At 72.6% G+C, this 57,014-nt stretch carries 45 protein-coding genes (1 of these 45 cut by a window edge); 23 read left to right on the top strand and 22 right to left on the bottom strand.

Annotation, left to right across the window (positions count from 1 at the left end; genetic code table 11):
* Positions 1-104 precede the first annotated feature (104 nt).
* The gene (locus ACZ4UB_RS33240) at positions 105-521 is read right to left on the bottom strand and encodes a hypothetical protein (protein ID WP_468076033.1); all 417 of its coding nucleotides are present in this window, start codon (positions 519-521) and stop codon (positions 105-107) included.
* Positions 514-1,008: a hypothetical protein gene (locus ACZ4UB_RS33245; RefSeq protein ID WP_468076035.1), complete on the bottom strand. Its 495-nt coding sequence runs from the start codon at positions 1,006-1,008 to the stop codon at positions 514-516. Before ACZ4UB_RS33245 ends, ACZ4UB_RS33240 begins: the two co-directional genes overlap by 8 nt.
* 110 nt (positions 1,009-1,118) lie before the next feature.
* Here ACZ4UB_RS33245 and ACZ4UB_RS33250 point away from each other — a divergent pair, with 110 nt between their 5' ends.
* Together ACZ4UB_RS33250 and ACZ4UB_RS33255 are read left to right on the top strand one after the other, a co-directional pair.
* A complete protein-coding gene (locus ACZ4UB_RS33250; protein ID WP_354383503.1) occupies positions 1,119-1,859 on the top strand; it encodes a TetR/AcrR family transcriptional regulator in 741 nt (246 codons plus the stop codon).
* Between the two features lie 10 nt (positions 1,860-1,869).
* The gene (locus ACZ4UB_RS33255; RefSeq protein WP_468076037.1) at positions 1,870-2,406 is read left to right on the top strand and encodes a GNAT family N-acetyltransferase; all 537 of its coding nucleotides are present in this window, start codon (positions 1,870-1,872) and stop codon (positions 2,404-2,406) included.
* Between the two features lie 15 nt (positions 2,407-2,421).
* On the opposite strand, the gene pulA is transcribed toward ACZ4UB_RS33255, so the two are convergent.
* Positions 2,422-7,794 carry a pullulanase-type alpha-1,6-glucosidase gene (gene pulA, locus ACZ4UB_RS33260; protein ID WP_468076039.1) on the bottom strand — a complete coding sequence of 1,791 codons (5,373 nt, stop codon included), beginning with the start codon at positions 7,792-7,794 and terminating at the stop codon, positions 2,422-2,424.
* Positions 7,795-7,837: 43 nt separating this feature from the next.
* Positions 7,838-9,532 (bottom strand): carbohydrate-binding module family 20 domain-containing protein, encoded by a 1,695-nt coding sequence (locus ACZ4UB_RS33265; RefSeq protein WP_468076041.1) that lies wholly within the window; start codon positions 9,530-9,532, stop codon positions 7,838-7,840.
* Between the two features lie 193 nt (positions 9,533-9,725).
* On the opposite strand from ACZ4UB_RS33265, the gene cutA reads away from it, so the two are divergent.
* Positions 9,726-10,052, top strand: coding sequence for a divalent-cation tolerance protein CutA (gene cutA / locus ACZ4UB_RS33270; RefSeq protein WP_468076043.1), 327 nt, complete (start codon positions 9,726-9,728; stop codon positions 10,050-10,052).
* Between the two features lie 9 nt (positions 10,053-10,061).
* Here the strand turns inward: cutA and ACZ4UB_RS33275 are convergent, their stop codons facing one another.
* On the bottom strand, positions 10,062-11,306 hold the full coding sequence (locus ACZ4UB_RS33275; protein ID WP_468076045.1) for a helix-turn-helix transcriptional regulator: 1,245 nt from the start codon (positions 11,304-11,306) through the stop codon (positions 10,062-10,064).
* A 286-nt stretch (positions 11,307-11,592) separates the two neighbouring features.
* Between ACZ4UB_RS33275 and ACZ4UB_RS33280 the strand changes: the two genes are divergently transcribed.
* Entirely contained in the window at positions 11,593-11,802 is a 210-nt protein-coding gene (locus ACZ4UB_RS33280; protein WP_468076047.1) for a hypothetical protein, read from the top strand.
* A gap of 179 nt (positions 11,803-11,981) precedes the next feature.
* Here ACZ4UB_RS33280 and ACZ4UB_RS33285 read toward each other — a convergent pair whose 3' ends face one another.
* The 5 genes from ACZ4UB_RS33285 to ACZ4UB_RS33305 are packed head-to-tail and all read right to left on the bottom strand — an operon-like array spanning position 11,982 to position 17,798.
* On the bottom strand, positions 11,982-12,992 hold the full coding sequence (locus ACZ4UB_RS33285; protein ID WP_468076049.1) for a LacI family DNA-binding transcriptional regulator: 1,011 nt from the start codon (positions 12,990-12,992) through the stop codon (positions 11,982-11,984).
* Complete coding sequence (locus ACZ4UB_RS33290; protein ID WP_468076051.1) at positions 12,980-14,581, bottom strand: glycoside hydrolase family 13 protein; 1,602 nt, start codon at positions 14,579-14,581, stop codon at positions 12,980-12,982. The genes ACZ4UB_RS33285 and ACZ4UB_RS33290 overlap by 13 nt, the downstream gene beginning before the upstream one ends.
* 46 nt (positions 14,582-14,627) lie before the next feature.
* Complete coding sequence (locus ACZ4UB_RS33295) at positions 14,628-15,497, bottom strand: sugar ABC transporter permease (RefSeq protein WP_468076053.1); 870 nt, start codon at positions 15,495-15,497, stop codon at positions 14,628-14,630.
* Entirely contained in the window at positions 15,494-16,516 is a 1,023-nt protein-coding gene (locus ACZ4UB_RS33300) for a carbohydrate ABC transporter permease (protein ID WP_468076055.1), read from the bottom strand. Before ACZ4UB_RS33300 ends, ACZ4UB_RS33295 begins: the two co-directional genes overlap by 4 nt.
* 7 nt (positions 16,517-16,523) lie before the next feature.
* Positions 16,524-17,798 (bottom strand): extracellular solute-binding protein, encoded by a 1,275-nt coding sequence (locus ACZ4UB_RS33305; RefSeq protein WP_354383515.1) that lies wholly within the window; start codon positions 17,796-17,798, stop codon positions 16,524-16,526.
* 222 nt (positions 17,799-18,020) lie between these two features.
* On the opposite strand from ACZ4UB_RS33305, the gene ACZ4UB_RS33310 reads away from it, so the two are divergent.
* From ACZ4UB_RS33310 to ACZ4UB_RS33320, 3 genes are all read left to right on the top strand, one after another.
* Positions 18,021-19,727 (top strand): glycoside hydrolase family 13 protein, encoded by a 1,707-nt coding sequence (locus ACZ4UB_RS33310; protein ID WP_468076058.1) that lies wholly within the window; start codon positions 18,021-18,023, stop codon positions 19,725-19,727.
* 25 nt (positions 19,728-19,752) lie between these two features.
* Entirely contained in the window at positions 19,753-20,775 is a 1,023-nt protein-coding gene (locus tag ACZ4UB_RS33315) for a LacI family DNA-binding transcriptional regulator (RefSeq protein ID WP_399267337.1), read from the top strand.
* A gap of 113 nt (positions 20,776-20,888) precedes the next feature.
* Entirely contained in the window at positions 20,889-21,800 is a 912-nt protein-coding gene (locus ACZ4UB_RS33320; RefSeq protein ID WP_468076060.1) for a phosphatase PAP2 family protein, read from the top strand.
* 24 nt (positions 21,801-21,824) lie between these two features.
* Here ACZ4UB_RS33320 and ACZ4UB_RS33325 read toward each other — a convergent pair whose 3' ends face one another.
* The 4 genes from ACZ4UB_RS33325 to ACZ4UB_RS33340 form a co-directional block, all read right to left on the bottom strand.
* Entirely contained in the window at positions 21,825-22,529 is a 705-nt protein-coding gene (locus tag ACZ4UB_RS33325) for a class I SAM-dependent methyltransferase (RefSeq protein WP_468076062.1), read from the bottom strand.
* Between the two features lie 245 nt (positions 22,530-22,774).
* Positions 22,775-23,596, bottom strand: a complete 822-nt coding sequence (locus tag ACZ4UB_RS33330) for a Crp/Fnr family transcriptional regulator (protein ID WP_354383520.1) — start codon at positions 23,594-23,596, stop codon at positions 22,775-22,777.
* Positions 23,596-23,814, bottom strand: a complete 219-nt coding sequence (locus tag ACZ4UB_RS33335; protein WP_468076064.1) for a hypothetical protein — start codon at positions 23,812-23,814, stop codon at positions 23,596-23,598. The genes ACZ4UB_RS33330 and ACZ4UB_RS33335 overlap by 1 nt, the downstream gene beginning before the upstream one ends.
* Before the next feature lie 654 nt (positions 23,815-24,468).
* The gene (locus ACZ4UB_RS33340) at positions 24,469-27,456 is read right to left on the bottom strand and encodes a bifunctional [glutamine synthetase] adenylyltransferase/[glutamine synthetase]-adenylyl-L-tyrosine phosphorylase (protein WP_468076066.1); all 2,988 of its coding nucleotides are present in this window, start codon (positions 27,454-27,456) and stop codon (positions 24,469-24,471) included.
* Between the two features lie 188 nt (positions 27,457-27,644).
* On the opposite strand from ACZ4UB_RS33340, the gene ACZ4UB_RS33345 reads away from it, so the two are divergent.
* From ACZ4UB_RS33345 to ACZ4UB_RS33355, 3 genes are all read left to right on the top strand, one after another.
* Positions 27,645-29,903, top strand: a complete 2,259-nt coding sequence (locus tag ACZ4UB_RS33345; protein WP_468076068.1) for a PIG-L family deacetylase — start codon at positions 27,645-27,647, stop codon at positions 29,901-29,903.
* 287 nt (positions 29,904-30,190) lie between these two features.
* Entirely contained in the window at positions 30,191-32,302 is a 2,112-nt protein-coding gene (locus tag ACZ4UB_RS33350; RefSeq protein WP_468076070.1) for a PIG-L family deacetylase, read from the top strand.
* 158 nt (positions 32,303-32,460) lie between these two features.
* Positions 32,461-33,357, top strand: a complete 897-nt coding sequence (locus ACZ4UB_RS33355; RefSeq protein ID WP_468076072.1) for a hypothetical protein — start codon at positions 32,461-32,463, stop codon at positions 33,355-33,357.
* 82 nt (positions 33,358-33,439) lie between these two features.
* On the opposite strand, the gene ACZ4UB_RS33360 is transcribed toward ACZ4UB_RS33355, so the two are convergent.
* Positions 33,440-34,096, bottom strand: a complete 657-nt coding sequence (locus ACZ4UB_RS33360; protein ID WP_468076074.1) for a DUF6082 family protein — start codon at positions 34,094-34,096, stop codon at positions 33,440-33,442.
* A gap of 200 nt (positions 34,097-34,296) precedes the next feature.
* Positions 34,297-35,658: a type I glutamate--ammonia ligase gene (gene glnA, locus ACZ4UB_RS33365; RefSeq protein ID WP_330330117.1), complete on the bottom strand. Its 1,362-nt coding sequence runs from the start codon at positions 35,656-35,658 to the stop codon at positions 34,297-34,299.
* Between the two features lie 212 nt (positions 35,659-35,870).
* Between glnA and ACZ4UB_RS33370 the strand changes: the two genes are divergently transcribed.
* The 3 genes from ACZ4UB_RS33370 to ACZ4UB_RS33380 all read left to right on the top strand — a co-directional run bounded on the left by ACZ4UB_RS33370 (position 35,871) and on the right by ACZ4UB_RS33380 (position 37,796).
* Positions 35,871-36,527, top strand: a complete 657-nt coding sequence (locus ACZ4UB_RS33370) for a DUF3105 domain-containing protein (RefSeq protein ID WP_468076076.1) — start codon at positions 35,871-35,873, stop codon at positions 36,525-36,527.
* Entirely contained in the window at positions 36,524-37,246 is a 723-nt protein-coding gene (locus ACZ4UB_RS33375; RefSeq protein WP_468076078.1) for a DUF305 domain-containing protein, read from the top strand. The genes ACZ4UB_RS33370 and ACZ4UB_RS33375 overlap by 4 nt, the downstream gene beginning before the upstream one ends.
* Before the next feature lie 130 nt (positions 37,247-37,376).
* Positions 37,377-37,796, top strand: coding sequence for a CBS domain-containing protein (locus tag ACZ4UB_RS33380; protein WP_468076080.1), 420 nt, complete (start codon positions 37,377-37,379; stop codon positions 37,794-37,796).
* On the opposite strand, the gene ACZ4UB_RS33385 is transcribed toward ACZ4UB_RS33380, so the two are convergent.
* Both ACZ4UB_RS33385 and ACZ4UB_RS33390 read right to left on the bottom strand, forming a co-directional pair.
* On the bottom strand, positions 37,781-38,698 hold the full coding sequence (locus tag ACZ4UB_RS33385) for an alpha/beta fold hydrolase (RefSeq protein WP_468076082.1): 918 nt from the start codon (positions 38,696-38,698) through the stop codon (positions 37,781-37,783). The genes ACZ4UB_RS33380 and ACZ4UB_RS33385 overlap by 16 nt on opposite strands.
* Complete coding sequence (locus ACZ4UB_RS33390; RefSeq protein ID WP_468076084.1) at positions 38,695-39,381, bottom strand: DUF998 domain-containing protein; 687 nt, start codon at positions 39,379-39,381, stop codon at positions 38,695-38,697. The genes ACZ4UB_RS33385 and ACZ4UB_RS33390 overlap by 4 nt, the downstream gene beginning before the upstream one ends.
* Before the next feature lie 72 nt (positions 39,382-39,453).
* On the opposite strand from ACZ4UB_RS33390, the gene ACZ4UB_RS33395 reads away from it, so the two are divergent.
* The 4 genes from ACZ4UB_RS33395 (at position 39,454) to ACZ4UB_RS33410 (ending at position 44,841) form a co-directional block, all read left to right on the top strand.
* Positions 39,454-39,903, top strand: coding sequence for a DUF6153 family protein (locus ACZ4UB_RS33395; RefSeq protein ID WP_468076086.1), 450 nt, complete (start codon positions 39,454-39,456; stop codon positions 39,901-39,903).
* Positions 39,904-39,997: 94 nt separating this feature from the next.
* Positions 39,998-41,662 carry a multicopper oxidase family protein gene (locus tag ACZ4UB_RS33400; protein WP_468076088.1) on the top strand — a complete coding sequence of 555 codons (1,665 nt, stop codon included), beginning with the start codon at positions 39,998-40,000 and terminating at the stop codon, positions 41,660-41,662.
* Positions 41,663-41,779: 117 nt separating this feature from the next.
* The gene (locus ACZ4UB_RS33405; protein WP_468076090.1) at positions 41,780-42,970 is read left to right on the top strand and encodes a DUF4190 domain-containing protein; all 1,191 of its coding nucleotides are present in this window, start codon (positions 41,780-41,782) and stop codon (positions 42,968-42,970) included.
* A gap of 116 nt (positions 42,971-43,086) precedes the next feature.
* The gene (locus tag ACZ4UB_RS33410) at positions 43,087-44,841 is read left to right on the top strand and encodes an NAD+ synthase (RefSeq protein WP_354383533.1); all 1,755 of its coding nucleotides are present in this window, start codon (positions 43,087-43,089) and stop codon (positions 44,839-44,841) included.
* A 51-nt stretch (positions 44,842-44,892) separates the two neighbouring features.
* Here ACZ4UB_RS33410 and ACZ4UB_RS33415 read toward each other — a convergent pair whose 3' ends face one another.
* Positions 44,893-45,921: an endonuclease/exonuclease/phosphatase family protein gene (locus tag ACZ4UB_RS33415; protein WP_468076093.1), complete on the bottom strand. Its 1,029-nt coding sequence runs from the start codon at positions 45,919-45,921 to the stop codon at positions 44,893-44,895.
* A 318-nt stretch (positions 45,922-46,239) separates the two neighbouring features.
* On the opposite strand from ACZ4UB_RS33415, the gene panB reads away from it, so the two are divergent.
* From panB to ACZ4UB_RS33430, 3 genes are all read left to right on the top strand, one after another.
* Entirely contained in the window at positions 46,240-47,100 is an 861-nt protein-coding gene (gene panB / locus ACZ4UB_RS33420) for a 3-methyl-2-oxobutanoate hydroxymethyltransferase (RefSeq protein ID WP_468076095.1), read from the top strand.
* A gap of 93 nt (positions 47,101-47,193) precedes the next feature.
* Positions 47,194-48,216: an ATP-binding cassette domain-containing protein gene (locus ACZ4UB_RS33425; RefSeq protein ID WP_354383538.1), complete on the top strand. Its 1,023-nt coding sequence runs from the start codon at positions 47,194-47,196 to the stop codon at positions 48,214-48,216.
* Positions 48,213-49,064 carry an ABC transporter permease gene (locus ACZ4UB_RS33430; protein ID WP_468076097.1) on the top strand — a complete coding sequence of 284 codons (852 nt, stop codon included), beginning with the start codon at positions 48,213-48,215 and terminating at the stop codon, positions 49,062-49,064. The genes ACZ4UB_RS33425 and ACZ4UB_RS33430 overlap by 4 nt, the downstream gene beginning before the upstream one ends.
* A 47-nt stretch (positions 49,065-49,111) precedes the next feature.
* On the opposite strand, the gene ACZ4UB_RS33435 is transcribed toward ACZ4UB_RS33430, so the two are convergent.
* Positions 49,112-52,465, bottom strand: coding sequence for an AfsR/SARP family transcriptional regulator (locus tag ACZ4UB_RS33435; RefSeq protein ID WP_468076099.1), 3,354 nt, complete (start codon positions 52,463-52,465; stop codon positions 49,112-49,114).
* Between the two features lie 112 nt (positions 52,466-52,577).
* Here ACZ4UB_RS33435 and ACZ4UB_RS33440 point away from each other — a divergent pair, with 112 nt between their 5' ends.
* Positions 52,578-53,393, top strand: a complete 816-nt coding sequence (locus ACZ4UB_RS33440; protein WP_468076101.1) for a site-2 protease family protein — start codon at positions 52,578-52,580, stop codon at positions 53,391-53,393.
* On the opposite strand, the gene ACZ4UB_RS33445 is transcribed toward ACZ4UB_RS33440, so the two are convergent.
* Positions 53,374-53,550 carry a hypothetical protein gene (locus ACZ4UB_RS33445; protein ID WP_354383542.1) on the bottom strand — a complete coding sequence of 59 codons (177 nt, stop codon included), beginning with the start codon at positions 53,548-53,550 and terminating at the stop codon, positions 53,374-53,376. The genes ACZ4UB_RS33440 and ACZ4UB_RS33445 overlap by 20 nt on opposite strands.
* Positions 53,551-53,770: 220 nt before the next feature.
* Here ACZ4UB_RS33445 and ACZ4UB_RS33450 point away from each other — a divergent pair, with 220 nt between their 5' ends.
* Positions 53,771-55,795: a TerD family protein gene (locus ACZ4UB_RS33450; protein WP_468076103.1), complete on the top strand. Its 2,025-nt coding sequence runs from the start codon at positions 53,771-53,773 to the stop codon at positions 55,793-55,795.
* A gap of 66 nt (positions 55,796-55,861) precedes the next feature.
* Here the strand turns inward: ACZ4UB_RS33450 and npdG are convergent, their stop codons facing one another.
* Positions 55,862-56,566: an NADPH-dependent F420 reductase gene (npdG, locus tag ACZ4UB_RS33455; protein ID WP_468076105.1), complete on the bottom strand. Its 705-nt coding sequence runs from the start codon at positions 56,564-56,566 to the stop codon at positions 55,862-55,864.
* A 94-nt stretch (positions 56,567-56,660) separates the two neighbouring features.
* Here npdG and ACZ4UB_RS33460 point away from each other — a divergent pair, with 94 nt between their 5' ends.
* Positions 56,661-57,014 carry the 5' portion of a hypothetical protein gene (locus ACZ4UB_RS33460; protein WP_468076106.1) on the top strand. The gene runs 249 nt beyond the window's last position, so the window shows 354 of its 603 coding nt (coding positions 1-354); the start codon lies at positions 56,661-56,663; the stop codon falls past the right edge of the window.

The raw sequence follows: 57,014 nt of genomic DNA on the forward strand, positions 1-57,014 counted from the left end.
TCCAAACCTCAAACCCCCGCCGGCCCCGCCTCCCCCCCCCCCGCCGGCGTTTGAGGCGCCCCCGGAGGGCAGGTCCGGGACGGGCAGGATCCGAAGGCGACGCCCTAGCGGGTGAGCAGGTGGGCGATCACCGGCCCCGTGGCCAGTCGCGGCAGGACGCCGACGAGGCAGATCGGCCACACCCCGTGCGGCCGGCGGCGCGGATCGGCGAAGGCCGCGCAGACCAGGAGCACCGCCGTCGGCCAGAAGGCGAACACGCCGATGACGAAGAGGCTCATGGACCACACGCAGACGCTCGCCGCGACGCCCAGGCAGGTGCCGACGAAGGCCCGGCGGCGCCCGACGAAGGGCGGCGCCAGGACCGGCAGGACGGCGCCCAGGGTGAGCCAGACGAGGTGGGTCCACCCGGCGAGGTGGACCGCGGTCCCCATCAGGAACGCGGCGTCCAGCGCCGCGACCACGGCCAGTGCCCGCTGCACCCCGTGGGCGCGGTCCCCTTGCGGGCGGCCGGGCTCAGACATCGCCGAGCCCGAGGGCGGGAGCGACGTAGTAGGACCACGCCAGGGAGGCGACGCACCAGAGCGAGAAGGCCAGCAGGAGGCCGCCCAGCACGGTCAGCGCCCGGGCGGTGCAGGGCCGTCGGCGACCGTCGGCGAAGGCGGCGAACAGCAGCAGGATGCCGGAGGGGGCGAAGAAGAAGAGGCCGGCCAGGGCGCCGAGCACGCTGCACACGGTGTAGAGCACGCCCAGCACGGCGGCGCCCGTCGTGAAGGCGCCCCGGACGCGCAGGAGGAGGAGCGGCGCCCCGAGCACCGCGAGCAGCACGAAGACCGAGGCGCCGTAGTAGGGGTCGGACGCCAGGAGGAGGGCCACGGCGAGCGCGTTGAGCGCGGCGCCCGCCGCGAGGGCGCGTTGTGGCCCGGTGGCCTTGCCGTCGTCCTCGCCCGCGTCCCACAGGCACCTGCGCAGCCGCCCCGATCCCGCCGCGACCATCGAGATTCCGGCCATCGCCGCACCCCCGTCCCTCGACCTCCGCACACGCCCGATTGAACGTGTTCAGTTGAACGCGTTCAACATAGCGGATGCCGCCCGGCGCGCACTACCCGTAGGGTGTTGGCATGACAACCGGGGTGCGACGCAGGATGGGTGTCGAGGAGCGGCGACAGCAGCTGATCGGCGTGGCGCTGGATCTCTTCAGCAACCGGTCGCCCGACGAGGTGTCGATCGACGAGATCGCGGCGGCCGCCGGGATATCCCGACCGCTCGTCTACCACTACTTTCCGGGCAAGTTGAGCCTGTACGAGGCCGCGCTGCGGCGCGCCGCCGACGAGTTGGCCGCGCGCTTCGACGAACCGCCCGAAGGGCCCCTGGGCGCCCGGCTGCTGCGGGTGATGGGGCGGTACTTCGCCTTCGTCGACGAGCACGGACCCGGCTTCTCCGCCCTGATGCGCGGCGGCCCCGCGGTCGGCTCCAGCCGGACGAACGCGATGATCGACGAGGTCCGCCAGGCCGCCTACGAGCAGATCCTGAGCCACCTCGGCGTCGAGCGGCCGCCCGCGCGGCTGGAACTGGTCGTGCGCTCCTGGGTCTCGCTCGCCGAGTCCACGGCGCTGATCTGGCTCGACGGCCGGCGGATCCCGCGCGCCGAGCTGGAGCTCCAGCTGGTGCACGACTTCGCCGCGCTGGCCGCCGTGAGCGCCGCGTACGACGAGGAGATGGCCGGCCTGCTGGTGCGGATCCTCGCGGACGAGCCCGCCGACGGCCCCTTCGGCGAACTGGTCCGGCGGCTCGCGGCGTTCATCCCCGCCGCGCCCGAGGCACCCGCCACGGCGCACGGTTCGGTGCCGCGCCCGCGGTGATAATGACCGCGTGATCATTGACGACGGGATCTTGTTCCGGCAGGCCGAGGAGAAGGACGCCGCGACCCTGGTGGCCCTGTACGACCAGGCCGCCCGGTGGATGCGGGCCCAGGGCATCGAGCAGTGGAAGCCGGGCGAGAAGGGCGTCGACCACTTCCGGGCCCGGATGGCCGACGGCGAGGTGTGGATCGCCGCCGACGCCGACGGCCGGGTGTGCGGGGCGTACGAGCTGTGGTGGTCCGACGAGGAGGCCTGGGGCGTCCAGCCGCCGGTCGCCGGGTACGTGCACCGCTTGATGGTCGAGCGCGAGGCCGCGCCCGCCGGGGCCGGGCGCCGACTCCTCGAACACGCCGAGCGGCGCATCGCCCGGGCCGGCCTGGAGCGGGCGCGGCTGGACTGCGTCTCCACCAACCCCCGGCTGCTGGCGTACTACCAGGGCGCGGGCTACCGGGTGGTCGGGGAGTTCCCGGCCAAGCAGGCCCTGGACGGGCGGGTGTACGGGGTGATCCTGTTGGAGAAGCGGCTGGACCGCCTCACGGTGGTGTGAGGCGGTCCGCGCGGGCTACCGGGCCGCTTCCCCCTTCGCCCGGAAGACGGCCACCGTGCGGGCCGGGACCGTGAACGCGCCGGTCCCGGCGTCGTACGCCGATGCCTTGACCACCGGGTCGGCGCCCGCGGCCTGCCGTGGGTGCAGCGCGTAGGCCCGCCCGGCCAGTGCGGGGACGCTCTGCCGCTGCGCGGTGGGCGTGGCGTTGAAGACCACGACCAGGTCGCCGAGGGTCATGGTGATGACGCCCGGGGTCTCCGTCGGGCCCGCGAGCGGGAAGGCCAGGTGGGCCTGGACCGCGGCCGTGCTGGTCAGCGCGAAGGAGGGCTCCGAGGTGCGGACGGCCAGCAGGTCCCGGTAGGCGGCCGCGGCGCCGGTGATTTCCGTGCAGGACGGGCCGGGTGTGGTCAACAACGGGGTGGCGTACGGCCATTTCGCGCGGTTGTCGGCCGCCGGCGGCAGGCCCCGGCCGAAGCCGTTGCCGTCCGCGCAGTTCCAGTGGATGGCGTTGAACCAGTCGCCGCTGTCGAAGGAGTTGCGGTCCAGGGACTTCGAGCGCAGCAGGTCGGTGCCCGCCTGGGAGAGGGACGGGCCCTGCGACAGGGTGGCCGTGGCCATCGCCAGGACCTGCATCCGGGCCTGGTCCGCGGGGGAAGTGGTGGGCGGGAGCTTGTACTTGAGGGCGTCGTAGAGCGATTCGTTGTCGTGGGCGTCCGCGTAGGCGAGGGCGTCGCCCGGCGCCGCCGCGTAGCCGGCGCCCTGGCCGTTGTAGTCCAGCTGGGCACCTGTGACCGAAGCGCCGGTGGCGTCCGTGAAGCGGTAGCCCGCCAGGTTGCCGGTGAGCCCGACCTTGATCAGGTCCTGGGCGTGCCGGAGCCGGGCCAGCTGCTGCTCGGGGGTGCCGTTCGCGGGGGTCGCGCCCGGGTCGGTGAAGAGGCCGGAGGCGAAGCCCTGCACGCGCGGGTCCTCGTCGAAGGGGCCGCCGCCGCGGACCGCGTCGCGCGCCCGGTCGGAGAAGGTGGCGATGCCGGTGCCGGCCATGTTCTTCTGGGTGGCCTGGACGAAGCGGGCGTCGTCGGCGACCTCGCCGAAGTTCCAGCCCTCGCCGTAGAGGATCACCTTCTTGCCGTCGACCCCGTCCTTCGCCGGGGTCAGCCGGTCCAGGGCGGCGCGCACGGCCAGGATGTTGGCCTTCGGCTGGTGGCCCATCAGGTCGAAGCGGAAGCCGTCGACCTTGTACTCCTTGGCCCAGGTGACCACGGAGTCCACGACCAGGCGGCCCATCATGGCGTTCTCGGTGGCCGTGTTGGAGCAGCAGCTGCTGGTGGCGACGGAGCCGTCGGCGAGCAGGCGCTGGTAGTAGCCGGGGACGACCCGGTCCAGGACGGACAGGTCCGACTGGCCGGAGGCGGCGGTGTGGTTGTAGACCACGTCCATCACCGTGCGCAGGCCCGCGCCATTGAGCGACTGGACCATGCGGCGGAACTCCACCGTGCGGGCGGTGCCGTTCGGATCGCTCGCGTACGAGCCCTCCGGGACGGTGTAGTGCAGCGGGTCGTAGCCCCAGTTGTAGGCGTCCTTCGCGGCGGCTGCCGCCACGCACGCCTGCTGCTGCGGGGAGTCGGGGGCGTAGACCTTCAGGTCGCAGGCGGGGGTGGTGCGGTTCGCCGGGTCCTCGGGGATGGTCGCGATGTCGAAGGCGGGCAGGAGGTGGACGTAGGAGGTGCCGGCGGCGGCCAGCGAGCGCAGGTGCTTCATGCCCGCCGACCCGGTGTCGGTGAATGCCAGGTACTGGCCGGGGTGCTTGCTGGTGGGGTCGGCCACCGAGAAGTCCCGGATGTGGAGTTCCTGGATCTGGGCGGAGGCGAAGGGGACGGCGGCGGGCTTGCGCAGCTCGCGCCAGCCGGGCGGCTGGAGCGCGGGCGCGGCCAGGTCGGTGACGAGGCTGTAGGTCGAATCGGTGGTCAGCGCGGTGGAGTAGGGGTCGGTGACCAGGTTGCGGACCACCTGGCGCACGCTCGGCGCCCAGACGGTCACCGCGTAGCGGTAGCGCTTGCCGGTCCAGGAGCGCTCGCCGTCCACCGACCAGACGCCGGTGGCGTCGTCGCGGTGCATGGGGACGGTGCGGGCGCCGCCGTCGAGTTCGAGGGAGACCTGTTGGGCGGTGGGCGCCCAGAGCGCGAGTCGGGGGCCGCGAGCGGAGAAGGTGGGGCCGAGCGGGGTCGTGTTCGCGTACAGGTCGTCCAGGACGCCCGCGAGCTGCACCCCGGTGGCGGCGAGCACGGCGCCGCCCGCGGTGCGGGCGCTCGCGACGAGCTGCCCGCGCAGCGCCTCGCGCACCCGGTCCCGGTCGCGCGGGTCGACGGTGAAGGCGGTGTACGCGGCCAGGTGCGGGAACTTCTGCTTCTGTACGGCGCTCAGCGCGCCCGGGGTCAGCCGCAGCCAGCGGGCCTTCCCGGTGCCGGTGAGGACGCCGTCGGCGGCCTTGATCAGGCCCTCGCGCGAGGCCAGGAGCTGCACCGACGCGGCGGCGGGCGGGGCGTTCCAGGCGAGGGTGTCGCGGTCGATCCAGACGGCCTCGGCCTTGGTGAGGTCGAGGGCGGCGGCGGAGCCGGCGGGCTGCGGCAGCAGGTACTTCTGCTGGCCGGCGAGCAGCCAGGCCTCGTGGCCGGTGGCCTTGAGGTCGAGGGACTGGTCGGTGGGGAGGTCCTTCTCGTCCCCCTTGTGGAGGATGTAGCTCAGCGAGGTGGCGCCCGGGGCGAGCGGGACCTCGTAGACAGCGCCGTAGGAGTCGGTGCGGACGGGGAGCAGCGGCTTGGACCAGTCGGTGGGGGTGGCCGCGCCGGTCCACACGTGCAGGCCCCAGCCGTCGTAGGCGCCGTCGGGGCGCTTCAGGTGCAGGACGGCCTTGTCCTGGTCCTGGGGCGGGTAGGGCGGGCGGTCGGTGCGGGCCGCTTCCTTGCCCTGCTCCAGCCAGATCTCGCCGCTCCTGGTCACGTCGAGGGTGCGGTCGGCGGCGACGTCCTTCGTGCCGTCCTTGTCGATGACGAGGTAACCGACGCTGCTCGCGCCGGGCTTGAGCTTGACGTACGCGAAGGCGCCGTAGGCGTCGCGGCCGGTGAAGTCGTGCCCGGCGGGCCAGGTGGTCGACTCGCCCTCGGCGAGGTCCCCCCAGGCGTAGAGCCGCCAGTTCGCGTAGTCGCCGTCGGGGCGGTGGTAGTGGACCACCGCGTAGTCGCGCTGGGTGGCGGTGGGGACCTCGGGGGGCGGGGCCTGCCCGGCGACGGAGGCGGCGAGGGCGCTCGCGGTGCGGCCGGAGGCGTCGACGACGACCGCCTTGTAGCGCAGCGGGGTGCCCGCGGGGGCGGTGACCCGCTGGGTGACCTTGTAGGGGGCGTGGTCGGCGGAGCCGAGGACCTGCCAGGCGTCGTCGCCGCTCTGGGCGGCGAAGACGACCCGGTTGAGGCCGCCGCCGGTGACGTCCGCCGACAGCTCGACGGTGCCGGTGGCGCCGAGGGCGGGCGGGGTGAGGGTCAGGGCGGGGCGGGTGGTGGGGGCCGGGAGCGGGGTGGTGCCCCTGAGGACCACCGAGCCGAGGGCGGGGACGGTGAGGGAGAGCTTGCCGGTGGAGGAGGCCCAGACGGTGGTGGTGCCGGCGCCGCCGTAGAGGACGCCGTAGGCCGCGCCGGCCGGAGCGTCGAGTTCCACGGTGCGGGGCGCGTCGCCGTTGTTGGCGGCGACCAGGTATTCGGTGCGGGTGCGCGGGTCGGTGCGGGCGAAGGCGTAGACGGAGCCGTCGGCGAGGCGTTCGCTCTGGACGCCGTCGCGCAGGGCGGGGTGGGCCTTGGTCAGCCGGGAGAGAGCACTGATCTGTTGGTAGAGCGGGTGTCCCGGATCGTAAGCATCGCTCGCGTGTGTGCGCACCGTTCCGAGCTGGTCGTCATCCAGGTAGTCGGGCGTCTTGGAGGCGAAGAGGGACTGGCGGGCGTCCTTGTCGCCGCCGGCGCCCGTGAAACCCTGCTCGTCGCCGTAGTAGATCACCGGGTTGCCGCGGGAGAAGAACATCAGCTCGTTCGCCAGCCGGTAGCGGTCGAGCAGTTCGCGCTCCCCCGCCCCGGGCCGGTCCTGCTGGAGGAAGGAGCCGAACCTCCCCATGTCGTGGTTGCCGAGGAAGGTCACCTGCTCGTAGGCGTTGGCCTTGTCGCTGGTGTACCGGTAGTCCGCCCCGAGGACGGAGGCCAGCCGTCCGGCTCCGGCGCCCTGGGCGGCGTACGCCCGGATCGCGTCCTGGAGCGGGAAGTCGAGGGTGGCGTCGAGGCGGCCCTGCGTGACGTAGGGCGAGGTGACCGCCGGGTCCGCGGAGTACACCTCGCCGAACATGAAGAACTTCGAGCGCCCACGCTGGGCGGCGTACTTGTCGAGGGCGGTGGCCCACTGCGTCCAGAACGGCAGGTCGACGTGTTTGACGGTGTCGATCCGGAAGCCGTCGATATCGAAGTCCCGGACCCACTTCTCGTAGATCTTCTCCATCCCGCTGACCACCTCGGGACGCTCGGTCCACAGGTCGTCGAGCCCGGAGAAGTCACCCTGTTCGGCGGATTCGCCCGCGAAGGTGGAGTCGCCCCGGTTGTGGTACATCGTCGGATCGTTCAGCCAGGCCGGGACCTTGGCGTCCTTCTTCGCCGCGGGGACGAGCGGCGTGCGTGGGAAGGACCCGGCCCCGACGCCCGGAAAGCCCTTCTTCCCGGCGGCGTAGTCGGAGTCGTCGAAGGCCACCCCGTCCTTGGTCAGGTAGGGAAAGGCCCCCTTGGACAGGTAGGAGTACGACTTCTCCTTGTAGTCGATGACGTCGGCGGTGTGGTTGGTGATGACGTCGAAGAAGACCTTCATCCCCTTCCCGTGCGCCTTGTCGATCAGCCGCTCCAGGTCGGCGTTGGTCCCGAAGTGCGGGTCGACCTGGGTGAAGTCCGTGATCCAGTAGCCGTGGTAGCCGGCTGAGGTGTTCGCCCCCTCCCCCTGCACCGGCTGGTTCTTGAAGATGGGCGCCATCCAGATGGCGGTGGTGCCCAGCCCCTTGATGTAGTCCAGCCGGTCGGTCAGCCCCTTGAGGTCGCCGCCCTGGTAGAAGCCCTTGTCCGTCGGGTCCAGCCCGGTCTGCAGCCGGCTGCCGGTCAGACCGCCCCGGTCGTTGCGCGGGTCGCCGTTCGCGAAGCGGTCCGGGAGCACGAAGTAGAACTGCTCCCGGGTCAGGTCGTGCCGGGCGGGCCGCGCCGCCAGCTCGGCGTCCGAGGGCGGGGCGGGAGCCTTGGCGGCGGCCGCCGCGGGGAGGGCGGGCAGCAACGTCACGGCCAGGGCGGCGGCGACGATTCCTGCGGCTGGGCGTATCAAGGCGGGGTCTCCTCAACGGGTAGGGGGTGGGGCGCGGCGGGGGTCAGTTGCGCCAGGTGTCGCTGAGCGCGACCTTCCCGCTCGCGGGGACGGTGGCCGTACGGTTGGCCCCGCTCTCCCAGGTGACGTTGCCCGCGGCGTCCTTGCGGACGTACTTGTAGGCGAAGGAGGTGCCCGCGGGCAGGGTGACGTCGAGCTTCCAGACCGGGTAGGCGGCCGGGTCGAGCTTCAGCGCGGAGGCGGTGTTCCAGTTCCCGAGCGCGCCCTGGTCGCCGGTGACGTAGATGTCCTGGCCCGGCACCGTGGTGGCGTTGACCGCGAAGGAGGCGCCGGCGGCCGCGGGCGGCGGCGTGGAGCCACCGCCGCAGGTGCGGGCGCCCGCGTGGAGGGCGACGGCGGTGTCCGGCCCGAGGGTCGCGGTGAACTGCCCGGAGCCGTTCACGGTGACGGCCCGCCCGCTCTGCACGTCGCAGTAGTCGCCGGCCGGGAGGGAGGTCTGGAAGGTCCGGGTGAGCGCCGACGCCTCGTGGTTGATGGCCACGTACGCCTTGGCGCCGCGCCCGAAGGCGATCTGGTCGCCGCCGTTGTCCCACCAGTTGGTGACGCCCTGGCCGCGGGCCGCGTTGCGCAAGCCCACCATCGAGGAGATCTCGCGCCAGGCGTGCTGGCAGGTCCAGCCGTCGGCGTAACAGGAGCCGACCGAGCCGCCGTTCGGCGGACCGGCGTCGCGGTCGGTGAAGGAATAGCCCGAGTGCACGTCGGGCGAACCGTAGGGCCAGGCCAGCATGAAGACGTTGGCGAGGGTGTAGGTCGCGCCCGCCGTGTAGTTGAGGGTGTCCCCGCCGCGCTCGGTGTCGTGGTTGTCGACGAACACGGCGGCCTGGCCGCTCGGCATGTACCCCCAGGACTCGCCGAAGTTCTTCAGGTGGGCCAGGTTCTCGTTCTGGAAGACCCGCTTGAGGTCGCGGGCGTAGCGGAACTCCTGCACGTCCCCGTTGCCGAGGTACTCGCTCGGCTGGACGGCCTCGCCCGCGCCGTAGATCGCCTCCTGCTTCCAGTAGGCGTTCGGCTTGGTCAGCCGGGACTTGATGTTGGCGAGGTCGGCGGCGGGCATGTGCTTGGCGGCGTCGATCCGGAAGCCGTCGACGCCGAGGGAGAGCAGGTCGTTCAGGTAGCCGGCGATCCGGCCCCGTACGTAGTCCTCGCCCGTGTCGAGGTCGGCGAGCTGCACCAGCTCGCAGTTCTGGACGTTGGCCCGGTCCTGGTAGTTGGAGATGGTGGCGCGGCAGTCGTCCATGTCGGCGCCGGAGTAAAGACCCGGGTAGTTGTACTTCGTGTACGAACTGCCTCCGGTTCCGGTGCCGTCGGAGGCGGCCATGTGGTTGATCACGGAGTCGGCGACGACCTTCACACCCGCCGCGTGGCAGGTGTCGACCATCGCCTTGAACCCGGCCCGGTCACCGAGCCGCCCGGCGATCTTGTAGCTCACGGGCTGGTACGAGGTCCACCACTGGGGGCCCTGGATGTGCTCCTGGGGAGGCGAGACCTGGACGTAGCCGTAACCGGCGGGACCGAGGCTGTCGGTGCACGCCTTGGCGACGGAGGCGAAGTTCCACTCGAAGAGGACGGCGGTGACGTCGCGCTCACCGGGCGGCGCGGCGACGGCCTGCGGCGCCTGCCACGTGCCGACGGCGGCGAGTGCGGCAAGGGCAGCCACGGCTCTGTGGATGCGGGGCATGGGGGTCCTCCTGGCGAAGAGGTGGGGATTGTTGGCGACCGTAGGCCCCGCCCCTCCCCCCTGCAAGACCTTGCGCAAGAGATTGCAGAATTGTTTCTCCGCCGTGTCCTGCCGGGTCCGATGAGGGCACGTCACGCCCGGAAGCGACTGGGTAGGGTCCAACGGGGCAAACCGACACCACAGGAGGGCCGGCATGGCGACGGACACCGTGATCGCGCAGACGACCATCGACAACGAGCTCGCGGCACGGGAGTTGGCACGGGGCGCGGTGGAGGCCCGACTGGCCGCCTGCGCCCACATCGACGCACCGCTCACCGCCGTCTACCGGTGGCAGGGCGCGGTGGAAACGGCCACCGAATGGCGCGTCTCCTACAAGACGACACGAGACCGGCTGCCCGCCCTGAGCGCCTGGGTCGACCAGCACCACGGCTACGACGTCCCCGAGTGGATCGTCCTGGCGGTGGACGCCGGCTCGGAGGCCTACCTCTCGTGGGTCGCCGCCGAGACGGCGCCGGAGTAGCCGCTCACATCAGGCGACACAGGCCCGCAGCTGTGCCGCCAGCTCACGCTCCTTGACCGGCAGCCGGTCGGCGATGCTCAGCGCACGTACCCGGCCCATCGTGTTCGGCCGGGCATCGGCCGCCGCGGCGAACTGGCGGGCGACGTGCACCCCTTGATCAACGTCGCCACCCGCGAGCAGGGCGGCGGCCAGGTCCCCGAGGACGACGACGCCCGCGTCGGACAGCCCGCCGCCCAATCGCCGCGTGGCGACGGCAGCCGCCTCGGCGAGTTCGGGATGGGCCAGTCGTCCGTAGACGGAGAGCACGAGGGAGTCCATACGCGCCGGCGTCATGAACCCCACCCACGCCTGCTCCGCGGTGTGGTCGGCGTAGTCGTACGCGGTGCGGGCTCGGTCGAGGGCCCGCAGAGCGGCCGTCGCGTCGCCGGTGCCGGCCGCTTCCTCGGCGTGGCGGGCATGGATCCAGGCCGCGGCGGTGGCGTTGCCGGGGCCCCGCACGTACGCGACCGCACGCTCCAGGAGCTCCAGCCTGCGGACTGGACTGACCACTCCGTAACTCGCATAGGCCAGGGCGAGGGCCCGCAGCGGCGGATGGCCCGAGGCATCAGCACAATCAGCGGTGACCCGGTAGTACGAACGGGCCGCGGGGTGGTCGCCCAGGTCCCAAGCGATCCACCCAGCCAGGGCCGCAGTCTCACCTGCCGCAATGCAGAGGTCCTTCTCACGGTCGGACGCACGGGGTAGGGCAACGGTGATGGCATCGAGGTGCGCCACGACGTGCCCTTGCAATTGCCGTGCCGTCAGGTGGTTCTCGCTGATGTGCAGCGCCCCGGCTCGCTTCACCAGGACATCGACCGCGTGGCCGTCGACGCGGCCACTCCCAGCGAGGGCGTGGGCGAGCCGCGCCCACGGCTCGCCGGCCACCGCGGCGCCGATGACGGCGCCTCCGATCAGCTTCCGGCGCTCCATCTCGCTCGACTCCTCTTCGTCCCGGTCTGTCGACTTCCTACGTCGCACGCGCGCGGCCGCAGCCTCCAACCGGAGCTGCTCCACAGGTACGCCGCAGGCCACCGCGATGTAGGAGATGGTGTGGGTGGTCGGGATGTTCTCGCCGTTCTCATAGCGGCTGATCTCACGACGAGTCACGGTGTCCCGGCCGGAAGCCGTATTGATCGCGGCCGCCTGCTGCTCCTGGGTACGCCCGGCCTCCATACGAAGCCGGAGCAACAATTGGGCGAACGGGTCTGCCGACATGCGTGTGACCCCTGTCGGTCGACGTCGCCCCATGATGACCTCGAATTCCCCCGCAGGTTCCCCCTTGACAGGCTTTTCCCCCGAAGGATTCCCCTGGGAAGAGTCCCTGCAGAGCGCTGTCATGGAGCCATGACCACAGACCGAGGGGGCACCAACGAGCCCCTGACGACCGCCTCTGCCGACCCCTGGCCGGACAGGGAGGCCAGGCCCGGGCTCAGCCGGGCGGTCCTCGACCGCGCTCGCGCCGGGTGGGAGAGGTTCCTCTCGTCCCTTGAGGAACCCTCCGATGACTGAGCGCTACGCGTACCTGCCCCATCGCCTGCTCCGGCGCCGCGTGCGCGACATCGCTTCCGGGGCCGAGGGAGAGCTGATGGCCGTGATCGACGAGGACGTGTCGGCGGACCCCGCCCGCCGGCACGGGGCGACGCCGGCCTACGTCCGGGGCTCCTCCGGCCGCGAGTTCACCACCGCGGTGGACAACGTCCGGCCCGCCTGACGCGCGGGGGTGGTGGGGTGTGGGCGGTGGGGGTCGTCCCCGCAGGCCGAGCAGAACCGGCACCGGGCGACCGCTCCGACCCCGGGAAGGTTCTGCGAGCCGAGGAGACGACCCCCACCGGCCGCGCCCCACAACCCCCGGACCCCCGCCGACCCCGGCCCAGCAGACCCCCCGTGGGCTCAGGGGGCCTGGGAGGTGGAGCCGCGGACGACCAGTTCCGGCTGGAACACGAACTCCGTGCGCTGGACCGGGGTGCCGCCCACCGCCTCCAGGAGGGCGCCCACCGCCGCCGTCGCCATCGCGCGGACCGGCTGGCGGACCGTGGTCAGGGGCGGGTCCGTGAACGCGATCAGCGGCGAGTCGTCGAAGCCGACGACCGACACGTCCTCCGGGACCCGCAGCCCCCGCTCGCGGGCCGCCCGGATGACGCCCAGCGCCATCGGGTCGCTCCCGCACACGATGCCCGTGCAGCCCCGGTCCAGCAGCGCGCCGCCCGCCGCGTGCCCGCCCTCCACCGTGAAGAGCGTGCGCTGGATCAGCCCTTCGGCCCCGGCCGAGGGCAGCGCGGCCAGGAACCCCTGCTCCTTGCGGGCCGAGGGCACGTACCGCGTCGGGCCGATCGCCAGCCCGATCCGCCGGTGCCCGAGGTCCTCCAGGTGCCGCACCGCCATGTCCGCGGCCGCCCGGTCGTCCGGCGAGATGAAGGGCGCGTGGACGTGCTCGTTGAAGCCGTTGATCAGGACGAACGGGACCCCGCGCGCCGCGAGCCGCTGGTAGCGCGTCGGATCCGCCGAGGAGTCCGCGTGCAGCCCGGACAGGAAGACGATCCCCGTCACCCCGCGCTGCTCAAGCTGCTCCACCAGCTCGTCCTCGGTGGCCCCGCCGGGCGTCTGCGTGCACAGCACCGGCGTGTACCCGTGCCCCGCCAGCGCCTGCTCGATGACCTGCGCGAAGGCGGGGAAGATCGGGTTGGTCAGCTCGGGGATGAGCAGCCCGACGAGCCCGTTGCTGCGCCTGCGCAGCCGTACGGGCCGTTCGTAGCCGAGCAGGTCGAGCGCGGCCAGCACCTTGTGCCGGGTGCCGGCCGCCACGCCCGCCTTGCCGTTGAGCACACGGCTGACGGTCGCCTCGCTGACCTGGGCCTGCGCGGCGATGTCCGTCAGCCGAAGGGGGGAGGTCACCCCTGCCACCACACCGCCGTGTCGGCCGGGAGCAGGTCCGGGTCGGCCAGCGGGCCGCTGGCCAGCAGTACGGTTCCGGGCGCGGGGATGCGTACCGCCTCGCCGCCCGTGTTCACCGTGCAGACGAACTCCCCGCGCCGGAAGGCCAGCACCCCGGCCGGGGCCGCCAGCCACTCCACCGCGTCCCCCGCGCCCAGGTCGTCCCGCTCGCGCCGGATCCGCAGCGCGGCGCGGTACAGCTCCAGGGTGGAGTGCGGGTCGCCGGTCTGCGCGGCCACGCTCAGCCCCGCCCACTCCACCGGCTGCGGCAACCAGCTCCCCCCGCTCCCGAACCCGTACGGAGCCACCTCACCCGACCACGGAATCGGCACCCGGCACCCATCCCGCAAACCATCCTGCCCGGCGCTCCGCGAGAAGGCCGGGTCCTGACGCACCCCGTCCGGCAGGTCGACGACCTCCGGCAGGCCGAGCTCCTCGCCCTGGTAGACGTACGCCGACCCGGGCAGCGCCAGCATCAGCAGCGCCGCCGCCCGCGCGCGGGACAGTCCCTGCGCGCCGCCGCCGTAGCGGGTCACGTGCCGCACCACGTCATGGTTCGACAACACCCACGTCGTCGGAGCACCCACGACCCGCATCGCGTCGAGCGATTCGTCGATGGTCGCGCGCAGCGCGTCGGCGTCCCATCCGGTGTTCAGGTACTGGAAGTTGAAGGCCTGGTGCAGCTCGTCGGGCCGCAGGTAGAGGGCGGTGCGGTCCGCGCTCGGGGTCCACGCCTCGGCGACCCCGATGCGGTCACCGGCGTACTCCTCCAGCACGGTCCGCCAGGAGCGGTAGATCTCGTGGACGCCGTCCTGGTCGAAGAAGGGCAGGACCTGGTTGCCCAGCAGCTTGAGCTGCTCGTCGCGGCCGAGGTCGGGCAGGCCGGGGGCCTTGACCAGGCCGTGCGCGACATCGATGCGGAAGCCGTCGGCGCCGAGGTCCAGCCAGAACCGCAGGATGGAGCGGAACTCGTCCTGGACGGCCGGGTGTTCCCAGTTGAAGTCGGGCTGCTCGGGGGCGAAGAGGTGCAGATACCACTCGCCGTCCGCGACCCGCGTCCACGCCGGGCCGCCGAAGATCGACTCCCAGTCGTTCGGCGGCAGCTCCCCGCCCGCCCCCCGCCCGGACCGGAAGTGGAAGCGCTCGCGCAGCGGGCTGCCGGGGCCCTCGCGCAGCGCCTGCTTGAACCATTCGTGCTGGTCGGAGCAGTGGTTGGGGACGAGGTCGACGATGATCCGCAGGCCCAGCGCGTGGGCCTCGCGGATCACGGCGTCGGCGTCGTGCAGGCTGCCGAACATCGGGTCGATGGCCCGGTAGTCGGCGACGTCGTAGCCCGCGTCGGCCTGCGGGGAGGCGTAGAACGGGCTGAGCCAGACGGCGTCGACGCCCAGTTCCTTGAGGTAGGGCAGCCGGGTCCGGACCCCTTCGAGGTCCCCCATCCCGTCCCCGTTGCTGTCGGCGAAGCTGCGCGGATAGACCTGGTAGATCACCGCTTCCCGCCACCAGCCGGGCTGGGTGCCGGTCGCGGTGGGAAGAGCGTCGGCGAGGTGCTGGGTCATGTCGTCCTTGGAGAGATCGGGCCGGTGTACGCGTCGGGAAGGGTGGTCAGCCCTTGGTCGCGCCCGCGGTCATACCGGCGACGAGGTGACGCTGGGCGAAGACGAAGAAGATCGCCGCGGGGATGGCGATGAGGACGGAAGCCGCCGTCATCGGACCCCAGTTGGCGGTGTACTGGGTCACGAAGGTCTGCAGACCCCCGGCCAGCGTGAGGTTGTCGTCGCCGACCAGGAAGGCGGAGGCGTACGCCACCTCGCCCCAGGCGGTGATGAAGGAGTAGAAGGCGGTGACCGCGAGGCCCGGGCGGGCCAGCGGGAGGATCAGCCGCCAGAAGGTCCCGAAGGGGTTGAGCCCGTCGACCCGACCGGATTCGTCGATCTCGATCGGGATGGTGTCGAAGAAGCCCTTCATCATCCAGGCGCAGAACGGCACCGCGATGGTGAGGTACGTGATGATCAGGCCGAGCGGCTGGTTGAGCAGCCCCAGCTCGCCCATCAGGTTGTAGAGCGGGACGATGAGGATGGCCATCGGGAACATCTGGGTGACCAGCAGGGTCCACATCAGCGGCTTCATGCCGGGGAACTTGAACCGGCTGACCGCGTATCCCGTGGTCGCGGCGATGAACACGCCGAGGACGGTGGTGATGCCCGCGACCAGCACCGAGTTGCCGAACCAGGTGAAGAAGGACGTGTGGTCCACCAGGTAGCGGTAGTTGTCGAGGGTGGGGTCCTTGATGAAGTCGGTACTGACCGCCTGCTGCGGCGGCTTGAGCGAGGTCAGCAGGATCCACAGCACCGGGAAGACCGCGATGACGGCCGCGACGACGAGCGTGCCGTGCAGGGCGACGGAGGCGAGCGGTCCGCGCTGCCCGCGGGGCCGTACCTCTTGGGTGACGCTGGAGGTGGTCGTCACGGTCACCACACCTCTCCCTGCTTGCGCAGCGAACGCCGGTAGACCAGCGCGAAGATCATGAGCAGGGCGAGGATGAGGACGCCCCAGGTCGCGGACCCGGCGAAGTCGCGCGGGCTGGTCACGAAGGCCTGCCGGAACGCCTGCGTCACCAGGATCTCGGTGGCGTCGCCCGGCCCGCCGCGGGTGAGCAGGAAGATCACCGGGAACATGTTGAAGGTCCAGATGGTGGAGAGCAGGATCACCGTCATGCTGACCGTGCGCAGCCCCGGCAGGGTGATGTGCCGGAAGCGCTGCCAGGGGCTCGCGCCGTCCATCTCGGCGGCCTCGTACAGCTCGCCGGGGATGGACTGGAGGCCGCCGAGGAGGGCGACCATCATGAAGGGGATGCCCAGCCAGACGTTGACGGTGATGACCGCGAGCTTGGCCCAGGTGGGGTCGTCGAGCCAGGGCACGGCGGAGATCCCGCCGCCTTCGAGGACCTTGTTCAGGATGCCGTTGTCGCGGTTGAAGAGGAACCGCCAGGCGAAGACGGACACGAAGCCGGGGACGGCCCAGGGCAGGATGAGCGCCATCCGGTAGACGGCGCGGCCCCGGAACTCCCGGTTGAGGATGTTGGCGAGGCCGAGGCCGAGCGCGAAGGTGATGGACACGCAGGCGACGGTCCAGATCACCGTCCACACCAGCCGGTCCAGGAAGACCGGGTCGCTCAGCGCGGCCGTGTAGTTGTCGAGGCCGACGAACTGGTAGGTCGCGTCGATGGTGTTGGGGCCGATCGTACGGGCGACGTTGCGCTCGTTGGCGTCGGTCAGCGACAGGTAGATCCCGCGGACCAGCGGCCACCCGATGATCACGCCGAGGACGAGCACCACGGGGGTGACCATCGTCCAGGCGTACCAGTGGGTGGCCAGCGCGCGCCGGATCCGGCCGGGGCGGGCCCCGGGCTTGCGGTCGGTCCCGCGGCTCCGGCCGCGGGTGACGTCGTCACCCGCGGCCGGCGCTACGGACCGGCTGGTCTGAGCAGCCATCGTCGTGCTACTTCCAACCCTTGAGGATCTTGCGGAACTCGGTACCGGTGGCCTTGGCCGCGTCCTCCGGGCTGGAGGCACCGGTGACCGCCTTGGTGTACTGCACCTTGAGCGGCTCGAAGAGGGAGCCGTTCTCCGGGATCCAGGCGCGCTCGACGGCCTTGTCCACGGCGGGCTTGAAGAAGGCGACGATCTCGTTGCCCTTGACGTCCGGCACCTCGTAGGCGGCGGTGCGGGTCGGGAGCAGGCTCAGCTCCTTGGTCGCCTGGACCTGGGTCTCCTGCGAGGTCATGTACTCGACGAAGGCGTGCGCGGCGGTGCGGTTCTTGGAGCCCGCGTAGACGGCCAGGTCGTGGCCGCCCTGCGGGGCGCCGGCCTTGACGGAGCCGGCCGGGACCGCGCTGATGCCGAGGTTGGCCTTGTCGGCGAACTGGGCGCCGGAGAAGGTGTCCTTGACCGCCCAGGGGCCGTTGACCATCATCGCGACCTCGCCCGACTTGAAGGCGGTCTGCATGTTGTCGTAGCCGTCGGTGGCGTTGGTGACGGCGGCGCCGGAGGTGATCAGGTCGCGGGCGTCCTTGAAGGCCTTGACGCCCGCCGCGTTGTCGACGGTGACCGTCTTGGTCTTCGCGTCGACGAGGTCGCCGCCCTCGCCGTAGATGAAGGGGAGGAACCAGTAGGAGTCGTCGCCGCGGACGTAGAGGCCGGTCTTGCCGGTCTTGGCCTTGATCGCGGCGGCCGCGGTCTTGACCTCTTCGAGCGTGGTCGGGGGCTTGACGCCCGCGTCCGCCAGCATCTTCTTGTTGTAGAAGAGGCCGAGGGAGTCGATGACCTGCGGGACGGCGTAGAGCTGGCCCTCGTACTTGCCGCTGGCCGCGGCCTGGGGCAGGAAGTCGGCGTCGACCTTCTTGGCCGCGTCGGCGGGGACCTTGTCCAGGTAGCCGAGGGAGGCGAAGTCGGCGACCCAGCCGACGTCGGCACGGATGACGTCGGGGGCCTCGGCGCCGCTGCTGAAGGCGTTCTTGACCTTGTTCTGCGCGTCGCCGTACGGCACGTTGACGTACTTGACGGTCACCTTCGGGTGCTTGGCGGTGAACGCCTCGGCGATCTTCTGGAAGGTCGCCTTCTCCGTGTCGTTGGAGGTGTCCCACCAGGTGACCGTGCCGGAGATCTCGCCACCGGCGCTGTCGCCGCCGCCGTTGTCGTTCTTGTCGCCGCCGCAAGCCGTCGCCGCGAGCGCCAGAGCCGCGACCAGCGCGGTGGCCGCTATGCCACGCCGCATATGAACTCCTTCGATGATCCCGGCCGCGCCCTCGCGGTCCCGAGTTGCCAGGAACGTAACAAGCCTGAAAGCCGACCGAAAGACCTTGCGGCAATTTTCTGCAAGACCTGGTGATCGTTACATCCGTGTGTCCGTACGGTTGCCGCAGCTTGCTGTTAGTTCGAACCGTCTTCGGGTGACCGGGCCCGCAACCAGGGGCCGGGTCCGCACGTTGACCCCGATATGACCCATGAGCTGACCGCCTCGCGGCTTGCAAGCGCTTCCAGCAACGTCACCGCGAGCGGCGGCTGGTGGCGCGATGCCGTCATCTATGAGGTGTACGTACGGTCCTTCGGCGACAGCGACGGGGACGGCATCGGCGACCTGCGCGGGGTGCGCGAGCGCCTCCCCCACCTGGCCCGGCTCGGGGTGGACGCCCTCTGGCTCACTCCCTTCTACGTGTCCCCCCAGGCGGACGGCGGCTACGACGTCGCCGACTACCGGGCCGTGGACCCCCTCTTCGGCGACCTCGCCGACGCGGACGACCTGGTCCGGGCCGCGCACGCGCTGGGGCTGCGGGTGATCGTGGACGTGGTGCCGAACCACACCTCCGAGCGGCACCCCTGGTTCCGGGCCGCGCTCGCCGGGGCGCCGGGCGGGCCGGAGCGAGCCCGCTTCCACTTCCGGTCCGGGCGGGGGGCGGGCGGGGAGCTGCCGCCGAACGACTGGGAGTCGATCTTCGGCGGCCCGGCGTGGACGCGGATCGCGGACGGCGAGTGGTATCTGCACCTCTTCGCCCCCGAGCAGCCCGATCTGAACTGGGAGCACCCCGAGGTGCGGGCGGAGTTCGACTCCGTCCTGCGGTTCTGGCTCGACCTGGGGGTCGACGGCTTCCGCGTCGACGTCGCGCACGGCATGGTCAAGGCCGCCGGGCTGCCGGACCTGGGGCGCGGGGCGCAGGCCACCTTGATCGGCAGCGAGCCGCTCCCCTTCTTCGACCAGGACGGGGTGCACGAGATCCACCGCTCATGGCGCCGTCTGCTGGACGCCTACGACGGCCAGCGGATCGGGGTCGCCGAGGCCTGGGCGCCGACCTCCGAGCGGCTCGCCCTGTACGTCCGCCCCGACGAGCTGCACCAGGCCTTCAACTTCCGCTTCCTCAAGTGCCCCTGGGACGCGCGGGAGATGCGGACGGTCATCGACGGGTCCCTGGCCGCCACCACGGCGGTCGGTGCTCCGACGACGTGGGTGTTGTCGAACCACGATGTGGTGCGGCACGTGACGCGTTATGGCGGTGGGGTGCGGGGTGTGGCGCGGGCGCGGGCGGCGGCGTTGTTGATGTTGGCGTTGCCGGGGTCGGCGTATGTGTACCAGGGGGAGGAGTTGGGTCTGCCGGAGGTGGTGGATCTGCCGGACGAGGTGCGTCAGGATCCGGCGTTCTCGCGGGGTTCCGGGCAGGACGGGTTGCGGGACGGTTGCCGGGTGCCGATTCCGTGGTCGGGTACGCAGGCTCCGTACGGTTTCGGTTCGGGTGGGAGTTGGCTGCCGCAGCCCGCGCAGTGGGCGGGGTTGAGCGTGGCCGCGCAGACCGGTGACCCGCACTCCACCCTGGAGCTCTACCGGGCGGCCATCGAGCTGCGCCGGGCCATGCCGGGCCTGGGCGCACCGGAGGCCGGCCGCCCGGACCCCACGCGCCCCGCGGACCCCGCAGCCCCCGAAGCCGACCCGGACGGTCGGGCGGATCCCGGCCCGACCGGGATGCGGTGGCTGCCCGGGCCGGAAGGGGTGCTCGTCTTCGCCCGCCCCGGCTTCGTCTGCACGCTCAACACGGGCCCTTCCCCGGTGGAGCTCGCGGCGCCCGGAAGGCCCGTACTGTCCAGCTCTCCGGTGGAGACGGACGGGCGCACCGTCCTGCTTCCCCCCGATACGTGCACGTGGTGGGCAATGTGACGTGCGACCGGTACAGTCCACTCCCATGACCGCGCGGCTTGCCGACATCGCAGCTCAGGCGGGGGTCAGCGAAGCCACAGTCAGCCGGGTCCTCAACGGCAAGCCCGGTGTGGCCGCGGGCACCCGCGAATCCGTGCTGGCCGCGCTCGACGTCCTCGGGTACGAGCGTCCCGTGCGGCTGCGTCAACGCAGTGCGGGACTCGTCGGGCTGATAACGCCCGAGCTGGACAACCCCATCTTCCCCGCGCTCGCGCAGGTCATCGGCCAGGCCCTCACCCGGCAGGGGTACACGCCGGTGCTGGCCACCCAGACGCCCGGCGGATCGACCGAGGACGAGCTGACGGAGATGCTCGTGGACCGCGGGGTCTCGGGCATCATCTTCGTCTCCGGCCTGCACGCGGACACCACCGCCGACATGGGGCGCTACGACCAACTCCGCGGCCAGGGCGTCCCGTACGTCCTGATCAACGGCTTCTCCGACAAGGTGCAGGCCCCCTTCGTCTCTCCCGACGACCGGGCCGCCATGCAGCTCGCGGTGACCCACCTGACCGCGCTCGGCCACACCCGGATCGGGCTGGCCGTCGGGCCGAAGCGGTTCGTGCCGGTGCTCCGCAAGATCGAGGGCTTCCGGCTCGGCATGCGCGAGCGGCTCGGGCTGGACGAGGCCGCGACGGAGGAGCTGATCCAGCACTCGCTGTACACGCTGGAGGGCGGACAGGCCGCGGCCACCGCGCTCATCGCCCGGGGCTGCACGGCCATCGTGTGCGCCAGCGACATGATGGCGCTCGGCGCCGTACGGGCCGCCCGGCAGCAGGGGCTGCGGGTGCCGCAGGACGTCTCGGTGGTCGGCTTCGACGACTCGCCGCTCATAGCGTTCACCGATCCGCCGCTGACGACCATCCGGCAGCCGGTCCAGGCGATGGGGCAGGCCGCCGTGCGGACCCTGCTGGAGGAGATCGGCGGGACCCCTGCGCCGCACAGCGAGTTCGTCTTCCTGCCGGAGCTGGTAGTGCGCGGCTCCACCGCCTCAGGCCCCACCCGCCGATAGCCCCTGACCTGCACTTCCTCCGCGCGCGATCGTCCGCAGGGCGGATCCCGTGCGGGGAAGACCGTACCGGGGGATGATCGGGGCAGGTACGCGATCTGACAGACTCTTTCCCCATGGGTGAAGTGAGTGTGAAGACACTGGATACCAGGACGGACGTCTCGTCACCCGCCGTGTCCGGGGGCGGGAGCCCCACCGGCCGGCAAGACTCCGCGGGCGGCCTCCTGGCCCGGCTGCGCGCCCCGCGACGCCCCAGGATCTGGTTCGAGATCCTGCTGATCGCGCTGAGCTACTGGACGTACTCGCTCATCCGCAACTCGGTGCCCGAGGAGAAGACGGCCGCGCTCGCGAACGCCGACTGGATCTGGAGCGTCGAGAACACCCTCGGCATCGCGGTGGAGCGCAGCGTCAACCACGCCGTCGATTCGGTGACGTGGCTGATCGTGGGCATGAACTACTACTACGCCACCTTGCACTTCATCGTGACCATCGGCGTACTGGTCTGGATCTACCGTTTCCATCCGGGGCGGTACGCCGCCGCGCGGCTGGTCCTCTTCGCCACCACCGGTGTGGCGCTGGTCGGCTACTACCTCTTCCCGCTCGCGCCGCCCCGGCTGATGAACGGCACGCAGTTCATCGACACCGTGCTCAAGCACCGGACCTGGGGCTCCATGGCCTCCGGCGACCTCAAGCACATGTCGAACCAGTACGCGGCGATGCCCTCCATGCACATCGGGTGGTCGCTCTGGTGCGGGCTGACCGTCTTCGCCGTGGCCTCGGCGCCCTGGGCGCGGATCCTGGGGCTGCTGTACCCGACGGCGACGCTCGTCGTCATCGTCGCGACCGCGAACCACTTCTGGCTCGACGCGGCGGGCGGCGCGCTCTGCCTGGCCTTCGGCTACACCGTCTCGCGGGCCTGGTACGGGTCGCTGCCGCACCGGCTGCCGCGCCACCCCCTGCACACCGGACCGCACCCGGCCTCGGCCGCGCTGCTGCGCCGGGCACGCCGGATCCGCTCGCGCGCCTAGGCTCCGGCGCCTAGGCCCTGGCGCCTAGGCCCTGGCCGCCACGAACCACCGGGCCGGGAGTTCGACGGGGGTCCCGTCCTCCCGTACCTCGCTCATGGCGAGCGCGGTCGGGCCCTGCTCCAGGATGCGCAGTCCGGCCCCGCGCAGCAGCTCCGCGACCTCGCCGTCGGCCACGCGGCCGGGGCGCAGGTCGTGCTGCCGGACGCGCAGCAGCTTCGGGTTCGGACCCAGGGTGTGCAGGACGGTCTCGGCCCGGTCGGTGGGCTCCAGCACCAGCGCCCGGCCGGTGTCCCCGAGCAGGGCGGCCACGGAGGCGGCCACGGCCGGGCGGTCCTCGGGGTCGCTCTGGTGCAGGACGGCCCGCAGGTAGACGTGGGTGTCGCCGAGGCGGTCGTGCAGGGCGCGGGCGGCGGGGGCGTCGGTGAGGTCGAGGCGCTCGTACGAGGCCAGCCCGGCCGGGTCGGCGCGGCGGGCGTGGGCCACGGCGGCCTCGGCGAGGTCCACGCCGATGGCGGCGGCGAAGCGGGTCGCGAGGAAGCGGGTCTGGGTGCCGTTGCCGCAGCCGAGGTCGGCGATGGGGAGGCGGGGGTCGGCGTAGGGCTCCAGCAGGGTGAGGTCCCGCTCGGCGGTGAGGGCGGCCGGGGCGTCCCAGAAGGCCTCGCCCTGCGAGCCCGAGCTCTCCTCCCAGAAGCCGTCCCAGGCCCTGAGGTATCGGTCGGACGGGGCCATGACTTCTCCTTCCGCGGTTCCGGACGCCGTGTTCCTACCCGCCCCCGCCCACCGGAACTCCCCCGCTCCCCACGAAATGTCGCCGCATTTAAACGCAATGACCGAAATAGCATTTTTTTAACATGTAGCCACGACATAAAGAACCTCGCACCGGCGCCCGACTTCCACGCGTCACGGACGCATGAGAATGCGCGGGGTCGGCCCGATCCCGACCCCGCGCATATATCTAATTCCGACCCTCGTTACTACGGGGCCTGGAAGGACGTGAGGGTTCCGGCGAGGGAACCGGGCGGGAACTTGATCTGGCTGGCTTCGAGCAGCCGGCGGACGGACGGGAACTCGAAGGTGCGGTATCCGGTGATCACGATGTTGTCCCTGCGCAGCGACGCCAGGCCCCCCTCGACCGAGCCGATGCTCAGGCTGAGCGCCGCGGCCAGGTCGTGCTGCGTGGGCCCCTCGATCATGAAGTCGTAGCGCTTCCCGGGCACGGCGCAGTGCATGAGCAGGTGGGCGAGCAGCCCGGCGAGGCGCTGCTCCGACTTGTAGGCGAGACGGTTGTAGATGCGCTCGCTCGCCTCCATCCGGTCGGTGACGGACACCCCGATCGCCTTCAGCAACGCGGAGTTGGCCTCCGCCATCGCGCGCAGGCGCTCCAGCGGCAGACACAGGGTCCAGGTCTCGGTCAGGCAGGTGGTGAGGGGTGCCGGGATCCGCTCGTCGAAGACCTCGGTACACCCCAGGACCGCGCCCGCGCCCAGGATGCGCACGGTGGAGGCGGGAGGGGTCGTGCACTCGCGCACGCAGCCGCTGAGCACGATGTGGACGGTGCCGCCCACGCCCACGCCCCGCAGTTCGGTGCCGCGGCCGTAGGCGCGGGACGTGCGCATCGTCTCCCGCAGGTTGTTGCGCAGTTCCTTCGGGAGCTCGCGCAGGAAGGGGTTGAGGTCGAAGACGGAGCTCAGGCGCTTCGCCGAACCGGGTCGGCGCACGATCCTGCCGGTGGAGACGTTGATGTCGTGGAACGTCGAGCCGAGCTGGAGCGGCTCGTTGGGCTTCCAGAAGGCCATCACCGCACCCCGCTCTCGACCGGGGCCGCGGGAGAGGGCGCCACCCTCTCGCCCTTGAGCGCCTCCAGGACGGGCGGGAAGGCGACCAGCACCCCCACGATCGCACCCACGACGACGGCGATCCGCGCGGGCGTGGAGGACAGCACCTTCACGACGAAGCCGAGAAGCACTGCCGTGATTCCGAAGATCAGGACAGCAGCGAGCAGGAAGTTTCCCATCGATCCCTCTTTTGTCGAACGGTGGCCGGTCTAGCGATATGCAGAGTCGCGCCGGATTGGTCGGCCGACGAAAAAAGATGGCCCTGCAGTAACCAAAGACGATAACTCAGCTCGACAGCGCCCATGACCTGCTATTTAAGGGTGCAACCCTTACCCAAAGCTTCACGATGATCGATCATTCTTGGCGTTTCACACACCCCACGATTAATGAGTTGCGGATCGTCGGCGCCTCAAATCCCGAGAATGCGGGAGTTACTAGTCAGTAAAATCCGTTACATTGCTGTCGCTGCCGTTGAACCCTGGCCGGTCTAGCGCAGCACGTCGGGGCGGCAATCCCGGGTTGGTACCCCGGGATCGCCCCGGCACCGGCGCGCGCGGGCGCACCCCCCACTAATGGGGGAGCCCGCGGAGCCCGGCCCGTCACGCTCCGTATCCGTAGGATTCAGATGGCAGCGCCACCCCTTACACAAAGGCGGTGGAGAGGGCCTTGGGGGGCCCGAAAGAGACCGAGGTCACAGGAGACGTCCCTGTTCATCTCGTCCCGCCGCCCCGCCGACCGCGCTGGTCAACCCTTGATCGGCGACCGGCGGAAGGAACCCCCGCCCACGGCCGACCCGCGCGCACCCCGGCCCCGCCCCCGGCCGGGGCCGCCCGTTACGCGCCGTAGAAGAGTTCGTCGACGACCGCGCGGGCGCGGCGGGTGGTGCGGCGGTAGTCGTCCAGCATCTCCCCCACCTTGCCGGGGCCGTAGCCGAGGTAGCGCCCCACCGCCGCCAGCTCCCGCGCGTCGGAGGGGAAGGTGTCCCCGGCCCGCCCCCGCACCAGCATCACCGCGTTGCGCACCCGCGTGGCCAGCACCCATGCCTCGTCCAGGATCTGCGCCTCCTCGGTCGGGATCAGGCCCGCCGCGTGCGCCGCGGCCAGCGCCTGCCGGGTCCGGGTGGTCCGCAGCCCCGGCTCCGCCCAGGCGTGCCGCATCTGGATCAGCTGGACCGTCCACTCGACGTCGCTCAGCCCGCCCCGGCCCAGCTTCGTGTGCAGGGTCGGGTCCGCCCCGCGCGGCAGCCGCTCCGACTCCATGCGCGCCTTGAGCCGCCGGATCTCCCGCACCGCGTCCTCCCCGAGCCCTTCGACCGGGTAGCGCAGCGGGTCGATCAGGTCGATGAAGCGCGCCCCCAGCTCCGGGTCCCCCGCGACCGGCTCCGCCCGCAGCAGCGCCTGGCTCTCCCAGGTCAGGGCCCAGCGCCGGTAGTAGGCGGCGTAGGAGGGCAGGGTCCGCACGAGCGGCCCGGAGCGCCCCTCGGGCCGCAGGTCGGCGTCGATGAGCAGCGGCGGGTCGGCCGTCGGCAGCTGGAGCAGTCTGCGCATCTCGGAGACGACGGTCTGCGCGGCCTTCGCGGCCTCCTGTTCGTCGACGCCCTCGCGCGGCTCGTGGACGAAGAGGACGTCGGCGTCGGATCCGTATCCCAGCTCGTGGCCGCCGAAGCGGCCGACGCCGATGACGGCGAACTTGGTGGGCAGGGTGTCGCCCCACTGGCCGCGGACGGCGGCGCGCAGGGCGCCCGCGATCGTGGCGGCGGTGAGGTCGGAGACGGCGTTGCCGACGCGGTCGACGAGGGCGCCGGGGTCCTCCTCGGCCGGGCTCTCCTCCGTGCCGTAGGAGCCGATGATGTCGGCCGCGGTGGTGCGGAAGAGTTCGCGCCTGCGCACCCCGCGGGCGGCCGCGACCCCGGCCTCGGGGTGGTCGGCGCGGTTGACGGCGGCCAGCACCTCCTGGGCCAGGGCGTCGTGCGTACGGGGTTCCAGGCCACCGGGGTCGCCGAGCAGGGCCACCGCTTCGGGGGCCCGCATCAGCAGGTCGGGGGCGAGCCGCCCGGCGGACAGGACGCGGGCCAGGTTCTCGGCCGCGGCGCCCTCGTCGCGCAGCAGCCGCAGGTACCAGGGGGTCTTGCCGAGGGCGTCGGAGACCTTGCGGAAGCCGAGCAGGCCCGCGTCCGGGTCGGCGGAGTCCGCGAACCAGCCCAGCAGCACCGGGAGCAGGGTCCGCTGGATGGCGGCCTTGCGGCTGACCCCGGAGGACAGGGCCTCCAGGTGGCGCAGGGCGGCGGACGGGTCGGCGTACCCGAGCGCTTCGAGGCGCTGTCCGGCGGCGCGCGGGGAGAGCCGGGTCTCGCCGGGGGCGAGCTGGGCGACGGCGTCCAGGAGCGGCCGGTAGAAGAGCTTCTCGTGCAGGCGGCGGACCACGGAGGCGTGGCGGCGCCAGGCCTTGTGGAGCTCGACGACGGGTTCGGTGCGCAGGCCCATGGAGCGGCCGAGGCGGCGCAGGTCGGCCTCGTCCTCGGGGACGAGGTGCGTGCGGCGCAGCCGATAGAGCTGGATGCGGTGTTCCATGGCGCGCAGGAAGCGGTACGCGTCCCCGAGCTGGGCGGCGTCGGTGCGGCCGACGTAGCCGCCGGCGGCGAGGGCCTGGAGGGCGTCGAGGGTGGTGCCCGAGTGCAGGGTGGCGTCGCTGCGGCCGTGTACGAGCTGGAGGAGCTGGACCGCGAACTCGACGTCGCGCAGGCCGCCGGGGCCGAGCTTCAGCTCGCGCTCGACCTGGGCCGCGGGGATGTTGTCGACGACGCGGCGGCGCATCTTCTGGACGTCGGCCACGAAGTTCTCGCGCTCGGCCGCCTGCCAGACCATCGGCGTTATGGCGTCGATGTACTGCGCCCCCAGGTCGGGGTCCCCGGCGACGGCGCGCGCCTTGAGCAGGGCCTGGAACTCCCAGGTCTTGGCCCAGCGCTGGTAGTAGGCCAGGTGGGAGGCGAGGGTGCGGACGAGCGGACCGTTTCTGCCCTCGGGGCGGAGGTTGGCGTCGACGGGCCAGATGGTCCCTTCGACGGTGGTCTCGGAGCAGATCCGCATGAGGTGGGAGGCGAGCCGGGTGGCGGCCTGGACGGCCTTGCCCTCGTCGGCTCCGGGGGCGGTGTCGCCGACGAAGATGACGTCGACGTCGGACACGTAGTTCAGCTCGTGGCCGCCGCACTTGCCCATCGCGATGACGGCGAGCCGGCACTGGGCGGCGTCCTCGGGGGCGGCGGCGGTCGCGATGCGCAGGGCGGCGCGGAGGGCGGCGGTGGCGAGGTCGGCCAGCTCCGCGGCGGCCTGGGCGACGTCGGTGGTGCCGCAGACGTCGCGGGCGGCGATGGAGAGCAGGCAGCGGCGGTAGGAGACGCGCAGCGCGACCGGGTCGGCGGCGTCGGCGAGGCCGCGCTCGAACTCGGCGAGGCCGGGGTGCAGGTCCGCCGACTCGTAGGTGACCAGGGCCCGCCAGTCGTGGGGGTGGCGGGCGAGGTGGTCGGCGAGGGCCTCGGAGGCGCCGAGCACGCCGAGCAGCCGGTCCCGCAGTGGTTTGGCGCTGATGAGCGTGTCGAGGAGCAGCGGGAGGTCCTCGGGCGCCTGCGCCTCCGCGAGCCGGACGAGGCCGAGCAGGGCGAGGTCGGGGTCGGCGGTCGCGCCGAGGGCGTCGAGGAGCACGGGGTCGGTGCGGACGGCGGCCAGCGCGTCGTCGTCGAGCAGCCGGGCGGCGGCCGAGGGGTCCGTGAACCCGCTGCGGACCAGCCGGATGAAGGTGCTGCTCCTGCGTCCGGGAACCGTCATCCCGTCGCCTCCCGCTCCTGCCACGACGCAGAGTCTGCCCTGGCTCTGCCTCGGTCGACCTTAGCCGGATCGGGGCGGCGGCTCACCGATGAGTATCATGAGGCGAATTGCCGGATTTAAGAACCGATGGACCGTTATGGGGGCCGGCCCGCGGCGCCCCCTCGCGCGTCCACCCGCGGAGGCCCCCGATGCACGAGCCCGACCCCCGTGACGCCCCTTCCCCGATAGCGGGCGAGGGGCGCGGAACGCGGGGCCGCCGCGGCAGGCACGGGAAGGCGGACGGGAACGCCGTGGCCGCCCGGCAAGGACCCCTCGGGCACGGGCACCGGAGCCTCCGCACGCGCCGCGGCCGGGCCGTCGCCGCGCTGGCCGTGGTCGCCGCGCTCGTCGCCGGCGGCTTCGCCCTCGCCCGCGGCGGCGAGGCGCTCGGGCGGCTCTCCGGACCCGCCGGCGCCTCCGGGGCGGCTCCGGACGCCCTGCCCGATCCCCCGGACCCCGGCAGCGTGCTGCAGATCGTCGCCCACCCCGACGACGACCTGTACTTCATGAACCCGGACCTGCGGAACTCCATCGCCACCGGACACCCCGTCACCACCGCCTACCTGACCTCCGGCGAGGCCGACGGGGTCAACGGCGCCCCGGGGAAGGCGGGCGGCGGCGCCCCGCCCGCCGACAAGGCCGCCTACGCCGAGGCCCGCCAGAACGGCATCCGCGCCGCCTACGCCCAGATGGCCACCGGCGACCGCACCAGCGCCTGGCGGCGTACGTCCGTACCCACGGCCGGGGGCGGCCGCGCCGAGCTGGACGTCCTGGTCGCCGAGCCCTCCGTCCACCTGCTGTGGCTCCAGTTGCGCGAGGCGGGCAACGTCTACGCCGACCGGCCCGACAGCCTGCACGGCCTGTGGGACGGCCGGGTCCCCCACCTGGAGTCGATGCTGTCCTCCGGCACCCCGGTGCGCGGGGCGTTCACGTACACCGCGGACCAGGTGGTCCGGACGCTCGCGGGCGTGCTGGCGACGTACAAGCCGACCACCGTGCGCGCCCAGGACCCGACCCCCGGCCGCTACCCCGACGACAAGCGGTACACCGACCACCAGGACCACTTCTACGGGGCCCGGTTCGTCCAGCGCGCCCTCGCCCGGTACGCGGCCGAGGTGAAGGACCGCCCGCACTTCGCGGTGCAGAACTACCTCGGCTACTTCAACGGCGCCCTGCCCGCCGCCCTGGACCCGCGGGAGGCCCGGGAGAAGCTGGACAGCCTGGACACCTACGCCTGGCTCGACCGCGCGAACCACTGCGGCAGCGCGGCGGGCTGCGGCGACCTCAAGGTCGCCGATCACCCTTCGGGCAACCACTGGACCGAGTCCATCCACTACGCCCGCGGCAACAGCACCTCCTGGCTGGCCCCCGACGCGCACGCCGGGCTGTGGGCGTTGCGCGTCCTGGACGGGCAGGTGGCGCTCTGGCACCGCGACGGACTGCTCGGCGCCTGGGACGGGCCGCGGCTGCTGCCCGGCACCGGCATGGATCCGGGCGTGTCGACGACGACCCTCCCGGACGGTCGGATCGCCGTCTTCGGCACCCGCACCTCCTTCGGCACCCGCCCGCAGGACTACCGGCGCGACGTCGTGTACGCCGTCCAGAAGTCCGCGGGGTCGGTGGAGTTCGGCGCGTGGGACTCGCTCGGCACCCCCGAGGCCGACGACGCGGACTGGACCTCCGACATCAGCGCCCCCGCGGTCTCGGTGGACGGCGCGGGGCGCCTGGCGGTGTACGTCCGCGACGGCGCGTACACCCTGCGCGGCCGCACCCGGGGCGCGGACGGTTCCTGGGGCCCCTGGGATCGGCTCGGCGGCCGCGACCTGCACGGCAACCCCGCCACGGCCACCGATGCGGCGGGCCGCCGGATGGTGTTCGCGAGCACCCCGTCCACGGTGCTCGCCTGGGTGGCGCCGACGCCGGGCGCGGCGCCCGGCCCGGCCGCGCCCACCGGACTGCCCGCGACCACGCTGCCGCTGACGGCGGCGGCCCGGGGCGGCGGGGTACGGCTGTGGTTCCGCAAGCCGGGCTCGGGCGACGTCCGCACGGCGCTGGTGACGGCGAAGCCCACGGCGGCCCCGGCCGCGCCCCCCGGCGGCTTCGACGTGACCGGCCCCACGGAGCTGGGCGGCCTACAGGGCTTCGGCGCGGTGACGGCGACCGGGCACCTGGTGGCGGGCCGTTCGGTGGGCGGCGCGCTGGGGTCGGACGTCGGCGCGGGCCTGGCGTGGCAGCGCTCGGCGCTGATGTTCGTCGGCTCCCCCGCGAGCGCCCCGGCCGGCCGGAACGTGATCGGCGTGGCCGTCCTGGGGCTCGACGCGCGGCTCTACCTCAGCTCGGCGACGGACTCCCCCACGGCGCGGCTGGCCCCCTGGCAGCCGGTCGGCCCGCGGACCACGGGGCCGTGACGCCGACCGGCCCCGGGGCAGCGACGCCGACCGGCCTCGGGGCCGTGATGTTGCCCACCGACTAAATTCGGCCAATTCGGCACGAGCAGGGACCTAGAGGTCGGGTTCAGTACGTCCACAATCCGGTCATTTACCGTCCCGTATCCGCCCACGGTGCACAATCAAAATCGGTCACGCCCGGAAGCAGTGGAGTCATCGGTCGAAACGGTGAACCAAGTTCGCCGCATTGACCTCTTTCTGACTGCACGGCGGTTCTTCCGCACCCGAACGACCCCAAGGCGTGACCGATGCCCGTTTCCCGCCGCGTTCGCCTGGCGACGCTGCTCACCGTGCTCACCGCCGGTGCCACCGGCGTGCTCGCGGTCGCCCACGGGGAGGGCCTCATCACGGCTTCCGGTCCGGGCGCGCAGGGTCAGGGCCAGGTCCGCCAGGCCGTGTCCGTACCGCCGAGCACCACGGCCGGCTCGGTGCTGCAGATCGTCGCCCACCCCGACGACGACCTCTTCTTCATGAACCCGGATCTGAGCCGCTCGCTGCTCTCCGGGCGCAAGGTCACCACCGCCTACCTCACCTCCGGCGAGGCCGACGGCAAGAACGAGGCCGTCGGACCGTCCTTCAACGATCCGGCGCAGCCGGCCGACCGGGCCCACTACGCCGAGGCCCGGCAGAACGGCATCCGCTCCGCCTACGCCCAGATGGCCACCGGCGACCGCACCAGCGCCTGGAAGCGCACCGTGATCCCCACCGCCGGGGGCGGCTGGGCCGAGCAGGACGTCCTGGTCGCCAAGCCGCAGATCAACCTGGTGTGGATGCAGCTGACCGAGGCGCGCACCATAGCCGACGAACGCCCCGAGAGCCTGCGCGGCCTGTGGAGCGGCCAAGTCGCCGCGCTGCCCTCGCTGCTGACCTCCGGCAGCCCGGTGAAGCAGTCCTTCACCTACACCAAGGAACAGACGATACGGGCGATAACCGGCATCCTGGAGCAGTACCAGCCGACGACGATACGGATGCAGGATCCGACGCCGGGCCGGTACGCCAAGGACGGGAAGATAACCGACCACCAGGACCACATGTACGGCGCCCGCTTCGTCCAGGTGGCCACCGAGCGCTACGCGGACGTCACCGCCCGCCCGCACTTCTCGGTGCAGAACTACCTCGGCTACGCCAACAGCGCCCTGCCCCACTCCCTCGACCCGGAGACGGTCGAGGCGAAGGTCAACTTCCTCAAGACCTACGCCTGGCTGGACCGCACCGACTACTGCGGCAGCCCGTACGGCTGCGGCGACCGCAAGGTCGCCCCCCGCCCCACCGGCCACAACTGGGCACAGAGCATCCGCTACTCGCGCGGCGAGGACACCTCCTGGCTGACCGACGGCGTCGCCGGCCGCCTCTGGGCCTTCTCCGTCCTCGACGGCCGCATGGCGTACTGGACCCGCACCGGCCCGCAGGCCCAGTGGGCCGGCCCCGAGCTGCTGCCCGGTCCCGGCATGGACCCGGGCGCCACCGCCGTCCGGTTCCCCGACGGCCGGATCGGCGTACTCGGCACCCGCACCACGGCGGGCGCGCAGCCGCAGGACTACCGGCGCGAGGTCGTGTACGCCGTCCAGGGCGCGCCCGACGGCCCGTTCGGCCCGTGGCAGGTGCTCGGCACCCCCGAGGGCTCCGACGCGTCCGGCACCTCGGACCTCGGCGGCCCCGCCTCGGCCGTGGGCGCCGACGGCCGCCTGGCCGTGTACGTGCGCGACGCGCAGCACACCCTGCGCGCCCGCGAGCAGCAGACCCCCGGCGGCGCCTTCGGCCCGTGGCAGAAGCTCGGCGGCGAGGACCTCCAGGGCGACCCGGTGGCCGCGACCGACGCGGCCGGCCGCCGCCACGTGTACGCCGCCACCCCCAAGTCGGTCCTGGCCTGGACCCAGCAGACCCCGGGCGGCCCCCTCCAGGGCCCCTTCGCCACGGACCTCCCGGCCACCACTGGCCCGGTCTCGGCCGTGGCCGAAGGGGACGGCGTACGGCTGTACTTCCGCCGCCCCGACTCGGGCACCGTGCGCAGCGCGCTGGTCACGGCGGGCGGGCCGAAGCCGGTCGTCTCGCACGTGGCGGAGGCGGGCGGGCGGGCCGGGTACGGCGCGGTGAGCGTCGCGGGCCGGCTGCTGACGGGCCGCGCCGACACGGGCACCATCAGCACGACCGCCCTCGGTTCGGCGCCCGCCTGGACGGAGTCCCAGATGCTGTACGCCGGCGCGCCGTCCAGCATCCTGGACGCGGCCGGCGCCACGACCACGGCGGTCCTGGGCCTGGACGCGGAACTGCACGTCACCACCACGCTCCCGGACATCGCCGACCTGAGCCTGAGCCGCGTCTCGCGCACGATCTGGCGCCCGGCGGTCACGCGCCCCTGACGCCCGGCCCGACGCGTGTCCCCGAAGTCCCCCGAAATCCCCCGATGTTGCGTCTTGCCATGCCCTGAACCAACAGGCAAAGATCATCGGGTTCAGGCCGTCGTGGCCTGACGCGTGACACCACGCCACTCGGGGGGAACCACACTGTGAAGATACGCATGCCTGGACGCGGCCTGGTCCGCACGGCCGCCCTGCTGGCCATGGTCCTTCCGGCGGCCGCCGGACTGCTCGGCGGAGCCGTCGCCGAGGCCGCACCGGTCGGGAACAGCACGTTCATGTGGTCCGGCGACCCGGGCGAGGGCGGCGACGATCAGGCCCGCTGGTACGCCTCGACGGACGGCGACGTCTTCGGCGCGACCGCCTCCGCCGACCACGGCTCGATCTCGGTGACCATCAACCGGTCGGGCGACCCGTGGACCCTCGACCTGGCCGCGCCCGCGGGCCAGGAACTGGCCGTGGGCAACTACGCCGACGCGGTCCGCTTCCCGGAGACCGGGCCGCGTCCCGCCGTACCGAGCGTGTTCGCCAACGGCTACCGCGGCGGCTGCGCCACCCTCACCGGCGGCTTCGGCATCAAGAAGCTGGAGTGGGGTCCGGGGCGCACGGTGAAGGAGCTGCAGGTCTACTACAACCAGGACTGCGACGACCGCAACGTCCTGCGCGGCGAGCTCAACATCACCGCGACGCCCGTCCCGGCCCGCCTGGCCCTGAACCTGACCGTCGCCGCCGACGGCACGGCCACCACCCCGACCGCCCGCGCCACCGTGCACGGCACGGTCACCTGCTCCAAGCCCGTCACCCTGTACATCAGCGGCACGGCGGTCCAGCAGCTGAAGCACACCACCACCAGCGGCATCGTGGGCTCCATCGAGGTCGTGTGCACCCCGGGCAAGCAGGTCCCCTGGAAGGCCACGGCCTGGACCCTCGGGGACACCCCCGTCCCCTTCGTCAAGGGCACGGTCGCCCTCGACCTGGCCACCCGCGCCTACGACCCGGACGGCGGCCAGGTCGTCACGGCCACCAAAACCAAGCTGGTCACCCTCCGCAACCCGTAACTGACGACGACGGGCCCGGTCCCCCTTGGGGGGGGGACCGGGCCCGTCTGCCATGCACGCCACAGGCCGCAGGCCGCACGCATCACGGCGCAGCTGCCGCGCTGCCCCCGCCCGGCGGTGTGAAGTAGGAGGCTGAAGGGACTGCGGGTCCGGCCACCAACGCCCGCTCGTAGCTCTCGTCCATCAACTCGACGAAGCGCAGGCCTCTACGGTCCCCTTCAGCCGTGGCGTACCGACGCCACGTGGCCGCGCACACAGCCCAGTGGGTACGAGCGGCTTCGCCCTGAAAGTGGATTTCGAGCTGGACGCGGGCAGCCTGCTCATTCGCTCGCCGCAGGCGGTAGTCGGCGCTCCAGTTGCTCACGATCAAGTTGGTGTACAGCACCTTGCGCGCCTGGTCCTCGGACCGCACTCCGCCCATGGGCTCCCAGCAGACCCGCAGCTCCGGATGCTCCAGCGCGACCAGGAGAAGCTGGCGGTGCGAGGCGCGTTGCGCCTCTTGGTTGGAGATGCTCGTCTGCCGTGCCTGGTACGCGATCGAGGCGACGACTCCAAGCAGTGCGGCTGCCGAGAAGAAGACCGAAGCCACGCCGTAGGTCTGGCTCACATCGCTGAGCCGGTTCCAGTCCTTCCCCGAAGGAACCGCTCGCTCCAGCAGAAAGGGCGTCGAAAGGATCGCGATCAATGCGGCAAGACCTGCTCCGAACCAGAAGGCCCACCTACGCTGTTGGGGCTGCATCGACCCCACGCTCCCCCCCGGGTCAGCACTACGGGGATCCATCATCGACAACCCCGGTGTGAGCAGCAAGACCGCAGCTGAACTGGGGGCGGTCCGCACTGTCTCGCTGTAACGGTCGGGAAGAGACGGCTCCGGGCCGGCGGTCGTCGACCGTCGGCCCGGAGTGTCGTGCACGGCCCGCAGGGGCCGCTGACCTGCCGTTACAGCACCGGCATCATCTTGCGGAGTTCGAAGGCCGTGACCTCGCTGCGGTACTCCTCCCACTCCTGCTTCTTGTTGCGCAGGAAGAAGTCGAAGACGTGCTCGCCCAGGGTCTCCGCGACGAGTTCGCTGCGCTCCATCAGGGAGATGGCCTCGCCCAGGTTCTGCGGGAGGGGTTCGATGCCCATCGCCCGGCGTTCCGCGTCGGAGAGGGCCCAGACGTCGTCGTCGGCGCCGGCCGGGAGTTCGTAGCCCTCCTCGATGCCCTTGAGGCCCGCGGCCAGGAGGACCGCGTACGTCAGGTAGGGGTTGGCGCCCGAGTCGATCGAGCGGACCTCGATGCGCGAGGAGCCCGTCTTGCCCGGCTTGTACATCGGGACGCGGATCAGGGCCGAGCGGTTGTTGTGGCCCCAGCAGATGTACGAGGGCGCCTCGCCGCCGGAGCCCGCGGTGCGCGAGGAGCCGCCCCAGATGCGCTTGTAGGAGTTGACCCACTGGTTGGTGACCGCGGCCGTCTCGGCGGCGTGGCGCAGCAGGCCGGCGATGAAGGAGCGGCCCACCTTGGAGAGTTGGTACTCGGCGCCCGACTCGTAGAAGGCGTTGCGGTCGCCTTCGAAGAGGGAGAGGTGGGTGTGCATGCCCGAGCCGGGGTACTCCGAGAACGGCTTCGGCATGAAGGTGGCCTGGACGCCCTGTTCGAGGGCGACCTGCTTCATCACCAGGCGGAAGGTCATGATGTTGTCGGCCGTGGAGAGGGCGTCGGCGTAGCGCAGGTCGATCTCCTGCTGGCCCGGGGCGCCCTCGTGGTGGCTGAACTCGACCGAGATGCCCATGGATTCGAGCATGGTGATCGCCTGGCGGCGGAAGTCCATGCCCACGTTCTGCGGAGTGTGGTCGAAGTAGCCGGAGTTGTCCGCGGGGGTCGGGCGGGTGCCGTCGAGCGGCTTGTCCTTCAGCAGGAAGAACTCGATCTCGGGGTGGGTGTAGAAGGTGAAGCCGAGGTCGGAGGTCTTGTTCAGGATGCGCTTGAGGACGTAGCGCGGGTCCGCGTAGGACGGGGAGCCGTCGGGCATCAGGATGTCGCAGAACATCCGCGCGGTACCGGGGGCCTCCGCCCGCCACGGCAGTATCTGGAAGGTGCTCGGATCCGGCTTGGCGATCATGTCCGACTCGTAGACCCGGGCGAAGCCCTCGATCGCCGAGCCGTCGAAGCCGATGCCCTCGTCGAAGGCCTGCTCCAGCTCCGCGGGGGCGACCGCGACGGACTTCAGGAAGCCCAGTACGTCGGTGAACCACAGGCGCACGAAGCGGATGTCGCGCTCCTCAAGCGTCCGGAGGACGAATTCCTGCTGCTTGTCCATGCCTCATCCTCGCAGTTCAGACGGCCTGTGCACCACATCCAGCGGCCGTGGGGCACGGTCGGGCGGACCCAGTATCGCGAGCGGTGGTTTCCGCCAGATTACGCACCCCGGCAAGCTCGTGGCACCCCCGGACTGACCTTGGACGGGTCATGAGCATTACCCTGCGCCCAAAGGGGTCCCCCCAGCACGCCCCTCCCCGCAGAAGGACTGACATGGCGAGCAAGTCCAGCAGCACCCCGGACCAGTCCCGCAAGGCGCGCATAGCCGACATGCGCCGGGCGGAGAAGTCCCGTGACCGGCGCAACAAGATCCTCGTCATCACGGGGTCCACGGTCCTCGTCGCCGGCCTCGTCGGCTTCGGCGGGTACGTGCTGAAGAACCAGATGGACAAGAAGGACGCCCCTCCCGCGTTCACCATGGACTCGGTGACGGGCGTGGCGAGCTGGGACGCCAAGAAGCTCGGGCGCACGCACGTCGACACCCCGGTGACGTACCCGATGAACCCCCCGGTCGGCGGTGACCACAACCCGCGCTGGATGAACTGCAACGGCGACGTCTACAAGAACCCGATCCCCGAGGTGAACGCGGTCCACTCGCTGGAGCACGGCGCGGTCTGGGTCACCTACAACGACAAGGCCGCCACGGCGGACGTCGACGCGCTCGCGGCGAAGGTGGGCAAGACCCCGTACACGCTGATGAGCCCGGACAAGACCCAGTCCGGCGCGATCATGCTCAGTGCCTGGGGCAAGCAGCTCAGCGTGGACAAGGCGACGGACCCGCGCGTGGACACGTTCTTCAGCACCTACGTCCAGGGCGCGCAGACCCCGGAGCCCGGTGCGGCCTGCACGAGCGGCCTGGACCAGAAGTGAGCCGTACCTACTGGGCGGCGGGCAGCGCGGTCGTCCTGGCGCTGCTCTTCGCGGCGGCCGCGACGATGATCGCGGCGGTGAGCGGAGGCACCGCGGACGCGGCGGACGGCCCCGGGCGGGTGCCCGCGGTGTCCTCGCCGGACGCGGGGTTCGCCCGGGACATGGCGGTGCACCACCAGCAGGCGGTGGAGATGTCGTTCATCGTGCGCGACCGCACCCAGGACGAGGCGACCCGCAGCCTCGCCTACGACATCGCCAACACCCAGGCGAACCAGCGCGGGATGCTGCTGGGCTGGCTGGACCTGTGGGGGCTGCCGAAGGTGACGCCCGGCGATCCGCCGATGTCCTGGATGAACGCCGCCGACGGGACCGCCGGCCACGACATGGGCGACACGGGCGGCATGGAGGGCATGGAGGGCATGGCGGGGCACTCCGGCGCCGGCGCCACGACCAAGCCGGGCGCGCTGATGCCCGGGATGGCCACGAAGGAGGAGCTGGCGCGGCTGGGCACCGCCCAGGGGCGGGACGCCGAGGTCCTCTACCTCCAGCTGATGACCGACCACCACAAGGGCGGGGTCGCGATGGCGCTGGGCTGCGCGAAGCTCTGCCGGACCCCTGCCGAGCAGAAGCTGGCCCAGGGCATGGCCGAGGCGCAGCAGTCGGAGCTGACCCTGATGGCGGACATGCTGGGCAAGCGCGGAGCCGCACCGCGCCCGTGAGCCGTTCCCCCTGCCCGTTTCACCCGTACGGCCGCCAGCGCTCGCGTGGGCCGAACGGGTGACCCAGGATGGTGGGGCCGCCGCGGACGCACCCCGCGCCCGGCGAAACGGCGTGCTCAGGAGGTTCGCGATGACCACCGCCGGAGAGATCATGCACCCCGGGGCCCAATGGATCCCCGCCACCGAGACCCTGGACCGGGCGGCCCAGCTGATGGCGCGCCTCGGCGTGGGCGCGCTCCCGATCAGCGACGAGAACGAACGGCTCTGCGGGATCCTGACCGACCGGGACATCGTGGTGGGCTGCGTGGCCAAGGGCCACGACCCGGCGAAGACCACGGCCGGGGAGATGGCGCAGGGCACCCCCCGATGGATCGACGTGGAGGCGGACGTGTCGGACGTGCTCGACGAGATGCAGAACCACCGCATCCGGCGCCTCCCGGTCATCCGGGACAAGCGGCTGGTCGGCATGATCAGTGAGGCCGACCTGGCCCGCCACCTGTCGGACGAGCAGATAGCGGGCTGGGCCGAGAAGGTCTACGCCCGGGGCTGACCGCCGGCCGCGGCCGGTCCCGCGGCCGCGTCCAGGACCGTCCGGGCCACCTGGTCCGGGCGGTCCAGCATGACCATGTGCCCCGAGGGGTCGGCCACCTCGAAGCGGGCGCCCAGCCGGTCGGCGAGGTCCGCCTGGCGGCCGAGCCAGTGCAGCGCACCCGGCCGCGCGGAGCCGTCGTAGCCGGCGAGCACCGTGACGGGCGCGCGCAGCGGGTGCTCCGCGCGCAGGGCCAGCACCTCGGCGGCCACGTCCACGTAGCGGGAGTTCTCCAGCAGGGTCCCCCGCCAGACCCGGCCCGTGCGGTAGCAGCGGCGTACGAGCTCCCGCGCGGCCGGGTCGGCGCCGCCGGTCCGGGAGGCCCGTACGCCGGCCCGGCGCAGCAGCGGCCCGACGGCGGCGGGCAGTCCCGCGGCGGCGACGGCCCGCCCGAGCGCCCGCGCGGCGCCGCCGCGCACGGCGGCCGGGAGCAGCGGCCGCGGGGGCACCTCCTCGACGCTGCTGTCGAGCAGCACCAGTGCGGCGGTCCGGGCCGGGTACAGGCGGGCGAAGGCTTCGGCGTGGAAGCCGGCGATGGAATGGCCGACGACGGTGGCGGGGGCCCGACCGCGCGGGCCGAGCGCGTCGAGCAGCGCCGCGATCCGGCGGGCCTCGCCCGCGGCGGTCGGCGGCTCGGCGGCGGGGGCGCTGAGCCCGTGGCCGGGGCGGTCGAAGCGGACGACGGTGCGGTGCGGGGCCAGCAGCGCGGCCACCGGGTCCCAGTCGAACCAGCCGAGCCCGAGGCCGGCGGCGAGCACGCAGACCGGGCCGCCGCCCTCGACCACCACGTGCAGCGGCACGCCGTCGCCGCACCGCACGAAGCCCTCGTACGCCCCGCGGCCGGCCCCCCGGGCGCCCGTCACGTGCGGCGCTCCTTGTGGACGGAGTACGCGAGCAGGCCGAGCCAGAGCGCGACGAACAGCACCTGGAGCCGCTGGCCCGCGCCGAGCGCCCAGGTCCCGCGCCCGGCGGTGAAGAGGGCGATCGCGCTCAGGGTCCACGCGGTGGCGAGGAGTTCCAGCGTGACGAGCACCGGGCCGTAGCGGGCGAGCGGGGCCCACCAGCCGTACCGGCGCGCGGCGACGGTCAGTGCGACGATGCCGACGAGGGCCCCGGTCATGGCCAGGCTGCTGCTGATGGCGTGGGCCTGATGGGTCGCGGGGACCAGGCCGGCGGTCTCCCGGGCGGCGCATTCGGGATCGACGGTCGGGGTGCAGCTGAGCGGCAGCCAGGCGTCGGCGGCGGTGGCGGCGCCGAAGAGGGTGACGCCCGCCCAGCCGATGACCGCCCAGGGCCGCCGGGATCCGGCGTCGGTGCGCAGCCGCAGGAGGGCGAACAGGCCGCCGGCGAAGGCCAGCAGGCCCGCGGTGAAGTCGGTGGCCCGGAAGAGGCCGCCGAGCGGCTGGTCCTGGGCGGCGAGTTCGCTGACGTAGGTCTCGATGGGGTTGAGACCGGTGGACAGCACGACTTCGAGCACCCAGGCGGTGTAGGCGGCGGCGCCCAGGCCGAAGAGGGCGGCGACGCGTCGCGTACCGTTTGTGGACATAGTGGGACCAATCCTAAGCAGGGCCGGGGTCAATCGGATCATCGGATACCCACCCGGGGTAAGCTGCCGCGCATGAGGTCCGCTGCCCGCCGCACGCCGCGAGCCGCCCGGTGGTCCCGGGTGCTGCTGCTCGCCGCGCTGCTGCTGGGCATCGTCACCATGCACACGCTGGGCCACCCGGACGACTCCCCTGTCGGACAGGACGCAGCGACCGCCCACGCCGTTGCCCACGGCGCACCCGCACCCGCCGCCCACGCGATGCCCGCCCCGGCCGTGCCCGCAATCGCCGACGCGGCGCGGACACAGGTGCGCGGGCCGGACGGCGGGATGGCGATGGACCCCATGTCGGTGTGCCTTGCCGTGCTGCTCGCCGGGATCAGCCTGTCGAGCGTGCTCGCGCTGGCGCGGACCGGGGCCGCGGCCACCGCTCGGCGGGAGGCCCGCGGGGTGCGGGCGCACGGCGGGCCCGATCCGCCCACGGTCCGCGAACTCCTCGCCCGACTGGTGGTGCTGCGCGTATAGGACGGGCCGCGCCGTGGCCCCCGCACGCCCGCGGGAGCGACGGCTGCCGTCGCCCATCCACCCACGCGTCACCACACCCACGAGGTGCACGTCCATGCGCTCTCCCGCAATCACCAGCAGCACGCCCCGCCCCGCCCTCCCCACCCGGCGGGCCGTGCTCGGCGCCTCCGCCGCCGTGGCCGGATCCGCTCTGCTCGCCGCCTGTTCGGGCGGCTCCGGCGGCTCCGGCATGGACCACGGATCCATGGACCACGGATCCATGGCCGGCGGCTCCACCCCGGCCGCCCCCGGCGGTTACGTCGACCCCGCCGGCCCCGAGGTCCGGGCCGCGGAGGCGGCCCGCAAGGCCACCGGCCCGGTCAGCGAGGTGAAACTGACCGCCACCGCGGGCCCGCTGGACCTCGGGGCGGGCCTGACCGCGCGCTCCTGGGCCTACGGCGACCGGCTGCCGGGCCAGGAGGTGCGGGTCACCGCGGGCGGCACCCTCGCCCTGACCCTGGCCAACCACCTGCCCCGGGCGACCTCCCTGCACTGGCACGGCCTGGCCCTGCGCAACGACATGGACGGGGTGCCGGGGCTCACCCAGCGGGACGTCGCGCCGGGCGCGTCGTTCACGTACCGCTTCGCCGTGCCGCACCCGGGGACGTACTGGTTCCACCCGCACTCCGGGGTCCAGCAGGACCGCGGACTGTACGCCCCGCTGATCGTCGAGGACCCCCGGGAGCCCCTCTCCTACGACAAGGAGTGGGTGGTGGTCCTGGACGACTGGCTGGACGGGATCGACGGCTCCACCCCGGACGCCGTCCTCGCCGAACTCCGCAAGGGCATGGGCCCGGGAGCGGGCCACGGCGGCGCCGGCGGCCACGACATGGGCGCCATGACGCCCGGCTCCCCCTCCGGATCCGCCCCCGCCGGGCCCTCGCGCATGCTGATGGGCGGCGGGGGCAGCGCCGTGCTCGGCAAGGACACCGGCGACGTCGCCTACCCGCACTACCTGGTCAACGGGCGCACGGCGCAGGACCCTTCCGTCTTCACGGCCCGCCCCGGCGAACGGATCCGGCTGCGCATCATCAACGCGGGCGGGGACACCGCCTTCCGGCTCGCCCTCGGCGGCCACGAACTGACGGTCACGCACACCGACGGCTTCCCCGTGGAGCACGCGAAGGCCGGCTCGCTGCTGCTCGGCATGGGCGAGCGGTACGACGTCCTCGTCACGGCAGGGGACGGCGTCTTCCCCCTGACCGCGCTGGCCGAGGGCAAGGGGGACGGCGCCTCGGCGCTCGCGCTGCTGCGCACCGGGAGCGGGGCGGCGCCCACCGCCGCGACCCGGCCCGCCGAGCTGGCCGCCGCGCCCCTGACCGCGGACCGGTTGCGGGCCGCCGGGGCCGCGGCCCTCGCCGCACGCGAGCCCGACCGGACGCTGCGCATCAAGCTGACGGGCGGGATGGCGGCGTACGACTGGGCCTTCGACGGGAAGCCGTACGCGGCGGACCAGCGGCACCCGGTGAAGGCGGGCGAACGGATCCGGCTGGAGTTCAACAACTCCACAACGATGTGGCACCCGCTGCACCTGCACGGGCACACCTTCGCCCTCGGCGCTCAGCCGGGCGGCGCCCGCAAGGACACCGCGGTGATCCTGCCGGGGGCCGCCCTGACCGCCGACTTCGACGCCGACAACCCGGGGCTGTGGATGCTGCATTGCCACAACGTCTACCACGCGGAGGCCGGGATGATGACGGTGCTGGGGTACCAGCGCTGACGGCCCGGGGGCCGGCTCCCGGGCGCTGATCCGGGAGCCGGCAATCCGGTTGGTCGGGGGTGCGGGGCGTGGCAGGGTGGAAGATCACCGCGCCGCACCCCTACATGAGGATTTTCGTTGGACCTGAGCAAGCCCTCGAAGCCGTCCGCCGACACGTCGCCCGTCGACGCGCCGCCAGCCGACGCGCCGCCCGCGGCCGCGCCGTCCGGCCCGCCGACGGTGGCCGAGGGCACCCCGGCGCCCACGACCCCCGCGGCCCCGTCGGTGCACCACGCGGCGACCGTGATCGGGAGCCCGGCCGTGCCCGCGCAGGCCGCCGCGCCCGCGGCGCCGGCCACCGCGCCGGCCACCCCGCCGACCGCGCCCGCGCCCTCCGCCTTCGCGCCGCCGTCGCCCTCGCCCTTCGGCCCGCCGTCCGCCGGCGCGCCGGGCGCCCCCGGCGGTACGCCGCCCTACGGTCAGCCGCAGCCGCCCGCGAACCCGTGGGGCCCGCACGGCGGCGCGTACGCCAACATGCCCTACCCGGGCGGCTCCGGCGCCCCGCAGAACAACGGCATGGCCGTGGCGGCCCTGGTCTGCGGCGTGCTCAGCGTGCCGATCGGCTTCATCCCCTTCTTCTTCTGGGGCGGCGCGCTGCTGGGGCTGGTCGCCATCGGCCTCGGCATCGCGGGCATGGTCCAGGCGTCCAAGGGCGCCCCGCGCAAGACCATGGCGATAGCCGGCACGGTGCTCGGCGTGCTCGGCCTGGCCGCGGCGGGCGCCGGCACGTACTTCACCAGCCAGATCGTCAAGAGCATCGACAAGCAGGTCAACGAGGGCCTGCCGCCGACGCACGGCGACTCCTGGGACGACGAGGACGAGTTCGGGGACGAGAGCCCGAGCCCGAGCCCCAAGGTCGACGTCCCGGGCAAGACCTCCGCGCTGCCCTTCGGCAAGGCCTTCACCTACCCCGACGGGGTCGAGGTCGCGGTCAAGGAGGCCGCCGGCTACACGCCGGAGCCCAACAAGTACGACCCGGACCGCCCGAAGTTCGCGGCGAAGGTGACCGTCACCATCACCAACAACTCGAAGGAGAAGGTCGAGCTGCGCGCCGCGCTGCCCTCGGCGCGCGACGACAAGGGGCTGGAGTCGAAGCGGATGTACGACTTCAAGGTGGAGCGGCCGTTCTCCGGCTCGCTGCTGCCCGGCCAGTCGGCCACCGGCGTCTTCGCCTTCGGTCTGCCCGAGGGCACCAAGGGCATCCAGTTCGAGATCGCGCCCGGCATCGGCAAGTACGACGGCGCCATCTGGAGCGGCACGCTCGGCTGAGCCGCCCCCGGCCCGCCCCGCCCCGGACCGTCCGACGCGGTGTCCCGAAGTAGCTTTCCGGGACACCGCGTCAGGGACATCGCGTCAGAACGACGATTAGAGATTAGAGTGGGGCCGTGCCCCAACTTCGTCTCGCTCTGAATCAGATCGACGCGCACGTCGGCAACATCGTCGCCAACGCCGACTCCGTCGTCCATTGGACCCGGCACGCCGCCGAGCAGGGCGCCCACCTGGTGGCGTTCCCCGAGATGGCGCTGACCGGCTACCCCGTCGAGGACCTCGCGCTGCGCGGTTCCTTCGTCGAGGCCTCGCGCACCGCGCTCGTCGCCCTCGCGGAGCGGCTCGCGGCCGAGGGCTTCGGCGACCTGCCGGTGATCGTCGGCTACCTCGACCGGACCGAGAAGGCCGTGCCGCGGCTCGGCCGGCCCGCCGGTTCCCCGGAGAACGCGGCCGCCGTCCTGCACGGCGGGAAGGTCGCCCTCCGCTTCGCCAAGCACCACCTGCCCAACTACGGGGTCTTCGACGAGTTCCGGTACTTCGTGCCGGGCGACACCCAGCCGGTCATCCGGGTGCGCGGCGTGGACGTGGCCCTGGCCATCTGCGAGGACCTCTGGCAGGACGGCGGCCGGGTCCCGGCCACCCGCGCCGCCGGGGCGGGGCTGCTGGTCTCCGTCAACGCCTCGCCCTACGAGCGCAACAAGGACGACCAGCGCCTGGAACTGGTGCAGAAGCGCGCCCGGGAGGCCGGCTGCACCCTCGCGTACCTGGCGATGATCGGCGGCCAGGACGAGCTGGTCTTCGACGGCGACTCCATCGTCGTCGACGCGGACGGCGAGGTGATCGCGCGGGCCCCGCAGTTCTCCGAGGGCTGCGTGCTGGTCGACCTGGACCTGCCGGCCGCCTCCCCGACCCCCGTCGAGGGCGTGGTGGAGGACGGGCTGCGGATCGACCGGGTCGTCCTGTCCGAGGAGCCGGTGGAGCCGTACGACGCCGTGGTCACCGGCGGGTACGCCGAGCGGCTCGACGACGACGAGGAGGTCTACGACGCCCTGGTCGTGGGCCTGCGCGCCTACGTCCGCAAGAACGGCTTCCGCTCGGTCCTGATCGGGCTCTCCGGCGGCATCGACTCCGCGCTCGTCGCCGCCATCGCCTGCGACGCGATCGGCGCGCAGAACGTCCACGGCATCTCGATGCCGTCGAAGTACTCCTCGGAGCACTCCAAGGGCGACGCGGCGGACCTGGCCGAGCGCACCGGCCTGCACCTGCGGACCGTCTCCATCGAGCCGATGTTCGACGCCTACATGGGTGCGCTGGGCCTGACCGGCCTGGCCGAGGAGAACCTCCAGTCCCGGCTGCGCGGCACGATGCTGATGGCGGTGTCCAACCAGGAGGGCCACATCGTGCTGGCCCCGGGCAACAAGTCGGAGCTGGCCGTCGGCTACTCGACCCTCTACGGCGACTCCGTCGGCGCCTACGGCCCGATCAAGGACGTCTACAAGAGCGACGTCTTCCGGCTCGCCCGCTACCGCAACCGGGCGGCCGTCGAGCGCGGCGAGACCCCGCCGATCCCGGTCTCCTCGATCGAGAAGCCGCCGAGCGCCGAGCTGCGCCCGGGCCAGGTGGACACGGACTCGCTGCCCGACTACCCGGTGCTCGACGGGATCCTGGCGCTGTACGTGGACCGGGACCAGGGCCTGGAGGAGATCGTCGCGGCCGGCTACGACCGGGCGCTGGTCGCGAAGACCCTGCGAATGGTGGACACGGCGGAGTACAAGCGCCGCCAGTACCCGCCGGGCACCAAGATCTCCGCGAAGGGCTTCGGCAAGGACCGCCGGCTGCCGATCACCAACGGCTGGCGCGAGCGGGGCTGAGCCCGCTCCCCCGGTGCGGGTGCGCGCTGCACCCGCACCGGGAGCCCGGTGTCACGGCCGGACGGTGAGCCGCGCGGCGATCGGCAGGTGGTCGCTGCCGGTGCGCCCCAGCGTCCAGGAGGCCTCGGGCGTGATGCCGCGGACCATGATCTGGTCGATCCGGGCCATCGGGAACTGGGCCGGCCAGCTGAAGCCGAAGCCGTCGCCCGCAGCGCCCTGCGTGGAGCGCATCTGCGAGGTGACCTCGGACAGGGCGCGGTCGTTCATCGTGCCGTTGAGGTCGCCGAGCAGCAGGACCTTCTTCAGCGGTTCGCCGGCGAGCGCGGCGCCCAGGGCCCCGGCGCTGTTGTCGCGCTGGTTGGCGGTGAAGCCCGCGTTCAGCTTCACCCGGACCGAGGGCAGGTGCGCGATGTAGGTGGCGACCTGGCCGTAGGGGGTGTCCACGGTGGTGCGCATGGCGCGGGTCCAGCCGAGCTTGATGTCGACGGGCTTGCTGGAGGACAGCGGGTACTTGCTCCACACGCCGACGGTGCCCTCGACCGCGTGGTACTTGTACGTGCTCGCCAGCGCCTGCTCGTACAGCGGCACGGCGCCCGCCTTGAGCTCGGTCAGCGCCAGCACGTCGGCCCCCGACTTCGCCATCGCGGCGGCGGTACCGCGCGGGTCGAGGTTGTCGGCGTCGACGTTGTGCGTGGCGACCATCAGGTTGCCGCCCGAGCCGGACTTGTCGGTGACCAGGCCGCCGAAGAGGTGCACCCAGATCACGGACGGGAGCAGCAGCGCGATCAGGGCCGTAGCGGACTTGCGGACGAGGCCGATGACCAGCAGCAGGGCGATGGGCACCGCCAGCCACGGCAGGAAGGTCTCGATGAGACTGCCGAGGTTGCCCACGTCATTGGGCAGCGTGGCGTGGAAGACCATCACGAGCGCGATCAGTACGGCGACCACGGCGGTGACGATGCCGCGCCGCCAGATCCCCGGATCCTTGCGCAGGGCGGCCAGTCGGCCACGGAGGCCGGGTCCGGCGGGCTCGGGCTCCGGACCGCCGTTCCCCGTATCCGTCACGTACGCCTGTGCCATGCCATGCCCTCACTGCCGTGCTCGCGCTCCGTCCCCGCCCCTTGACCCTAGGCGATGTCCGGAGCCATCCGTGCCGTCCTCACCGGCCCGTACAACCCGGAGGACGAACGGCCGTGCGGACAAGGTTCCGCTTGTCACGAAACGCGCACATTGGCTCGGGCGCGCCTCGCGGGCGGCTGGGACGCCGCCGGGACATGGGCAAGGTGTGACGTACTGGGCGGCGCAGCACTACCGTCCCGGGGCGCGGTGGTGCCACCATGGTGGGTGAGTCCGGGGACGCCGTGAGGGTGCCTCGAGATGACACAAGGAGCAGTTGCAATGACGCATGCCGTTTCGCCTGCCCGCGAAGCCGCCGGCCCCACCCTGTACGGGGGCAAGGGGAGCCGTCGCATCACCGTCCGTGACCTCGGCATCGCCAAGGAACGCGGCGAGAAGTGGCCCATGCTCACCGCTTACGACGCGATGACCGCGTCCGTCTTCGACGAGGCCGGGATCCCGGTCGTCCTCGTCGGTGACTCGATGGGCAACTGCCACCTCGGCTACGAGACCACCGTCCCGGTGACCATGGACGAGATGACCCTGCTGTCGGCGGCCGTCGTACGGGGCACCAGCCGCGCCCTGATCGTCGGCGACCTGCCGTTCGGCTCGTACCAGGAAGGCGCGGTCCAGGCGCTGCGCAGCGCCACGCGCCTGGTCAAGGAGGCCGGCGTCGGCGCGGTCAAGCTGGAGGGCGGCGAGCGCTCGCTGGCCCAGACCGAGCTGATCGTGCAGTCCGGCATCCCGGTCATGTCCCACCTGGGGCTGACCCCGCAGTCCGTCAACGCCATGGGCTACCGGGTGCAGGGGCGCGGCGACGAGGCCGCGCACCAGCTGCTGCGGGACGCGAAGGCGGCGCAGGACGCGGGTGCCTTCGCCGTGGTGCTGGAGCTGGTGCCGGCCGAGCTGGCGGCCGAGGTGACCCGGTCCCTGCACATCCCGACCGTCGGCATCGGCGCGGGCTCGCAGTGCGACGCGCAGGTCCTGGTGTGGACCGACATGATGGGCCTGACCGGCGGAAAGATGCCGAAGTTCGTGAAGCAGTACGCGAACCTGCGGGCGACGATGACGGACGCGGCGAAGGCCTTCGCCGAGGACGTGGTCGGCGGAACGTTCCCGCTGGAAGAGCACAGCGTCCACTGACCGACGACCGTCGGCGACCCACCGACAGCCGGCCGACAGCTGCTGTCGGCCGGCTGTCGGCGCTTTGTCAGCGCCCTCTGGTCCCATGAGGACATGACGCGAAACGACATCACCCCCGGCCGTGGTGCACACGGCACCCACGCGGTGGAAGTGCGGGGACTGGTCAAGCACTACGGCGAGACCAAGGCACTGGACGGCGTGGACCTGGACGTCCGCGAGGGCACGGTCCTCGGGGTCCTCGGCCCGAACGGCGCCGGGAAGACCACCCTGGTCCGCTGCCTCTCCACCCTGATCACCCCGGACGCCGGCACCGCCGTCGTCGCGGGCTTCGACGTGGTCCGCCAGCCCCGACAGCTGCGCCGCACCATCGGCCTCACCGGCCAGTACGCCTCGGTCGACGAGAAGCTCTCCGGCTGGGAGAACCTCTACATGATCGGGCGGCTGCTGGACCTGTCCCGCAAGGACGCCCGCCGCCGCGCGGACGAGCTGCTGGAGCGGTTCTCGCTGACCGAGGCGGCCAAGAAGGCCGTCATGAACTACTCCGGCGGCATGCGGCGGCGCCTGGACCTCGCCGCCTCCATGATCGGCAGTCCGGCGGTGCTCTACCTGGACGAGCCGACCACCGGTCTGGACCCCCGTACCCGCAACGAGGTGTGGGACGAGGTGCAGCGGATGGTCGCCGAGGGCGCGACGGTCCTGCTCACCACCCAATACATGGAGGAGGCCGAGCAGCTCGCCAGCGAGCTGACGGTCATCGACCACGGCAAGGTCATCGCCAACGGCAAGGTCGACGAGCTGAAGGCCCGTGTCGGCGGTCGCACCCTGAAGATCCGCCCCGCGGACCCGGCCGACCTGCCGGGGATGGCCCGCTCGCTGGCCGAGACCGGCCTGGACGGCGTCGCCGGCAGCCAGGCCGTGCCGGACGAGGGCGTCCTGCTGGTCCCGATCCTGAGCGACGAGCAGCTGACCGCGGTGGTGGGCCTGCTGGCCGCCCGCGGCTACGCCATCGCCGACCTGGGCACCTACCTGCCCAGCCTGGACGAGGTCTTCCTCTCCATCACCGGCCACAAGGCCGCCCCCGCAGACGCCCACCAGACCGAGGAGGTAGCGGCATGAGCACCGTCACCACGAAGCCCGCCCCCACCCGCTCCGCCCCGGTCTCCGGGCCGACGTCCGTGAGCGACGAGGGCCGGCTGGGGCTGCGCGCCCACCTGCGCCACATCGGCGCGCTGGCCCGCCGCAACGTCCTGCAGATCAAGCAGGACCCCGAGTCGATGTTCGACGTCCTGCTGATGCCGATCATCTTCACGCTGCTGTTCGTCTTCGTCTTCGGCGGCGCGATCTCCGGCAAGGGGAACCAGCAGGAGTACGTCAACTACGTCGTCCCGGGCCTGATGGCCATGATGGGCATGAACATCGCGATGGGCGTCGGCACCGGCGTCAACGACGACTTCAAGAAGGGCGTGATGGACCGCTTCCGGTCCATGCCCATCGCCCGGTCCTCGGTGCTCATCGCCAAGATCGTGGTCGAGGTCGGCCGCATGATGGTCGCCATCGCGATCCTGCTGGCCGTCGGCTTCATGCTGGGCCTGTCCATCAAGACCTCGGTCCTGGACCTGCTGGCGTCCATCGGTCTGGCGGCCGTCTTCGGCGCCTCGCTGATGTGGATCTTCATCCTGCTCGGTCTCACGATGAAGACCGCCCAGGCCGTGCAGGGCATGGCGATGCTGGTCCTGATGCCGCTCCAGTTCGGCAGCTCGATCTTCGCCCCGCCGACCACGATGCCCGGCTGGCTGCAGTCCTTCACCGACTACAACCCGCTGTCCAACCTGGCCGACGCGGCCCGCGCCCTGATCAACGGCACGCCGATCGGCAACTCGGTGTGGATCACGCTGGCCTGGTCGGTCGGCATCACCGTGATCACCATGCCGATCGCGGTGCGCAAGTTCCGCAACAAGACCTGACGGACCGATCCGGGCGGGACCGGATCGCGTCCCGGGCCCGCCACGGGTCAGACGAGGGCGGTGGCCTCCTCCAGGGAGAGGCCGCCGCCTTCGGCGTACGCCGCGTCGAAGGCGGCCTGGTCCAGCTCCGCCCCGGCCCGTTCGGTGACCCGAGCGGCGCTCTCGCGTTCGGTGGTGACGGGCACGTGCTCCGTCGGGAGCAGCGCCCGGTAGGCGCCCATCAGCCGGACCGCGGTGCGGGCGTGCTCCGCGCCGCCGAGCCCGGCGTGCGCCTCCGCCGCGCTGATCAGGTACACGGCGGGCATCTGCGGCGCGACCATTTCGGCGAGCGGTTCTCGGGCCGTGGTCAGCGCGGCCCTGAGCCCCGCCAGGCCCTCCTCGTACTTCCCCTCCTGGTTGTCCAGCCAGGCCGCGATGCCGAGCAGGAAGCCCTCGAAGATGGCGTAGGCCCCGTTGGCGAACTCCCCGCGCAGCAGGTCCAGCTGGGCGCGGGCCTCGGGGATCCGGCCGGTCGCGCCGTAGCGGGTCGCGAGGAACATCCGGGCGACGGGCATGGCCTCGTTGTTGAAGGGACGCGGGACGCCGAGCGCCTCGGTGAGGATCTCCTCGGCCCGCTCGCCGCCGCCGCTCTCCATGAGGACGCCCGCGACCCGGATCCGCAGCACCGACACCTGGCCCTTGGCACCGAGGCGTTCCGCGTGCGCGATGGCCGCCTGGTAGTCCTCCCCGGCCAGGGCGTAGTCGCCGCGCTTCTCGCGGGATTCGGCGCGGGCCGAGAGGGCTTCCGCGCAGCCCCAGTCGTCGCCCAGCTCCTGGAAGATGGCGAGGCTCTCCTCGGCGTCACGGACCGCGATGTCGGCCAAGTCCGCACGGTTGGCCAGGACGTTGGCGCGCAGTTGGAGGGCGGAGCCCAGCTCCCAGCGGTAGCCGAGCGCGCGGCACGTCTCCACCGTCGCGTCGGCGATCAGGCCGATCAGTCCCGGGTTCCCGGCGATCATGGCGGCGAAGACGTACATCGATCCGGGCATCCGGCAGGTCTGCGGCAGGCCGGGCCGGTAGGCGGCCGCCATCCCCGCGACCTCGGCGCGGACCTCCTCCGAGGTCCAGCTCCCCCTGGCCTGGTCGCGGGCGGCCAGCTGGAGCAGCCCGATGCCGCGCCACCCCTCGGCGAGCAGTTCCCCGGTGTAGGGCGGGGGCGTGTCCACGATCTGTTCGTACACGGGCTGGGCGGGGGCGACCGGCTGCTGGAAGGGTTTCGGGCCCAGGGTCGCCGCGGCGTTCGCCCAGTGGCGCATGTCGGCGCGCAGGTCGCGCATCTGCCAGTACCAGACGAGGGAGTGGACCAGGCACAGCACCTCGCCCGCGTCGCGGGCGGCGACGGCCCGGCGCAGGGCGGTGCGCAGGTTCTCGTACTCGGTGGCGAAGCGCCGCACGGCCTCCCGCTGGCCGCGGCCGCGCAGCAGCGGGTCGGTGGTGCGGGCGAGTTCGCGATAGTGGACGAGGTGGCGGCGGCAGGTGGCCTCCTGGTCCGCGGGGTCCTCGGCGAGCCGCTCGGCGGCGTACTCGCCGACGGTCTCCAGCAGTCGGTAGCGCATGTCGCCCTCGGCTCCCGGGGCGGCGACGACCAGGGACTTGTCGACGAGCGAGCCGAGTACGTCGGCCACGTCCGCGATGTCGGTGATGTCCGTCCCGGACGGGGCGTCGGGGTCGCGCCGGGCGCAGACGGCTTCGGCCGCGGTCAGGTCGCAGCCGCCGGCGAAGACCGACAGCCGGCGCAGCACCGTGCGCTCGTCGGCGTCGAGCAGCTCCCACGACCAGTCGACCACCGCCCGCAGCGTCTGCTGGCGCGGCAGCACCGTACGGCTCCCGCTGGTCAACAACCGGAACCGGTTGTCCAACCGGTCCGCGATCTGCCGCGGGGTCAACAACCGGAGCCGCGCCGCCGCCAACTCGATCGCCAACGGCAACCCGTCCAACCGGCGGCAGATCTCGACGGCGGCGTCCGGGTCGTCGGCCACGGTGAACCCCGGCCGGGCGGCGGCGCCGCGCTCCGCGAACAGCCGCACCGCCATCGGATCCGGCAGCGGTTCCACCGGGCGCAGCAGCTCCCCTGGCACGCCGAGGGGTTCGCGGCTGGTGGCCAGGATCCGCACGCCCGGGCAGTGCGTGAGCAGCCGCTCCGCCAGCTCGGCGGCGGCCCCGATGACGTGCTCGCAGTTGTCGAGGAGGAGCAGCAGGCGCCGCCGGGAGCAGTGTTCGGTCAGCCGGACCAAGGGGTGGTCGCCGGTCTGTCCGGTGAGGACGCGCATCTCCTCGGCGGCGGCGCCGCGCAGCTTGGTCTCGCGGGCGCCGAGGGCCGCGAGGGCGGCTTCGGCCACGTCCTCGGGGTCGTCGACCGGGGCCAGCTCGACCAGCCAGACCCCGTCGGGCCACTCGGCGGCGGGGTGCGCCTCGGCGGCCTCCTGGGAGAGCCGGGTCTTGCCCGCTCCGCCGGGGCCGAGGAGGGTGACCAGCCGGGCGCGGGCCAGGTCCTCGCCGATGACGCGGATGTCGTCCTCGCGCCCGACGAAGGTGGTGAGCCGCGCGCGCAGGTTCCCGTCGGGGCCGGTCGCGGGCGCCGGGGCGGGGGCCGGGGGCGTCACCGGGGCGGGGGCCGCCGCGGGGGGCCGGTGGGCGGTCGGCCGCGGGGCCAGCAGTTCCGTGTGCAGGGCGCGCAGGGCGGGTCCCGGGTCCGCGCCGAGCCGGTCGGCCAGCTCGCGGCGCACGCCGTCGTAGGCGACCAGGGCCTCGGCCGGCCGGCCCGCGTCGCGCAGCGCCCGGATCCGCAGCACCTGGAGGGGTTCGTCCAGGGGCAGGTCGGCGCACAGGGCGGTCAGCTCGGGCAGGACCCGCTCCGCCTGGCCCAGGGCGAGGGCAGCGCCGAGCCGGCCCCGGCGCGCGTCCAGTCGTACGGTCTCCCAGCGCGCGGCCTCGGCGGTCGGATCCGGCAGGTCCGCGAGGGCGGGCCCGCGCCACAGGCCCAGGGCCTCCTCGTACAGCTCGGCGGCCCGGCCCGGATCCCCCGCCTCCAGGCGCTGCGCGGCGGTGCGGGCGAGCCGCTCGAAGCGGTAGAGGTCGATGTCGTCGCGCTCGGCGGTGAGCCGGTAGCCGCCCTCGGCGGAGGCGACGGCCCCGTGCCCGGCGGCCCGGCGCAGCCGCCCGACCAGGGCTTGCAGCGCGCCGGAGGCGTCCTGGGGCGGTTCGTCGCCCCAGACCTCGTCCACCAGCACCTCGACCGGGACCGCCCGGCCGGGGCGCAGCGCGAGCGCGGTCAGGAGCGCGCGCAAGCGGGCTCCGCCGAGGGCGACGGGGGTTCCGTCGCCGCGGATTGCCTGGGCACTGCCGAGAATCGCGTAACGCACCGGCCCATTGTGACCGGCGCGGGCCGCGAACCCACCGGGATTACGCGGTGGGCCGTTCGTGGAGCCGGTGGGCGGGGGCCGGTCCCGGGGCCCCTGGGATAGGTTTCGGCCCATGGGGCATCAGAGCGGTCACGGTGAGCGGCAGGTCAGTGCGGTCTTCCTGGGGGTCGCCGCGATCATGGGCGTCACCGGGTGGGCCGTGTGGACCGACTACGCGACCAGTGCCGGGCTCGCCGTGTTCCTCTTCGTCACGTCCGCGTGGATCGTCTCGCTGTGCCTGCACGAGTACGCGCACGCCCGTACCGCCCTGCACAGCGGGGACCTGTCGGTCGGGGCCAAGGGGTACCTGACGCTGAACCCGCTGAAGTACACGCACGCGATGCTGAGCATCGTGCTGCCGGTGATCTTCGTGATCCTGGGCGGGCTCGGCCTGCCCGGCGGGGCCGTGTACATCGAGCGCGGGCGGATCCAGGGGCGGTGGAAGCACAGCCTGATCTCGGCGGCCGGGCCGCTGACCAACGTGCTCTTCGCCGTCGTGTGCACGGCGCCGTTCTGGCTGGACGCGTTGGACGGGGTGCCGACGGCCTTCCGCTACGCCCTCGGCTTCCTGGCGCTGCTCCAGGTCTCGGCCGCGATCTTGAACTTCCTGCCGGTGCCGGGGCTGGACGGCTACGGGGTGATCGAGCCGTGGCTCTCCTACAAGGTGCGCCGCGAGGTCGAACCGCTGGCGCCCTTCGGGCTGCTCGCGGTCTTCGCCCTGCTGTGGATCCCCGGGGTCAACGCGTTCTTCTTCGACTTCGTGAACGCGGTCCTCGGCAAGCTCGGCGTGTCCGACCTGGAGACCTACTGCGGCCGCGACCTGTACACCTTCTGGCAGGACACCAACCCGGTCTGCTCGCCGGACGGGCTCAGCCCGCTCGGCGGCTGAGCCGCTCCTTGCGCAGGTAGAACCACGCCATGTTCGAGGTCACGCCCGCCAGCAGTACCCAGACGATGCCGAGGAAGCTGCCCTCGACGAAGGCGACGACGGCCGCGGCCACCGACAGGACGCAGACGACGATGGCGAACACGGCAAGGCGTGGCATGGGCCGGACTCCTCGGGAACACTGAACGGCGACGAACCCCTCCAGTGTCCCCCATCGCGCCGGCCAGCCATATCCGGCCCTTTTTCGTCCGAACCCGAGCGTTTCGCACGACAGCGGGTTTACGGTGCGCCCAGCGCGCCTCTCGGAGGGCGCGAACAGAACGACAGCCCGGCCGCTCGGCCCGTGACGGACGACACCGGGCCAGTGGGGGGGACGGGACATGCAGGAGATTTCCAAGGGCGCCAACGTCAGTCTGACGGCCCTGAGCGAGGACGTCGGGGCGGTCGTGGTGAGCCTCGGCTGGAGCAGTGCCTCGGGGGCGGGGGACGCCGACGTGTCGGTCCTGCTCGTGGACGAGAACGGCAAGGTCCGCGACGAGAACGACTTCTACTTCTACAACCACACCGCCGCGGCGGACGGCAGCGTGCAGTTGCTGGGCAAGACGCCGACCGACAACGGCGACGAGGACCGCATCAGCGTCGACCTGACGGCGGTGCGGGCGGACGTCGCACGGATCGTGATCGCGGCCAGCCAGTACGGCGGGACGTGCTTCGGGGACCTGGACGACCTGCGGATGACGGTCGCGGACCGCTCGGGCGAGCAGCTGGTCCGGTTCTCCATCGAGGACGCGGGCGTGGAGACGGCCTTCATCTTCGGCGAGCTCTACCGGCGGGGCGAGGAGTGGAAGTTCCGCGCGGTGGGCCAGGGCTACGAGACCGGGCTGACCGGACTGACCAACGACTTCGGGCACGCGCTCCCCGAGGAACCGGACGAGCCGGCGAGCCCGGAGGAGGCCGCGGAGGCGGGCTCCGCGGAGGCGGCCGCGCAGGCACCGGACCCCACGGCCGCACCCGCCGCGGCCCTCCCGGCGGGCGAGGCCGTCGCCCCGGCTGCGGCCGACGCCGTGCCCGCGCAGACCCGGGGCCGGGCCCCGCGCACCACCAAGAAGAAGATCACGCTGCCGCGGGTGCCCAGGACCTCGCTCGCCGAGAACGACTCCTGGCGCCCGGCCCGGCTGTTCCCGGTCCCCTCCTTGAAGAGCGACGGCGAGCGCGAGGTGCGGGCCACCTCGGTGCTGCTGTCCGTCATGGCGCAGGTACCGGAGCTGGGCCGCAGGTTGACGGCCGGCTTCGGCGCGCCCGCCGGGCGGATGGAGACCTTCACCGAGGTGTCGCTGCCGCACGGGGACACCCCGCGGCGGCCGGACGGGGTGATCCGGGTGGAGCGCGCGGGCAAGCTGTGGACGGCGCTCGTGGAGACCAAGACCAACGGCAACCCGCTCAAGGCCGAGCAGGTGCAGCAGTACATGGACATCGCCGCGCGGCGCGGCTACGAAGCCGTGATCACGCTCTCCAACGACGTGGCCCTCGAAGGCGCCGCCATGGTGGACGTCAAGATCGACGGGCGGCGCAAGCACAAGGTCGGCCTCTGGCACCTCTCCTGGGCCGAGGTCGCCCACCAGGCGCAGATGCTGATCCGGCACGAGGGCGTGGGCAACGCCGCGCACGCCTGGCTGCTCCACGAGCTGCTGGAGTACCTCCAGCACGACAACTCCGGCTGCCACGGCTTCCAGAACATGGGGCCCGCCTGGGTGCCCGTGCGCAAGGGCATCGAGGACGAGACCCTCGGCGCGGACGACCCGCGGGCCGTCGAGGTGGTCGGCAGCTGGGAGCGGCTGATCCGCCAGGTCTGCCTGCGCCTCGGCGGGGAGCTGGGCCAGAAGGCGCTGCCGGTGCAGCGGGCCCGCAAGGGCAGCGATCCGGGGGCCCGGCGGGCCGCGGCGGCCGCGCGGCTCGCGGCGGAGGGCCGGCTGTCGGCGGAGCTGCGGATCGACGGGACCAGCGTGGTCATCGCGGTCAGCGCCGACCTGCGCACGGCCAAGGTGCGCACGTCCGTCGAGGTGCCGGCGCCGGCGGCCGCCTACCCGCTGGTGGGTGCGAAGCGGCTGCTGAAGCTGCTCGCCGAGGCTCCGGCGGACCTGCACGTGGAGACCCTGACCGACGGTGAGGGTCCGGGGCCGCGCGGCACCCTGGAGCGGCTGCGGCCCGAGCCGGGGGACCTGCTGCCCCGGGACGGCGCGGCCGTCACCGGCTACCGGCTGTCGCTGATCAAGGGAATGGGCAGCACCCGGGGCAATACGGAGTCGGGCTTCATCCGCAGCGTCGACGACGCCGTGGCCCGCTTCCACCAGGCCGTGGTGGCGCACCTGGGCGCCACGGAGGGGCGTACGGGCCGCCAGGGCTAGGGCGTACGGGCCACCGCCGCCGCGTCGGGGGGGCGGTGGCGGGGGCCGTGGGGATGTCCGGGGGGCTCAGACGTCCGTGACGCGCAGGCCCGCGTGGGCCTTGTAGCGGCGGTTGACCGAGATCAGGTTGGCGACCAGGGACTCGACCTGGTGGGCGTTACGGAGCCGGCCCGCGAAGATCCCGCGCATCCCCGGGATGCGGGCGGCGAGGGCCTGGACGATGTCGGTGTCGGCGCGGACCTCGCCGAGGACCATCACGTCCGTGTCGATCTCCTCCACCGACTCGTCCTGGAGCAGGACGGCCGACAGGTGGTGGAAGGCGGCGGTGACGCGCGAGTCGGGCAGCAGCAGTGCGGCCTGCTGGGCGGCGCTGCCCTCCTCGGGCTTGAGGGCGTAGGCGCCCTGCTTGTCGAAGCCGAGCGGGTTGACGCAGTCGACGACGAGCTTGCCCGTCAGCTCCTCGCGCAGCGCTTCCAGGGTCTTGGCGTGGCCGTCCCACGGCACGGCGATGATCACGACGTCGCTGCGCCGGGCGCACTCGGCGTTGTCCGCGCCCTCCACGCCGAGGCCCAGCTCCGCCGCGGCGGCCTCGGCGCGGTCGGCGGCGCGCGAGCCGATGATCACCTTCTGGCCCGCGCGGGCGAGCCGGTAGGCGAGGCCGCGGCCCTGGTCCCCGGTACCGCCGAGGACGCCGACGACCAGGCCCGAGACGTCGGGGAGGTCGTGGGGGTCCTTCGCCGGGGGCTTCTGGGTGTTGTCTGAGGAAGTCATGGGGGCGAGGGTACTGCCGGGTAGCCCAAGGCCGAATGGGTGAGCGGGTGCCAAACGCTCCAGTTTGCGCCGTCCGTGGTGCAGGATGCCGCCCATGGATGCCGTCAGGGTCGCCCTGTTGCGCGAGGTGCTGGCCGGTACGCAGTGGCCCGGGGCCGCCCGCCGCTTCGCGGGATCGCTGCGCCGGGCGGTCGTCCCGGCCGGCGGGAACCTGCTGCTGGTGGGCACCGAGAGCTACGAACCCTGGCACCTGGCCGCGCACCTGGTGGACGAGGCGGCCTGGTCGGGGCGGCCGGAGCTGGCGCCGACGCTGGTGCGCCACCGAGTGCTGCCCGGGGAGCCGCCGCACCTGTCGGTGGGCCTGGGGCGCCTCGCCGCCGCCCGGCGCGGGCACACGCTGCTGGTGGTGGCGCCGGAGCGGCCCGGCGAGGGGCTGCTGGAGCGGGTG

This window comes from Streptomyces sp. NPDC028419 (genome assembly GCF_055565515.1).

Excerpts from the sequence above, each read along its gene's own strand:
- ACZ4UB_RS33240 (WP_468076033.1), bottom strand. The coding sequence starts at position 521 with ATGTCTGAGCCCGGCCGCCCGCAAGGGGACCGCGCCCACGGGGTGCAG.
- ACZ4UB_RS33245 (WP_468076035.1), bottom strand. The coding sequence starts at position 1,008 with ATGGCCGGAATCTCGATGGTCGCGGCGGGATCGGGGCGGCTGCGCAGG.
- ACZ4UB_RS33250 (WP_354383503.1), top strand. The coding sequence starts at position 1,119 with ATGACAACCGGGGTGCGACGCAGGATGGGTGTCGAGGAGCGGCGACAG.
- ACZ4UB_RS33265 (WP_468076041.1), bottom strand. The coding sequence starts at position 9,532 with ATGCCCCGCATCCACAGAGCCGTGGCTGCCCTTGCCGCACTCGCCGCC.
- cutA (WP_468076043.1), top strand. The coding sequence starts at position 9,726 with ATGGCGACGGACACCGTGATCGCGCAGACGACCATCGACAACGAGCTC.
- ACZ4UB_RS33275 (WP_468076045.1), bottom strand. The coding sequence starts at position 11,306 with ATGTCGGCAGACCCGTTCGCCCAATTGTTGCTCCGGCTTCGTATGGAG.
- ACZ4UB_RS33280 (WP_468076047.1), top strand. The coding sequence starts at position 11,593 with ATGACTGAGCGCTACGCGTACCTGCCCCATCGCCTGCTCCGGCGCCGC.
- ACZ4UB_RS33290 (WP_468076051.1), bottom strand. The coding sequence starts at position 14,581 with ATGACCCAGCACCTCGCCGACGCTCTTCCCACCGCGACCGGCACCCAG.
- ACZ4UB_RS33300 (WP_468076055.1), bottom strand. The coding sequence starts at position 16,516 with ATGGCTGCTCAGACCAGCCGGTCCGTAGCGCCGGCCGCGGGTGACGAC.
- ACZ4UB_RS33305 (WP_354383515.1), bottom strand. The coding sequence starts at position 17,798 with ATGCGGCGTGGCATAGCGGCCACCGCGCTGGTCGCGGCTCTGGCGCTC.
- ACZ4UB_RS33310 (WP_468076058.1), top strand. The coding sequence starts at position 18,021 with ATGACCCATGAGCTGACCGCCTCGCGGCTTGCAAGCGCTTCCAGCAAC.
- ACZ4UB_RS33315 (WP_399267337.1), top strand. The coding sequence starts at position 19,753 with ATGACCGCGCGGCTTGCCGACATCGCAGCTCAGGCGGGGGTCAGCGAA.
- ACZ4UB_RS33320 (WP_468076060.1), top strand. The coding sequence starts at position 20,889 with ATGGGTGAAGTGAGTGTGAAGACACTGGATACCAGGACGGACGTCTCG.
- ACZ4UB_RS33325 (WP_468076062.1), bottom strand. The coding sequence starts at position 22,529 with ATGGCCCCGTCCGACCGATACCTCAGGGCCTGGGACGGCTTCTGGGAG.
- ACZ4UB_RS33330 (WP_354383520.1), bottom strand. The coding sequence starts at position 23,596 with ATGGCCTTCTGGAAGCCCAACGAGCCGCTCCAGCTCGGCTCGACGTTC.
- ACZ4UB_RS33335 (WP_468076064.1), bottom strand. The coding sequence starts at position 23,814 with ATGGGAAACTTCCTGCTCGCTGCTGTCCTGATCTTCGGAATCACGGCA.
- ACZ4UB_RS33340 (WP_468076066.1), bottom strand. The coding sequence starts at position 27,456 with ATGACGGTTCCCGGACGCAGGAGCAGCACCTTCATCCGGCTGGTCCGC.
- ACZ4UB_RS33345 (WP_468076068.1), top strand. The coding sequence starts at position 27,645 with ATGCACGAGCCCGACCCCCGTGACGCCCCTTCCCCGATAGCGGGCGAG.
- ACZ4UB_RS33350 (WP_468076070.1), top strand. The coding sequence starts at position 30,191 with ATGCCCGTTTCCCGCCGCGTTCGCCTGGCGACGCTGCTCACCGTGCTC.
- ACZ4UB_RS33355 (WP_468076072.1), top strand. The coding sequence starts at position 32,461 with ATGCCTGGACGCGGCCTGGTCCGCACGGCCGCCCTGCTGGCCATGGTC.
- ACZ4UB_RS33360 (WP_468076074.1), bottom strand. The coding sequence starts at position 34,096 with ATGCAGCCCCAACAGCGTAGGTGGGCCTTCTGGTTCGGAGCAGGTCTT.
- glnA (WP_330330117.1), bottom strand. The coding sequence starts at position 35,658 with ATGGACAAGCAGCAGGAATTCGTCCTCCGGACGCTTGAGGAGCGCGAC.
- ACZ4UB_RS33370 (WP_468076076.1), top strand. The coding sequence starts at position 35,871 with ATGGCGAGCAAGTCCAGCAGCACCCCGGACCAGTCCCGCAAGGCGCGC.
- ACZ4UB_RS33380 (WP_468076080.1), top strand. The coding sequence starts at position 37,377 with ATGACCACCGCCGGAGAGATCATGCACCCCGGGGCCCAATGGATCCCC.
- ACZ4UB_RS33390 (WP_468076084.1), bottom strand. The coding sequence starts at position 39,381 with ATGTCCACAAACGGTACGCGACGCGTCGCCGCCCTCTTCGGCCTGGGC.
- ACZ4UB_RS33395 (WP_468076086.1), top strand. The coding sequence starts at position 39,454 with ATGAGGTCCGCTGCCCGCCGCACGCCGCGAGCCGCCCGGTGGTCCCGG.
- ACZ4UB_RS33400 (WP_468076088.1), top strand. The coding sequence starts at position 39,998 with ATGCGCTCTCCCGCAATCACCAGCAGCACGCCCCGCCCCGCCCTCCCC.
- ACZ4UB_RS33415 (WP_468076093.1), bottom strand. The coding sequence starts at position 45,921 with ATGGCACAGGCGTACGTGACGGATACGGGGAACGGCGGTCCGGAGCCC.
- panB (WP_468076095.1), top strand. The coding sequence starts at position 46,240 with ATGACGCATGCCGTTTCGCCTGCCCGCGAAGCCGCCGGCCCCACCCTG.
- ACZ4UB_RS33425 (WP_354383538.1), top strand. The coding sequence starts at position 47,194 with ATGACGCGAAACGACATCACCCCCGGCCGTGGTGCACACGGCACCCAC.
- ACZ4UB_RS33430 (WP_468076097.1), top strand. The coding sequence starts at position 48,213 with ATGAGCACCGTCACCACGAAGCCCGCCCCCACCCGCTCCGCCCCGGTC.
- ACZ4UB_RS33440 (WP_468076101.1), top strand. The coding sequence starts at position 52,578 with ATGGGGCATCAGAGCGGTCACGGTGAGCGGCAGGTCAGTGCGGTCTTC.
- ACZ4UB_RS33445 (WP_354383542.1), bottom strand. The coding sequence starts at position 53,550 with ATGCCACGCCTTGCCGTGTTCGCCATCGTCGTCTGCGTCCTGTCGGTG.
- ACZ4UB_RS33450 (WP_468076103.1), top strand. The coding sequence starts at position 53,771 with ATGCAGGAGATTTCCAAGGGCGCCAACGTCAGTCTGACGGCCCTGAGC.
- npdG (WP_468076105.1), bottom strand. The coding sequence starts at position 56,566 with ATGACTTCCTCAGACAACACCCAGAAGCCCCCGGCGAAGGACCCCCAC.